The organism is Sphingomonas sp. (assembly GCF_030145815.1).
Classification (GTDB): domain Bacteria; phylum Pseudomonadota; class Alphaproteobacteria; order Sphingomonadales; family Sphingomonadaceae; genus Sphingomonas.
The window spans coordinates 53,928-110,378 of record NZ_JAIXHL010000014.1 but is presented as its reverse complement, the minus strand read 5'-3'; the positions used below and the strand labels follow the sequence as shown (position 1 = coordinate 110,378).

55 protein-coding genes are annotated in these 56,451 nt (G+C 67.0%); 33 read left to right on the top strand and 22 right to left on the bottom strand.

Annotation, left to right across the window (positions count from 1 at the left end; all coding sequences use genetic code 11):
- Window positions 1-90: 90 nt before the first annotated feature.
- The 3 genes from KYX69_RS14010 (at window position 91) to KYX69_RS14000 (ending at window position 4,026) form a co-directional block, all read left to right on the top strand.
- Window positions 91-1,251, top strand: coding sequence for a phosphoserine transaminase (locus KYX69_RS14010; RefSeq protein WP_300498375.1), 1,161 nt, complete (start codon window positions 91-93; stop codon window positions 1,249-1,251).
- 86 nt (window positions 1,252-1,337) lie between these two features.
- Window positions 1,338-2,915 carry a phosphoglycerate dehydrogenase gene (serA, locus tag KYX69_RS14005; protein ID WP_300498373.1) on the top strand — a complete coding sequence of 526 codons (1,578 nt, stop codon included), beginning with the start codon at window positions 1,338-1,340 and terminating at the stop codon, window positions 2,913-2,915.
- 19 nt (window positions 2,916-2,934) lie between these two features.
- Window positions 2,935-4,026: an ATP phosphoribosyltransferase regulatory subunit gene (locus KYX69_RS14000; RefSeq protein ID WP_300498371.1), complete on the top strand. Its 1,092-nt coding sequence runs from the start codon at window positions 2,935-2,937 to the stop codon at window positions 4,024-4,026.
- On the opposite strand, the gene KYX69_RS13995 is transcribed toward KYX69_RS14000, so the two are convergent.
- Window positions 4,023-4,313, bottom strand: coding sequence for a GNAT family N-acetyltransferase (locus KYX69_RS13995; protein WP_300498369.1), 291 nt, complete (start codon window positions 4,311-4,313; stop codon window positions 4,023-4,025). The two genes, KYX69_RS14000 and KYX69_RS13995, sit on opposite strands and share 4 nt — an antisense overlap.
- 68 nt (window positions 4,314-4,381) lie before the next feature.
- On the opposite strand from KYX69_RS13995, the gene KYX69_RS13990 reads away from it, so the two are divergent.
- From KYX69_RS13990 to KYX69_RS13965, 6 genes are read left to right on the top strand one after another with little or no spacing between them, the layout of a single operon-like run.
- Window positions 4,382-5,269 (top strand): hypothetical protein, encoded by an 888-nt coding sequence (locus KYX69_RS13990; protein ID WP_300498368.1) that lies wholly within the window; start codon window positions 4,382-4,384, stop codon window positions 5,267-5,269.
- Window positions 5,266-7,035 carry a DNA helicase RecQ gene (gene recQ, locus KYX69_RS13985; protein ID WP_300498366.1) on the top strand — a complete coding sequence of 590 codons (1,770 nt, stop codon included), beginning with the start codon at window positions 5,266-5,268 and terminating at the stop codon, window positions 7,033-7,035. The genes KYX69_RS13990 and recQ overlap by 4 nt, the downstream gene beginning before the upstream one ends.
- A complete protein-coding gene (locus KYX69_RS13980) occupies window positions 7,036-7,461 on the top strand; it encodes a TIGR01244 family sulfur transferase (protein ID WP_300498364.1) in 426 nt (141 codons plus the stop codon).
- Between the two features lie 4 nt (window positions 7,462-7,465).
- Entirely contained in the window at window positions 7,466-7,861 is a 396-nt protein-coding gene (locus tag KYX69_RS13975) for a hypothetical protein (protein ID WP_300498363.1), read from the top strand.
- A 53-nt stretch (window positions 7,862-7,914) separates the two neighbouring features.
- Window positions 7,915-8,877: a sterol desaturase family protein gene (locus KYX69_RS13970; protein WP_300498361.1), complete on the top strand. Its 963-nt coding sequence runs from the start codon at window positions 7,915-7,917 to the stop codon at window positions 8,875-8,877.
- On the top strand, window positions 8,811-10,382 hold the full coding sequence (locus tag KYX69_RS13965) for a GMC family oxidoreductase (protein WP_300498360.1): 1,572 nt from the start codon (window positions 8,811-8,813) through the stop codon (window positions 10,380-10,382). The genes KYX69_RS13970 and KYX69_RS13965 overlap by 67 nt, the downstream gene beginning before the upstream one ends.
- A gap of 90 nt (window positions 10,383-10,472) precedes the next feature.
- Here KYX69_RS13965 and KYX69_RS13960 read toward each other — a convergent pair whose 3' ends face one another.
- The 6 genes from KYX69_RS13960 to KYX69_RS13935 all read right to left on the bottom strand — a co-directional run bounded on the left by KYX69_RS13960 (window position 10,473) and on the right by KYX69_RS13935 (window position 15,924).
- The gene (locus KYX69_RS13960) at window positions 10,473-11,816 is read right to left on the bottom strand and encodes an ammonium transporter (RefSeq protein ID WP_300498358.1); all 1,344 of its coding nucleotides are present in this window, start codon (window positions 11,814-11,816) and stop codon (window positions 10,473-10,475) included.
- Between the two features lie 13 nt (window positions 11,817-11,829).
- The gene (locus tag KYX69_RS13955) at window positions 11,830-12,168 is read right to left on the bottom strand and encodes a P-II family nitrogen regulator (protein WP_294015687.1); all 339 of its coding nucleotides are present in this window, start codon (window positions 12,166-12,168) and stop codon (window positions 11,830-11,832) included.
- A gap of 237 nt (window positions 12,169-12,405) precedes the next feature.
- Window positions 12,406-13,437 (bottom strand): GTP cyclohydrolase II, encoded by a 1,032-nt coding sequence (gene ribA / locus KYX69_RS13950; RefSeq protein ID WP_300498422.1) that lies wholly within the window; start codon window positions 13,435-13,437, stop codon window positions 12,406-12,408.
- A gap of 47 nt (window positions 13,438-13,484) precedes the next feature.
- A complete protein-coding gene (locus tag KYX69_RS13945; protein ID WP_300498356.1) occupies window positions 13,485-14,270 on the bottom strand; it encodes an exodeoxyribonuclease III in 786 nt (261 codons plus the stop codon).
- A 413-nt stretch (window positions 14,271-14,683) separates the two neighbouring features.
- A complete protein-coding gene (locus KYX69_RS13940; RefSeq protein ID WP_300498354.1) occupies window positions 14,684-15,298 on the bottom strand; it encodes an outer membrane lipoprotein carrier protein LolA in 615 nt (204 codons plus the stop codon).
- A gap of 167 nt (window positions 15,299-15,465) precedes the next feature.
- Window positions 15,466-15,924, bottom strand: a complete 459-nt coding sequence (locus KYX69_RS13935) for a peptidylprolyl isomerase (RefSeq protein ID WP_300498353.1) — start codon at window positions 15,922-15,924, stop codon at window positions 15,466-15,468.
- A gap of 150 nt (window positions 15,925-16,074) precedes the next feature.
- On the opposite strand from KYX69_RS13935, the gene mgtE reads away from it, so the two are divergent.
- On the top strand, window positions 16,075-17,478 hold the full coding sequence (mgtE, locus tag KYX69_RS13930; RefSeq protein WP_300498351.1) for a magnesium transporter: 1,404 nt from the start codon (window positions 16,075-16,077) through the stop codon (window positions 17,476-17,478).
- A gap of 40 nt (window positions 17,479-17,518) precedes the next feature.
- Window positions 17,519-17,914, top strand: coding sequence for a DUF1489 domain-containing protein (locus KYX69_RS13925; protein WP_300498350.1), 396 nt, complete (start codon window positions 17,519-17,521; stop codon window positions 17,912-17,914).
- Here the strand turns inward: KYX69_RS13925 and msrA are convergent.
- The 3 genes from msrA to pabB all read right to left on the bottom strand — a co-directional run bounded on the left by msrA (window position 17,911) and on the right by pabB (window position 21,979).
- Window positions 17,911-18,531 carry a peptide-methionine (S)-S-oxide reductase MsrA gene (gene msrA, locus KYX69_RS13920; protein WP_300498420.1) on the bottom strand — a complete coding sequence of 207 codons (621 nt, stop codon included), beginning with the start codon at window positions 18,529-18,531 and terminating at the stop codon, window positions 17,911-17,913. The genes KYX69_RS13925 and msrA overlap by 4 nt on opposite strands.
- Before the next feature lie 440 nt (window positions 18,532-18,971).
- Window positions 18,972-20,171 (bottom strand): pyridoxal phosphate-dependent aminotransferase, encoded by a 1,200-nt coding sequence (locus KYX69_RS13915; protein ID WP_300498349.1) that lies wholly within the window; start codon window positions 20,169-20,171, stop codon window positions 18,972-18,974.
- A 35-nt stretch (window positions 20,172-20,206) separates the two neighbouring features.
- Window positions 20,207-21,979, bottom strand: coding sequence for an aminodeoxychorismate synthase component I (gene pabB / locus KYX69_RS13910; protein ID WP_300498347.1), 1,773 nt, complete (start codon window positions 21,977-21,979; stop codon window positions 20,207-20,209).
- 78 nt (window positions 21,980-22,057) lie between these two features.
- On the opposite strand from pabB, the gene KYX69_RS13905 reads away from it, so the two are divergent.
- From KYX69_RS13905 to KYX69_RS13875, 7 genes are read left to right on the top strand one after another with little or no spacing between them, the layout of a single operon-like run.
- Window positions 22,058-22,720 (top strand): MBL fold metallo-hydrolase, encoded by a 663-nt coding sequence (locus KYX69_RS13905; RefSeq protein WP_300498345.1) that lies wholly within the window; start codon window positions 22,058-22,060, stop codon window positions 22,718-22,720.
- 44 nt (window positions 22,721-22,764) lie between these two features.
- On the top strand, window positions 22,765-23,094 hold the full coding sequence (locus KYX69_RS13900) for a helix-turn-helix transcriptional regulator (protein ID WP_300498343.1): 330 nt from the start codon (window positions 22,765-22,767) through the stop codon (window positions 23,092-23,094).
- The gene (locus KYX69_RS13895; RefSeq protein WP_300498342.1) at window positions 23,091-23,486 is read left to right on the top strand and encodes a VOC family protein; all 396 of its coding nucleotides are present in this window, start codon (window positions 23,091-23,093) and stop codon (window positions 23,484-23,486) included. Before KYX69_RS13900 ends, KYX69_RS13895 begins: the two co-directional genes overlap by 4 nt.
- A gap of 12 nt (window positions 23,487-23,498) precedes the next feature.
- Window positions 23,499-24,041 carry an SRPBCC family protein gene (locus KYX69_RS13890; RefSeq protein WP_300498340.1) on the top strand — a complete coding sequence of 181 codons (543 nt, stop codon included), beginning with the start codon at window positions 23,499-23,501 and terminating at the stop codon, window positions 24,039-24,041.
- A gap of 17 nt (window positions 24,042-24,058) precedes the next feature.
- A complete protein-coding gene (gene tsaD, locus KYX69_RS13885; RefSeq protein WP_300498339.1) occupies window positions 24,059-25,084 on the top strand; it encodes a tRNA (adenosine(37)-N6)-threonylcarbamoyltransferase complex transferase subunit TsaD in 1,026 nt (341 codons plus the stop codon).
- Window positions 25,081-26,058 carry an NAD(P)H-dependent glycerol-3-phosphate dehydrogenase gene (locus KYX69_RS13880; protein ID WP_300498337.1) on the top strand — a complete coding sequence of 326 codons (978 nt, stop codon included), beginning with the start codon at window positions 25,081-25,083 and terminating at the stop codon, window positions 26,056-26,058. Before tsaD ends, KYX69_RS13880 begins: the two co-directional genes overlap by 4 nt.
- A complete protein-coding gene (locus KYX69_RS13875) occupies window positions 26,055-26,585 on the top strand; it encodes a DUF1697 domain-containing protein (RefSeq protein WP_300498336.1) in 531 nt (176 codons plus the stop codon). The genes KYX69_RS13880 and KYX69_RS13875 overlap by 4 nt, the downstream gene beginning before the upstream one ends.
- Here the strand turns inward: KYX69_RS13875 and KYX69_RS13870 are convergent.
- Together KYX69_RS13870 and KYX69_RS13865 are read right to left on the bottom strand one after the other, a co-directional pair.
- Window positions 26,582-28,420, bottom strand: a complete 1,839-nt coding sequence (locus KYX69_RS13870; protein WP_300498334.1) for an AsmA family protein — start codon at window positions 28,418-28,420, stop codon at window positions 26,582-26,584. The two genes, KYX69_RS13875 and KYX69_RS13870, sit on opposite strands and share 4 nt — an antisense overlap.
- Window positions 28,421-28,463: 43 nt before the next feature.
- The gene (locus KYX69_RS13865) at window positions 28,464-28,625 is read right to left on the bottom strand and encodes a DUF1674 domain-containing protein (protein WP_300498332.1); all 162 of its coding nucleotides are present in this window, start codon (window positions 28,623-28,625) and stop codon (window positions 28,464-28,466) included.
- 66 nt (window positions 28,626-28,691) lie between these two features.
- Between KYX69_RS13865 and htpX the strand changes: the two genes are divergently transcribed.
- The 6 genes from htpX (at window position 28,692) to purH (ending at window position 35,420) form a co-directional block, all read left to right on the top strand.
- The gene (gene htpX, locus KYX69_RS13860) at window positions 28,692-29,645 is read left to right on the top strand and encodes a zinc metalloprotease HtpX (protein WP_300498330.1); all 954 of its coding nucleotides are present in this window, start codon (window positions 28,692-28,694) and stop codon (window positions 29,643-29,645) included.
- Window positions 29,642-29,962 carry a hypothetical protein gene (locus KYX69_RS13855; RefSeq protein ID WP_300498328.1) on the top strand — a complete coding sequence of 107 codons (321 nt, stop codon included), beginning with the start codon at window positions 29,642-29,644 and terminating at the stop codon, window positions 29,960-29,962. Before htpX ends, KYX69_RS13855 begins: the two co-directional genes overlap by 4 nt.
- A 31-nt stretch (window positions 29,963-29,993) precedes the next feature.
- Entirely contained in the window at window positions 29,994-31,274 is a 1,281-nt protein-coding gene (locus KYX69_RS13850) for a transcription antitermination factor NusB (protein ID WP_300498326.1), read from the top strand.
- Window positions 31,275-31,298: 24 nt separating this feature from the next.
- Window positions 31,299-31,958 carry a ribulose-phosphate 3-epimerase gene (gene rpe, locus KYX69_RS13845; RefSeq protein ID WP_300498324.1) on the top strand — a complete coding sequence of 220 codons (660 nt, stop codon included), beginning with the start codon at window positions 31,299-31,301 and terminating at the stop codon, window positions 31,956-31,958.
- On the top strand, window positions 31,955-33,703 hold the full coding sequence (locus tag KYX69_RS13840; protein WP_300498322.1) for a heparinase II/III family protein: 1,749 nt from the start codon (window positions 31,955-31,957) through the stop codon (window positions 33,701-33,703). The genes rpe and KYX69_RS13840 overlap by 4 nt, the downstream gene beginning before the upstream one ends.
- 145 nt (window positions 33,704-33,848) lie before the next feature.
- Entirely contained in the window at window positions 33,849-35,420 is a 1,572-nt protein-coding gene (gene purH, locus KYX69_RS13835; RefSeq protein WP_300498320.1) for a bifunctional phosphoribosylaminoimidazolecarboxamide formyltransferase/IMP cyclohydrolase, read from the top strand.
- Window positions 35,421-35,525: 105 nt separating this feature from the next.
- Here purH and KYX69_RS13830 read toward each other — a convergent pair whose 3' ends face one another.
- From KYX69_RS13830 to nadB, 5 genes are all read right to left on the bottom strand, one after another.
- Entirely contained in the window at window positions 35,526-37,010 is a 1,485-nt protein-coding gene (locus tag KYX69_RS13830) for a lipopolysaccharide biosynthesis protein (protein ID WP_300498418.1), read from the bottom strand.
- Between the two features lie 14 nt (window positions 37,011-37,024).
- Entirely contained in the window at window positions 37,025-38,296 is a 1,272-nt protein-coding gene (locus KYX69_RS13825) for a cation:proton antiporter (protein WP_300498318.1), read from the bottom strand.
- Complete coding sequence (gene polA / locus KYX69_RS13820; RefSeq protein WP_300498316.1) at window positions 38,293-41,061, bottom strand: DNA polymerase I; 2,769 nt, start codon at window positions 41,059-41,061, stop codon at window positions 38,293-38,295. Before polA ends, KYX69_RS13825 begins: the two co-directional genes overlap by 4 nt.
- Before the next feature lie 51 nt (window positions 41,062-41,112).
- Window positions 41,113-42,246, bottom strand: coding sequence for a class A beta-lactamase (gene bla / locus KYX69_RS13815; RefSeq protein ID WP_300498315.1), 1,134 nt, complete (start codon window positions 42,244-42,246; stop codon window positions 41,113-41,115).
- Window positions 42,247-42,339: 93 nt separating this feature from the next.
- A complete protein-coding gene (gene nadB, locus KYX69_RS13810) occupies window positions 42,340-43,932 on the bottom strand; it encodes an L-aspartate oxidase (protein ID WP_300498312.1) in 1,593 nt (530 codons plus the stop codon).
- Between the two features lie 246 nt (window positions 43,933-44,178).
- Between nadB and KYX69_RS13805 the strand changes: the two genes are divergently transcribed.
- On the top strand, window positions 44,179-45,069 hold the full coding sequence (locus KYX69_RS13805) for a PHB depolymerase family esterase (RefSeq protein WP_300498310.1): 891 nt from the start codon (window positions 44,179-44,181) through the stop codon (window positions 45,067-45,069).
- Window positions 45,070-45,365: 296 nt separating this feature from the next.
- Here the strand turns inward: KYX69_RS13805 and KYX69_RS13800 are convergent, their stop codons facing one another.
- Window positions 45,366-46,292, bottom strand: coding sequence for an ABC transporter ATP-binding protein (locus tag KYX69_RS13800; protein WP_300498309.1), 927 nt, complete (start codon window positions 46,290-46,292; stop codon window positions 45,366-45,368).
- 100 nt (window positions 46,293-46,392) lie between these two features.
- Here KYX69_RS13800 and KYX69_RS13795 point away from each other — a divergent pair, with 100 nt between their 5' ends.
- The 3 genes from KYX69_RS13795 (at window position 46,393) to tldD (ending at window position 48,546) form a co-directional block, all read left to right on the top strand.
- Entirely contained in the window at window positions 46,393-46,701 is a 309-nt protein-coding gene (locus KYX69_RS13795) for a hypothetical protein (RefSeq protein WP_300498307.1), read from the top strand.
- Window positions 46,702-46,755: 54 nt separating this feature from the next.
- Entirely contained in the window at window positions 46,756-46,986 is a 231-nt protein-coding gene (locus KYX69_RS13790) for a zinc-finger domain-containing protein (protein WP_300498306.1), read from the top strand.
- A 141-nt stretch (window positions 46,987-47,127) separates the two neighbouring features.
- The gene (gene tldD, locus KYX69_RS13785) at window positions 47,128-48,546 is read left to right on the top strand and encodes a metalloprotease TldD (protein ID WP_300498304.1); all 1,419 of its coding nucleotides are present in this window, start codon (window positions 47,128-47,130) and stop codon (window positions 48,544-48,546) included.
- Here tldD and KYX69_RS13780 read toward each other — a convergent pair.
- Window positions 48,543-49,217, bottom strand: coding sequence for an HAD family phosphatase (locus tag KYX69_RS13780; protein ID WP_300498302.1), 675 nt, complete (start codon window positions 49,215-49,217; stop codon window positions 48,543-48,545). The two genes, tldD and KYX69_RS13780, sit on opposite strands and share 4 nt — an antisense overlap.
- Complete coding sequence (locus KYX69_RS13775) at window positions 49,214-49,882, bottom strand: YggS family pyridoxal phosphate-dependent enzyme (protein ID WP_300498301.1); 669 nt, start codon at window positions 49,880-49,882, stop codon at window positions 49,214-49,216. The genes KYX69_RS13780 and KYX69_RS13775 overlap by 4 nt, the downstream gene beginning before the upstream one ends.
- Between KYX69_RS13775 and KYX69_RS13770 the strand changes: the two genes are divergently transcribed.
- Complete coding sequence (locus tag KYX69_RS13770) at window positions 49,881-50,429, top strand: thiamine phosphate synthase (RefSeq protein WP_300498300.1); 549 nt, start codon at window positions 49,881-49,883, stop codon at window positions 50,427-50,429. The genes KYX69_RS13775 and KYX69_RS13770 overlap by 2 nt on opposite strands.
- Before the next feature lie 13 nt (window positions 50,430-50,442).
- Here the strand turns inward: KYX69_RS13770 and KYX69_RS13765 are convergent, their stop codons facing one another.
- On the bottom strand, window positions 50,443-51,162 hold the full coding sequence (locus KYX69_RS13765; RefSeq protein ID WP_300498299.1) for a hypothetical protein: 720 nt from the start codon (window positions 51,160-51,162) through the stop codon (window positions 50,443-50,445).
- Between the two features lie 188 nt (window positions 51,163-51,350).
- On the opposite strand from KYX69_RS13765, the gene KYX69_RS13760 reads away from it, so the two are divergent.
- The 4 genes from KYX69_RS13760 to holA are packed head-to-tail and all read left to right on the top strand — an operon-like array spanning window position 51,351 to window position 55,863.
- Window positions 51,351-51,788 carry a DUF3576 domain-containing protein gene (locus tag KYX69_RS13760; protein ID WP_300498297.1) on the top strand — a complete coding sequence of 146 codons (438 nt, stop codon included), beginning with the start codon at window positions 51,351-51,353 and terminating at the stop codon, window positions 51,786-51,788.
- 45 nt (window positions 51,789-51,833) lie between these two features.
- Window positions 51,834-54,344 (top strand): leucine--tRNA ligase, encoded by a 2,511-nt coding sequence (gene leuS, locus KYX69_RS13755; protein WP_300498295.1) that lies wholly within the window; start codon window positions 51,834-51,836, stop codon window positions 54,342-54,344.
- Window positions 54,341-54,847 carry an LPS assembly lipoprotein LptE gene (gene lptE, locus KYX69_RS13750; RefSeq protein ID WP_300498294.1) on the top strand — a complete coding sequence of 169 codons (507 nt, stop codon included), beginning with the start codon at window positions 54,341-54,343 and terminating at the stop codon, window positions 54,845-54,847. Before leuS ends, lptE begins: the two co-directional genes overlap by 4 nt.
- Entirely contained in the window at window positions 54,844-55,863 is a 1,020-nt protein-coding gene (holA, locus tag KYX69_RS13745; protein ID WP_300498292.1) for a DNA polymerase III subunit delta, read from the top strand. Before lptE ends, holA begins: the two co-directional genes overlap by 4 nt.
- A 12-nt stretch (window positions 55,864-55,875) precedes the next feature.
- Here the strand turns inward: holA and KYX69_RS13740 are convergent, their stop codons facing one another.
- The gene (locus tag KYX69_RS13740; protein WP_300498290.1) at window positions 55,876-56,265 is read right to left on the bottom strand and encodes a hypothetical protein; all 390 of its coding nucleotides are present in this window, start codon (window positions 56,263-56,265) and stop codon (window positions 55,876-55,878) included.
- Between the last annotated feature and the right edge of the window lie 186 nt (window positions 56,266-56,451).

Genomic DNA, 56,451 nt, shown 5'->3' with positions numbered 1-56,451 from the left:
TTCGCTTGACTTGCCGCCGCCCATCGTTAGGGCCGCCGACGGGCCACGCGGTCCCAACGCCGCGCGTGCTCTCTGCGAGGAGAGACTGACATGACTGATTTGACTGCCGCCGACGCCACAATTGCGTCCGCTTCCAAGCCCGCGACCAAGCCGGCTCGCCCCCATTTTTCTTCGGGTCCCTGCGCCAAGCCTCCGGGCTGGGACGCCGCCAAGCTCGCGACCGAGGTTCTCGGACGCTCGCACCGCTCGAAGCTTGGCAAGACCCGCTTGGCTTATTGCATCGACCTGATGCGCGAGATGCTGCGCCTGCCCGACACGCACCGCATCGGCATCGTTCCCGGGTCGGATACCGGCGCGTTCGAGATGGCGATGTGGACCATGCTCGGCGCGCGCGGCGTGACCACGCTCGCCTGGGAAAGCTTCGGTGAAGGTTGGGTCACCGATGCGGCCAAGCAGCTCAAGCTCGATCCGACGATTATCCGCGCCGATTATGGCCAGCTGCCCGACCTGTCGCAGATCGACTGGTCGACCGACGTGCTGTTCACCTGGAACGGCACCACCAGCGGCGTGCGCGTGCCCAATGGCGACTGGATCCCCGACGGCCGCGAAGGCCTGACCTTCGCCGATTCGACCAGTGCGGTGTTCGCGTACGACCTGCCGTGGGACAAGATCGATGTCGCGACCTTTAGCTGGCAGAAGGTGCTGGGCGGCGAAGGCGGCCATGGCGTCCTGATCCTCGGCCCGCGCGCAGTCGAACGCCTCGAAACCTACACCCCGGCCTGGCCGCTGCCCAAGGTGTTCCGCCTGATGGCCAAGGGCAAGCTGGCCGAGGGCGTGTTCAAGGGTGAGACGATCAACACGCCGAGCATGCTGGCGGTCGAGGACGCGATCTTCGCGCTGGAATGGGCCAAGGGTCTGGGCGGGCTCGACGGCCTGATCGCGCGCAGCGATGCCAATGCTGCCGCGCTGCAAAAGCTGGTCGCGGAACGCGACTGGCTCGGCAATCTGGCGGCGGACGAGTCGATCCGCTCGACCACCAGCGTATGCCTGACCGTCGAGGGTGCCGACGAAGCCTTCATCAAGAAGTTCGCCGCGCTGCTCGAGGCGGAACACGCCGCCTATGACGTCGCCGGATACCGCGACGCCCCGGCGGGCCTGCGCATCTGGTGCGGCGCGACGGTGGACACCGCCGATATCGAAGCGCTCGGCCCCTGGCTCGACTGGGCTTACGCCACCGCGAAGGCCGCATAATCGTCGCCCCGGCGCAGGCCGGGGCCGCCCTGTTGCATTCCCAAACTTATCGGCCCCGGCCTTCCCCGGGGCGACGGAGACATTCCATGCCCAAGGTACTCATCAGCGACAAAATGGACCCCAAGGCCGCCCAGATTTTCCGCGAGCGCGGGGTCGAGGTGGACGAGATCACCGGCAAGACGCCGGATGAGCTGAAGGCGATCATCGGCCAGTATGACGGCCTTGCCATCCGCAGCTCGACCAAGGCGACGAAGGACATCATCGACGCGGCGACGAACCTTAAGGTCATCGGCCGCGCCGGCATCGGCGTCGACAATGTCGACATCCCCTACGCGTCCTCGAAGGGCGTGGTGGTGATGAACACTCCGTTCGGCAATTCGATCACCACCGCCGAACACGCCATCGCCCTGATGTTCGCGCTCGCCCGCCAGCTGCCCGAAGCGAACGCCCAGACCCAGGCGGGGCTGTGGCCGAAGAACGGCTTCATGGGTGTCGAAGTGACCGGCAAGACGCTGGGCCTGATTGGCGCAGGCAATATCGGGTCGATCGTCGCCGACCGCGCGCTGGGCCTCAAGATGAAGGTCATCGCGTTCGACCCGTTCCTGTCGCCCGAACGCGCGGTCGAACTGGGGGTCGAGAAGGTCGAGCTGGACGGCTTGCTCGCCCGCGCCGACTTCATCACGCTGCACACGCCGCTGACCGACCAGACGCGCAACATCCTGAGCCGCGAGAACCTGCTCAAGACCAAGAAGGGTGTCCGCATCATCAACTGCGCACGCGGCGGGCTGGTCGATGAGGCGGCGGTCAAGGAGCTGCTCGACAGCGGCCATATCGCGGGCGCAGCGCTCGACGTGTTCGTCACCGAACCGGCCAAGGAACATGCGCTGTTCGGCACCCCGAACTTCGTCGCCACCCCGCATCTGGGCGCATCGACCAGCGAGGCACAGGTCAATGTCGCGATCCAGGTCGCCGAACAGATGGCCGACTACCTCGTCAATGGCGGCGTCACCAACGCGCTCAACGTCCCCAGCCTGACCGCCGAGGAAGCGCCGCGGGTCAAGCCCTACATGGCGCTCGCCGAAAAGCTCGGCAGCCTGGTCGGCCAGCTCACCCATGGCGATATCCCGCGCGTGTCGATCCACAGCGAGGGCGCGGCGACCGAGGTCAACCAGAAGCCGATTGTCAGTGCGGTGCTCGCCGGGTTCCTGCGCACCCAGACCGACACGGTCAACATGGTCAACGCCCCCTTCCTCGCCAAGGAGCGCGGGATCGAGGTGCGTGAGGTCAAGACCGAGAAGGAGGGCGATTACCACACGCTGATCCGCGTGTCGGTGAAGACCGACTCGGGCGAGCGTTCGGTCGCGGGCACGCTGTTCAACAACCGTGAACCGCGCCTGGTCGAGCTGTTCGGGATCAAGGTCGAGGCCGATCTGGCCGGGCACATGCTCTATGTCGTCAACGAGGACGCACCCGGCTTTATCGGCCGCATCGGCACCGCGCTGGGCGACGCTGGCGTGAACATCGGCACCTTCCACCTCGGCCGCCGCGATGCCGGTGGCGAAGCGGTGCTGCTGCTGTCGGTCGACGAAGCGGTGACGCCGGAGCTGGTCGCGCGCGTCCGTGCGCTCCCGGGCGTGAAGACCGCGATGGCGCTCAAGTTCTGACGCGCTTATGGGGGCGGGCATGAACGGACTACTTCCCGAAGGATTCCACGACCGCCTGCCCCCGCTCGCCGACGCGGCGGCGACCCTTGAATCGCGCGTACTCGATGTCGCGCGGCTTCATGGCTATGAGCGGGTCGATCCGCCCCTTGCCGAGTTCGAGGAGTCGCTGGGCCAGCGGCTCAAGGCGGCGAGCGGCAAGGATGCAGTGCGCTTCACCGATCCCGTCTCGCGCCGCACGCTGGCGATTCGGCCCGACATTACCGCGCAGGTCGGTCGCATTGCCGCGACGCGCATGGCGCACCACCCGCGCCCCGTCCGCCTGTCCTATGCCGGACAGGTGCTCAAACTGCGCGCAAGCGAACTGCGCCCCGAGCGCGCGATGCGTCAGATCGGGTGCGAGCTGATCGGGCGCGACAGTATCGCAGCGGTGCGCGAAATCGTGTCCGTGGCGGTCGCGGCGCTGGAAGCGGCGGGTGTCCCCGGCCTCGCGATCGACTTCACCTTGCCCGATCTGGTCGAGCAGCTCGCCCCAACGATGGCAGCCGAGCAGCTCACTGCCCTCCGCGCAGCCCTCGACGCCAAGGATGCCGCCGCAGTCGCCGCGATCGACCCGGCCTTCTTGCCGCTGATCGAAGCGGCCGGGCCGTTCGATGCGGCAATCGCGCGACTGCGTGCGCATGACACCGGCGGCGCGCTTTCCACCCGGCTCGACGGGCTGGAGGCGGTGGCGCAGGCGGTAGCGGGCAAAGCCGCGCTGACGCTCGACCCGACCGAGCGCCATGGCTTCGAATATCAGAGCTGGATCGGCTTCTCGCTATTCGCGCGCGGTGTGCGCGGTGAGATCGGGCGCGGCGGCAGCTATTCGGTGCTGGGCGCGCAGGGTGAGGAACCGGCGGTCGGCTTCTCCCTCTATGCCGACCCCCTGCTCGACGCAGGACTCGCCCCGGCGGAGCGGCGTCGCCTGTTCCTGCCATTCGGCACCGATGCCGAGACAGCGGCGCATTGGCGCAGCGAGGGCTGGGTCGCGGTCGCTGCGCTCGATGCAGACGACAGTGCGCAAGCGCAGCTATGCACCCATGTTCTGACCAATGGCGAGCCCTGCCGGGCCTAACCCTGGACGTCGAGTAGCAGGTCTGCCCATTCGGGATGCTTGCGGATATAGGCGGAGACGAAGGTGCATTTCGCCACCACGCGCAGCCCGCGTGTCCGGGCCGCGTCCAGCGCGTGGCGGATCAGCGCGCTGGCAATGCCCCGTCCCTCCAGCGCGGGCGGGACGATCGTGTGGGTAAAGGTGATGATGTCGCCCTTGAGGCGGTAATCGGCATGCGCAAGATGACCATCCACCATGACCTCGAACCGGCTTTGCTCCGCATTGTCGCGAATCGCGTCAGATTCCATCACCCGCCTCCCGATTGCCGTGCATCGGGACGAATGGTAGCGATCCGGCCACGGAGGACAATCGCTTGATGCTACGCCTGCTCAGTCTGATCGCGGCCGCCCTCATGCTCGGCGCAGCCGCATCTCCCGGCAAGCTGGTCCGCGACGGCCAGCGGATCGAATGGACGATGGGCGAGGGGCGCAAGGTCTATCGCCTCGGCGACCTCACCGCCGTGTTCGAGCGCGTCCAGTGCGCCCCGCTGGGCGAGGAATGCGAAGACGGCGATGTCGACCCGGTGCTGACGATCACCCGCGCCGACGGGGCGAGCGTCAAGCTCGACGGGTCGCCGATGCAGAATATCCTGATGCTCGGCCGCCTGTCGAAGGACGGCCCGGTCGTCGCCTTCTTTCAGGACTATACCGGCGGCATGCATTGCTGTCAGCGGATGCGCGTGGTCACGCCCGCAGGCGACGCGCTCACGGTCGCCGATCTGGGCGGCTATGACGGGGCCGAGATCGGCTGGCCAAAGGATGTGGATGGCGACGGAACGCGCGACATCGTGGTGAGCGACGACCGCTTCCTCTATGCCTTTGAAAGCTATGCCGCGAGCGTTGCGCCGCCCAAGGTGCTGAACGTGGTCGACGGCGCGGTGCGCGACGTTTCGGCCGAACCGCGCTTTGCCAAGATCTTCGAAAAGGCCGCCGCCAGCGCACGCAAGGCGTGCATGGCAGAGGACTATCCCAATGGCGCGTGCGCCGCCTGGGCCGCCGCCGCCGCACGGCTCGGGACGCTCGACGCGGTGTGGCCGGTCATCCTCACCGAATATCGCAAGGAGCCGGCGACCTGGCCCGACCGGTGCAAGGTTGAACGCAGCGAAGATGGCGAGTGTCCGGAGGGGCAGCTGATCGAATATCCCGATTATCCGGCGGGTTTACGCGCATTTCTGGTGGAGACTGGCTATATCCCCGCCGCATGAGTGATCCACGCGACGTTCTGCACACGCTTTTCGGCTTTCCAGATTTTCGCGGCGTCCAGCGGCAGGTGGTCGATCGCGTGCTCGCGGGACAGCGCACGCTGGCGGTGATGCCGACCGGTGCGGGCAAGTCGCTGACCTATCAGCTGCCCGCGACGATGCTCGACGGCACCTGCGTCGTCATCTCCCCGCTGATCGCGCTGATGCACGACCAGTTGCGCGCCGCCGAAGCGGTCGGCATCCGCGCCGCCACGCTGACCAGCGTGGACGAGAATCGCGCGGAGACGATCGAGCGCTTCCGCAACGGCGACCTCGACCTGCTCTATGTCGCACCCGAACGCGCGTCGAACAGCAGCTTCCGCGACCTGCTGCGCTCGGCCCCGCTCGCCTTGTTCGCAATCGACGAAGCGCATTGCGTGAGCGAATGGGGGCATGACTTCCGCCCCGATTACCGCCTGCTGCGCCCGTTGATGGACGCCTTCCCCGACGTCCCTCGCCTTGCGCTGACCGCCACCGCGGACGCACACACCCGTGCCGATATTCTGAACCAGCTCGGCATCGCCGAAGACGGGCTGATCGTCGCTGGGTTCGACCGTCCCAATATCCGCTACAATATCGCGCCGCGCGACAATGTCCCCCGCCAGGTCGCCGATTTCATCGCCACCCAGTCCGGCCCCGGCATTGTCTATGCCCAGACCCGCAAGGGCGTCGAACAGCTGGCGGAGAAGCTCGCCGCGGGCGGGCGCCCCGTCCTGCCCTATCATGCCGGGCTCGACCCTGCGGTGCGCCGCCGCAACCAGGCCGCGTTCGTGGCGAGCGAGGACATGGTGATCGTCGCCACGGTCGCGTTCGGCATGGGCATCGACAAGCCCGACGTCCGCTTCGTCATCCATGCCGGCCTGCCCAAGTCGATCGAGGGCTATTATCAGGAAACCGGCCGCGCCGGCCGCGACGGCGACCCGGCGGTGGCACAGCTTTACTGGGGTGCCGACGATTTCGCCCGCGCCCGTCAGCGGATCGGCGAGGTCGAGCCGGAGCGCCAGCCGGGCGAGCGCGCGCGCCTCAGCGCACTGGGCGCGCTGGTCGAGACCGCCGGATGCCGCCGCGCAATCCTGCTGCGCCATTTCGGCGAGGATCCGCCCGCGACCTGCGGCAATTGCGACAATTGCCTCGAAGCGCCCAAGGCGATCGACGCCAGCGTGACCGCGCAGAAATATCTCTCCGCGGTGTTCCGCACCGGCCAGAGCTTCGGCGCGACCTATATCGAGCAGGTGCTGACCGGTCAGTCGAGCGAGCGCAGCCTGATGAACGGGCATGAGTCGCTGTCGGTGTGGGGGATCGTCGAAGGGGATGAGGCGGCGCTGATCAAGCCGGTCGGCCGCGCCTTGCTGCTGCGCGATGCGCTGCGCACCAACCCGCATGGCGGCCTCGAGTTCGGCCCCGGCGCGCGCCCGATCCTGAAGGGCGAAGCCACGCTCGACCTGGTCGTCCCGCCCAAGCGCGAACGCCGTCGCCGGGGTGCCAGCAGCGGCGGCCTGCCGAACCCGGTCGGCGATCCGCTGTTCGAGGCACTGCGCGACAAGCGCCGGACGCTGGCACAGGCCGCCGCCGTGCCGCCCTATGTCATCTTCCACGATTCGGTGCTGCGCGAGATGGCGGCGAAGCGGCCCGCGACACTTGCCGACCTGTCACGCATTCCGGGCATTGGCGCGCGCAAGCTGGCGGACTATGGCGATGCCTTCCTGCAAGTGATCCACGAGGCAGCCTGAATGCGCACGATCGACGAGACCATCTCCGTCTCCCCCCAGATCAGCCCCGCCGATGTCACCGAACTGGCGCGCGCGGGCTTCAAGGCGATCGTCAACAACCGTCCGGACGAAGAAGAGCCCGGCCAGCCATCGGGCGACGCGATCCGCGCGGTCGCAGAGACGCTGGGCCTGTCCTACCACGCGATCCCCGTGACCCATGCCGGCTTTTCGATGCCGCAGGTCGAGGCGATGCGCGCCGCGATCGACGGCGCGGGCGGCCCGGTCTTCGCCTATTGTCGCTCCGGCACACGCTCGACCAACCTTTGGGCGCTCGCCGAAGCCAGTCGCGGCACCGATCCCCAGACGTTGGTGACCAAGGCGGCCCAGGCCGGATATGACCTTACCGGCTTGCGCCCGATGCTCGACACGCTGGCGGGCAAGGCCTGACGCGATGAACTGGTGGCTTGCCGCCGGGTCGCTCGGCGCCGTGCTGGCGCTGGCGGGAGTTGCCCGGATGCTCCGGCTGGGTGGCACGCAGGCACTTGCCGACGGAGACGACGCCATCCGGATGGCCGAGGCGCTGGTGTCCGGATTCGAGGGCCGCGTCGGCGTCGTCGCCGCCGATGGCGGGCGCGCCGCAGTGGCAAGCGGCCCGGGCGACCTGGTGGTGATCGAGCCGCTCGGCGCGCGGCATCGGGCAACCCGGTTCAAGTCCGCGCGCATCGTCATGGCGCATCCCGAGGCCGATGGCACGAAGCTCGCACTGGAGCTGCAGCCCGGCACCGTGTTGCGCATCACCGTTGCCGATGCCGAAGCGGCACGGGCGTTCGCCGAGACACTCACCTGACCCTTGCTATGGATGGGCCGACGCGCTTATTTACATTCGTGTAAGGAGCGAGGATGCCCAACCTGCCGAATCCGGTCGACCTAGCCGTCCCGGCCTTCGTCCTGCTCGTGCTGGCGGAGATGGTGGTCGCGCGGCTCAAGGATCGCAGCCGCTATTGCCCGCGCGATACGCTGACCTCGCTCATGCTCGGATTCGGGAGCACGATCGCGGGCGTGCTGGCAGGCGGTTTCGTCTTCGCGATGGCGGTGTGGGTCCACCAGTTCCGCCTCTTCGACATCGGCTATGCCTGGTACTGGTTCGTCCTCGCCTTCGTGCTTGACGACCTCGCTTACTATGTCTTCCACCGCTCGGCCCATCGCGTGCGCTGGTTCTGGGCGAGCCATGTCATCCACCACAGCAGCCAGCATTATAACCTGTCCACCGCGCTGCGGCAGACCTGGACCGGGTTCTTCAGCCTGGGCTTCATCTTCCGCCTGCCGCTGTTCCTGATCGGATTTCCGCCGGCGATGGTGTTCTTCGTCGCAGGGCTGAACCTGGTCTATCAGTTCTGGATCCATACCGAGGTGATCGGGCGCATGCCGCGCTGGTTCGAGGCGGTGATGAACACCCCGTCGCACCACCGCGTCCACCACGCGACCAACCCGCGCTATCTCGACAAGAATTATGCGGGCGTCTTCATCATCTGGGACCGCATGTTCGGCACGTTCGAGGCCGAGCGCGACGACGACCGGCCCCGCTATGGCATCGTCAAGAACCTGCCCGACTTCAACCTGATCCGCGCCGCCTTCCACGAATGGTGGGGGATCGCGCAGGACGTGTGGGCTGCCCCGAACTGGCACGCGCGCCTCATGTATATGATCGCGCCGCCCGGCTGGAGCCACGACGGCAGTCGCGATACATCCGAGATAATCAAGGCGCGCTGGGAGGCGCGGGAAAAGGCGGGGACAGCGTGGACGAAGCAGATATCGTCGTCATCGGAGCCGGATCCGGCGGGAGCGCCGCAGCAGGCCGGCTGAGCGAGGACGGCAAGTATAGCGTCGCGGTGCTCGAAGCGGGCGGGCGTAACACCAGCTTCCGCACCCTGATGCCCGGCGGCATCGCGATGCAGACCCCCGCGACCAACTATGCGTATGAAACCGTGCCGCAGCCGGGGCTCGACGGGCGGCGGGGCTATCAGCCGCGCGGTCGGGGCTTGGGCGGGTCGAGCGCGATCAACGCGATGCTCTACATTCGCGGCGTGCCGTGGGACTATGATAACTGGGCGCGGCTCGGCTGCCCCGGCTGGAGCTGGGACGACGTTCTGCCGGTGTTCAAGCGGAGCGAGGCCAATGAACATGGCGCGGACGCTTTCCACGGCGGCGACGGCCCGCTCCATGTCAGTGATCAGAGCTTCGTCCACCCCGGCACGCGCGCCTTCATCGAGGCGGGGGCGGCGTTGCAGATCCCGCGCAACGCCGATTTCAACGGCGCGCGGCAAGAGGGGATCGGCGTCTATCAGGTGACGCAGAAGGATGGCGAGCGCTGGACCGCCGCACGCGGCTATCTGAAGGAACGCCCGAACCTCGAGATCATCTGCGACGCGACGGTCGAGCGCGTGCTGTTCGAGGAGGGGCGCGTGTGGGGCGTTGCCTATTCACGCGGCGGGCAGACGAAGATGATCCGCGCCCGCCGCGCCGTGGTGATGGCCGGCGGCGTGTTCGGCACGCCGCAGACGCTGATGCTCTCAGGCATCGGCCCCGCCGCGCATCTCAAGGAAATGGGGCTTCAGGTCCGGATCGACCGGCCCGAGGTGGGCGGCAACCTTCAGGACCATCTCGATTATGTCGCGGCGTTCGAGACGCCGGGTTACGACTTCCTCGGCCGCTCGCTGCGCGGATCGCTCGCCGGGCTGGGCGGGATGTGGCGCTGGTTCCGCAACCGCAGCGGCATGATGACCTCACCCTATGCCGAGGGCGGGGCGTTCCTGAAAAGCGATCCGGCGCTGGAGGTGCCCGACATCCAGCTCCATTTCCTGATCGCGATCGTCGAGGATCATGGTCGCGCGAAGGTCAAGGCACATGGGTTCAGCTGCCACGCCTGCGTCCTGCGCCCCGAGAGCCGCGGGACGGTGCGGCTCAAGTCGCCCGATCCGCGCGCGGCGCCGCTGATCGATCCACGATTCCTGTCGGACCCGCGCGATCTGGCCGGGCTGATGAAGGGAACGCGGATGATGTACCGCATTCTGGAGCAGGAGCCGCTCGCTGCGTTCGGGGGCAAGGACCGCTACCCGTTCGACGACGATGCCACGCTGGAGCGGCTGATCCGCGCGCGGGCTGACACGATCTATCACCCGGTCGGCACTGCCCGAATGGGATCGGATGCGGACGCGGTGTGCGACCCGCAGCTGCGCGTGCGCGGGGTCGAGGGGCTCTATCTCGCCGACGCCTCGATCATGCCGCGGCTGATCGGCGGCAACACCAATGCGCCGAGCATCATGATCGGCGAGCGCTGCGCGGATTTCGTGAAGGCCGACCTCGCATAAAAAACGGGCCGGCGCTTTCGCACCGGCCCAGTCGTCCGCAGGAGGAACATCGTGAGGGGCCGCACCGCCATGGGTGCGGCCCCAATTTCATCAGTAGTTGTAGGCGCGCTCGCCATGCTCGCCGAGGTCGAGGCCTTCCTGCTCGACTTCGGGGCTGACGCGCAGGCCGGTCAGAGCCTTGGCAACGGTAAAGGCGATCGCCGAACCGATTGCCGCCCAGGCAACCGCGACGCCGACCGACTTGATCTGGATCCACAGCTGCGGGCCCAGTGCATAGTCGGCTGCGCCCGGACCACCCAGCGCGGGAAGCATTGTCACGGCGGTGAGGACCGAACCGATGATGCCACCGAGAGCGTGGATGCCGAAGGCGTCGAGCGATTCGTCGATCTTCAGCTTCGGCTTGATCGCGATGACGAAGATTGCGCAGACTACACCGGCAATCGCGCCAAGCAGGATCGCGCCGAACGGACCCGAGTTACCCGCCGCCGGGGTGACCGCGACCAGACCGGCAATCGCACCCGAGCATGCGCCCAGCAGCGACGCCTTGTGACCCAGCACGCGCTCGGTCAGCATCCAGAACAGCACGCCAGCAGCGGTGGCGACGAAGGTGTTGATCAGCGCGAGACCCGCCGCGCCATTGGCTTCGAGTGCCGAACCAGCGTTGAAACCGAACCAGCCCACCCACAGCAGACCCGTGCCGATCAGCGTCATGGTCAGCGAGTGCGGCGCCATGCGCTCGGTCGGATAGCCCTTGCGCTTGCCCAGGATGATCGCACCGACCAGCGCCGAGACGCCCGCGTTGATATGGACCACCGTGCCGCCCGCAAAGTCGAGCGCGCCCCAGCCGAAGATCAGACCGGTCGCTTCGTCCGTGCCACCCAAATACCAGACCATGTGTGCGATCGGGTAATAGACGATCGTCAACCAGATCGCGGCGAACACCATCAGCGCGCTGAACTTCATGCGCTCGACCAGGCCGCCGATGACCAGCGCGACGGTGATCGCGGAGAAGGTCATCTGGAATGCGATGAACACGAATTCGGGAATGACCACGCCATCGGAGAAGGTGGCGACGGTCGAGTCGGCGGTTACGCCGGCGAGCAGGAACTTGCCGGTCGAGATGATCTTGTTGGCGTCACCGCCGAACGACAGCGCATAGCCGTACATCACCCAGAGCAGCATCGCGAACGCCGCGACCGCCAGCACCTGGGTCAGGACCGATGCCATATTCTTGGTGCGGACCAGACCGCCATAGAAGAGCGCGAGGCCCGGCACGATCATCGCCATGACCAGCACGGTCGCGGTCATCATCCATGCGGTGTCGCCCTTGTCGGGCGTCGGCGCGGCGGCAGCCGCCGCGTCCTGGGCCCAGGCGGGCATGGCCGCGAACAGCGCGGCTCCCGCGCCTGCAGCCAGTTTGAGTGCAGTTTTCATCGATACCCCCTTGTTACAGCGCGGTCTGGTCGGTTTCGCCGGTGCGGATGCGCACGGCCTGACCGACGTCGAGCACGAAGATCTTGCCGTCGCCGATCGCGCCGGTGTTCGCCGCGGCCTGAATCGCCTCGACCACCCGGCCCGCCAGATCGCTGGCACAGACCACTTCGATTTTGAGCTTGGGCACCATGTTGGTGCTGTATTCCGCGCCGCGGTAGATTTCGGTCTGGCCCTTTTGCCGCCCGAACCCCTTCACCTCGGTCACGGTCATGCCCGCGACGCCCAACTCGGTGAGCGCCTCCCGGACGTCATCCAGCTTGAACGGCTTGATGATGGCGATGACGAGTTTCATTCCGCCCCCTTTCGCATTTGACCCGGGGAAGCATTCAGCAAAGGGCGTGCCAGAGTCGAAAAAGGCTGGATTCCGGGGATTCGGCGCCGGGAGAATGTTACCGAAAGGTAAAAAATTGTGCAGATGCGAAGCGCTGCCTAATTTTTAGGCTGCAAGATGCGCTGCCTGCGCAATAGGCACAGTGACATTTCTCCAGAGCCGCCCCGGCTCTCGCGTACGTCAGAATGGCGATGTCACTTAAAGCTGGTGCCCGGTACGATCGCGCTTGGTCGCGAGATAGGCGGCATTATGCGGATTGGGTGGCAGTTGATGCGCCACGCGTTCTGTCACGGCGACGCCAGCCGCCCCGAGACCCGCCACCTTGGCCGGATTATTGGTCAACAGCCGCACCTGGGTCTGCCCCAACAGCGTCAGCATCCGCGCCGCCACGCCGAAATCGCGTGCATCCACCGCAAAGCCTAGCCGCGTATTGGCATCGACCGTATCAAACCCCTGATCCTGCAGCGCATAGGCGCGCAGCTTGTTGATCAGCCCAATTCCGCGCCCTTCCTGCCGCAAATAGAGCAGGATGCCCCAGCCGCTCGCGGCAATCGCGCGGATTGCAGCGTGCAGCTGCGGCCCGCAATCGCATTTCAGGCTCCCAAGCACATCGCCGGTCAGGCATTCGCTGTGCAGCCGCACCAGCGGCGGGGTGCCGTCGGGCTGACCGATCAGCAGCGCGACATGTTCGTCCGGCGACTCAGGCGTGCGGAATGCGACGATCTCGGCATCCTCCGCGCCGACTACCGGCAGGCGCGCGCGCGTCACCAGCCGCAGCCGCGCGGGATCCTCATGCGCATGAATATCCCCCGGCGTAATCGCATCCTCGATCCGGTAGCCGAGCGCCTCGCCCCGCACGAAAAAGGCCGGAAGCAACCCGGCGATCCGCGCCAGGCGCAGCGCGGCGGCGGCCGCGTCCGGCGCGGTCGCGGGGATCGCGCGATACGGCCCCTTGAGCGGGACGCGCAGGTCGAACTGCGGATCGGCGAGCGCCACCGCCGCGTCGAAATCCAGCCACGGCCGCCGCGCGATCATCACGGGCGAATCCGGCACCGCAGCCGCCGCCTGATTGGCGAGCTTCAGCGTCACCGCGCGGCCCGAGGTAATCAGCAAGGGCGCCGAAATTTCGGGATCGAACTCAGCCAGCCGCGCCGGGTCTGCCGTCTCCACCGCCAACAATGACAACGCACCGGTCGTCCCCCGGATCGCGAACGGCCAGCCGCGCCGCATCGCATCGATCGCATGCGCCGCCGCGCGCGGATTCGGGGCCGACCCGCTCAAAAATCGAACTCGGTCACAATCGGCACATGATCCGACGGTTTCAGCCAGCCGCGACACGGTTCGCACACGCGGTGTGCGGTCGCCTGCGCCGCGACATCGCCGCTCGCCCACATATGGTCGAGCCGCCGCCCGCGATCCGACGCCGCCCAATCCTTGGCGCGATAGCTCCACCAGGTGAAGCAGCGCTCCGGCGCGGGGATGAAGCGGCGACCAAGATCGACCCAGTCATTCGCCGCCTGCAGCCGCCCGAGCGCCTCGACCTCGATCGGGGTATGGCTGACCACGTCGATCAACTGCTTGTGGCTCCACACATCGCATTCGAGCGGGGCGATGTTGAAGTCGCCGGTGACGATCACGGGCAGGCTGCCGAGCCCTTCGGACCAGCGCGTCATCCGCTCGACGAAGTCGAGCTTCTGGCCGAACTTCGGGTTCTTCTCACGGTCGGGAATATCGCCGCCCGCCGGGACATAGACATTCTCGAGCCGCACGCCGTTGGGCAGCCGCACGCCCACATGCCGCGCCTCGCCATTGGCCTGCCAGTCGAGCCGGTCATCCTCGACCAGCGGTACCTTGCTGACGATCGCCACGCCGTGATGCATGCGCTGGCCGTGGATGACGATATGGTCATAGCCCAGCGCGCGCAGGGGGCCGTGCGGGAAATCGCCGTCGATCACCTTGGTTTCCTGAAGGCACAGCACGTCCGGCGCTTCCTCGCGCAGGAAGCGTTCCACGATTTCCATGCGGAAGCGGACGGAGTTGATATTCCAGGAGGCAATCTTCATGCGGGCGTGATCTAGGGGTAGCGTCACTCAGGGGCAATGCCCGCCAGAATTACGGGGCATCTTCAATTCCTCCGCTGCCCCGCAGGGGAGGTGGCAGCGCGCAGCGCTGACGGAGGGGCCGCCGTCATCAGACGGCGGAATTTTGCCGAACTGGTCACGGCCGCCTGCGCGGCCGCCCCTCCACCACCCGCTACGCGGGCGGTCCCCCTCCCCTGAGACAAGCTCAGGGAAGGAATGTTCTGACCAAAACACCAAAAGGCCCCCGCTCCGGGGGCATGGAGCGAGGGCCGACCTGGCGTTCGTCACGCAGGCGGGACGGGTAGTGCTTCGGGCAACAGGGGGAAAAATCCCGAGGCCCCGTCCGCAATATGGGTTCTAGCGCGGCAAAGCTGTCACCAACATGAACGCAGATGTCAGCGGCGACCGCCGGTTTTCCGCGGGTCGTTCCAGCGGAACGCTCCGTCGCTCACCGGCGCGTTGAAGCGCTGGTTCGACAGGCGCACGGTGGTGCGGTTGTTCTGTGCATCGAGCGCCACCCAGCCCTGCAGCATCAGCCCGCCCGGCGCCGCCGCGTTGCGTGCGAACACCATGGTAATGCGGCCATATTCCGGGCGTTTGGGATCGCGCGCCTCGACGCTGATCACATCGGGATTGGCGGTCGGAATGACCTTGGCATAGCGTGCCGCGTCGCGATCCGGGTTCATCAGGATGCCGAGCGGCGAATCCTTGACCGGCCAGCGCTGAACCTGGCGCACCGAATAATCGATGAACCACAAGGCGCTGCCATCGGCAACGATCAGCAGCGGGACGCCCTTTTCATACTGAAACCGGATCTTGCCCGGTTTCTTGAGCGTCATCGTGCCGTTCAGCGTCTTGCCCGACCGGCCGGTCTGGGTGAACGCGGCGGTCATCGTCTGCGTCGCGCGCAGATGCTGCTGCACCTGGGCCAGCGTACCCTGCTGCGCGGCAGCGGGCAGGGTCAGCGGAAGGGTGATTGCGGCCACGGCCGCTAGGGGTCGGATTGTCATGGAGGTACCAAACATGTCCGAACCCCTGGCGGTTCCGGTTTGAACTCGGCGTGAACGCTTGAGTTGCGGTGCCGGCCCGCTCCCCCACCCGGCCACCCAACGACAGTGTATTCTATGGGTGGCCGGGTGGGGGAGCGGGCCGGCACCGTCACCGCGAAGCCGTCAGATCACGCTTCGCTGCGTGCCGAGACGATCTTGCCCGGATTGCGCGGCGGCTCACCCTTGGGGAGCGCGTCGACATGCTCCATGCCTTCGGTCACCACGCCCCACACGGTGTACTGACCGTCGAGGAACGTCGCGTCGTCGAGGCAGATGAAGAACTGCGAATTGGCGCTGTTCGGGTCATTGGTGCGCGCCATCGAGCAAACGCCGCGGACATGCGGTTCGCGGCTGAATTCAGCCGGAAGGTTAGGCTCCTTCGACCCGCTCATGCCGGTGCCGGTCGGATCGCCGCCCTGCGCCATGAACCCGGCGATGACGCGGTGGAACACGACGCCGTCATAAAAGCCGCTATCGGCCAGCTTGACGATCCGCTCGACATGCTTGGGCGCAAGATCGGGGCGCAGCTGGATGTGCACGTCGCCGCTGTCGAGCGTCATGACAAGGCGCGTCGGAAGATCGGACATCGAAAGAAATACTCCAGAAGGGAAACAATCTGACCTTCCCCCTAGGCTGCCACGGGACCGGTTGCAAATTGCATCGCCACCACGGCGGATTGGCAGCGCGATTCGAGCGCGTTAGAGGAGGCAAGGGGCAGCGCAGTCGCAGGAGGCTCGATGAACGACGAGACCGACATCGCGACCGGCACGCCCGATTCGCCACAGCGTGACGCGCAGGAGCGGATGTCGCCCGAATTCGTGCGCACGGTCCTCGACCTGGTCGATGCGGGCGATGTCGAAGCGGTGCGCGAAAAGGTCGAGCCGCTGCATCCGGCCGACATCGCCGATCTGGTCGAGCTGACCCCGACAGATCAGCGCCAGGCGCTCGCCGCCGCCATCTCCGGCCTGATCGACGGCGACGTGCTCGCCGAGATGAACGATTGGGTGCGTGAGGCGCTGATCGAGGCGCTCGAACCGCACGAAGTCGCGGATATCGCCGCCGAACTCGATACCGACGACGCCGTCGCGATCATCGAGGACATGGAGGAGGAAGACCAGCGCGCCGTCCTCCGCGCGCTCGACCCCGACGATCGCGCCGCGATCGAAGAGGCGCTGTCCTACCCCGAGGAATCCGCCGGCCGCCTGATGCAGCGCGAGCTGATCGCGGTGCCTGAGCATTGGAGCGTCGGCGACGTGCTCGACTTCTTGCGCGGCGAGGAGGAGCTCGCCACCGATTTCTGGGAAATCTTCGTCGTCGATCCGTCGCACCATCCGGTCGGCACCTGCGCACTGTCCTGGATTTTGCGCACGCCGCGATCGGTGTCGGTCTCGGACGTGATGAAGCGCGAACAGACACTGATCCCGGTCGAGATGGATCAGGAGGAAGTCGCGCTGATTTTCCAGAAATATGCGCTGATCTCCGCCGCCGTCATCGACGATTCGGGGCGGCTGGTCGGGGTGATCACCGTCGACGACGTCGTGCACATCATTCAGGAAGAGGCGGGCGAGGACGCGCTGCTGCTGTCCGGTGCGGGCGAAGGCGACATCAACGAACCGGTGGTCGATTCGTACAAGGTGCGGGTCCGCTGGCTGGTCGCCAATCTAGGCACAGCCATGGTCGCCGCCACGATCATCGGCCTGTTCGAAGGGACGATCGCCAAGATGGTCGCGCTCGCCGCACTGATGCCGATCGTGGCCGGTGTCGGCGGCAATGCGGGGACGCAGACGATGGCCGTGACGGTCCGCGCGCTCGCCACCAATCAGCTGACTCAGTCCAACACGTTGCGCGCGATCCGCCGCGAAATTCAGGTGGCGGTGCTCAACGGCCTGACCATCGCCGCCGTGCTGGGCACGGGCGTTGGCCTCGTATTCCAGAACGCGCTGCTCGGCGGCGTGATCGCAACAGCGATGCTGATCAACATCGTCATTGCCGGCTGTGCCGGGGTCCTGGTGCCGTTGACGCTTGACCGCTTCCGCGCCGACCCGGCCGTCGCCTCGTCCGTATTTGTGACGATGACGACCGATTCGATGGGCTTTCTGGTGTTTCTTGGCCTTGCCACGGCCAGCGGCCTGACCGGTTGATCAGGTTGACCGACAGCAGCACCGCCCCCAGATCGCGGCAATGGCATTGCACCTGACCAAAGTCGCGTTCGGCACCACTGGGTTCGATCATCTGCGCCAGCGGCTCGCCGCGCATGGTCGGGTCGGTCCGGTTGCGCTCACCACCCGCTACCTGCCCAAGCGCCATGAAGAGATTGCGGGCCAAGGATCGCTGTTCTGGATCCACAAGCACCAGCTCATCGCCCGCTCGCCGATCCTCGGCTTTGGCGAGGCGGAGGGCGGCCGCTGCGCGATCCTGCTCGATCCCGAACTGGTCCAGGTGGTGCCCCAAGCCAAGCGCGCGCATCAGGGCTGGCGCTACCTGGAGGCTCAAGATGCGCCCGCCGATTTCGGGACCGGCGACATGGCGTCACTTCCGGCGGAACTGGCGGGGAAGCTGGCCGAACTCGGCCTTTAGCGCGCGAGGGTCGGGAAGGCCGCGCGGAACGCCGCGACCTTGGGCTTGTCCCAGCGGACGATATAGCCGTGGTTAGGATTGCGGCGGGCAAAGTCCTGATGCTCCGCCTCCGCCTCGAAAAAGGCGCCGTTCTCGATCCGGGTGACAATGCGCGCGTCATAGGCGCCACTACGCCCGAGCTGATCGATATAGGCCCGCGCCACCCGCGCCTGTCCGGCATTTTGCGGGAAGATCGCGGAGCGATAGCTGGGCCCGACATCCGGGCCCTGTCGGTTGAGCTGGGTGGGATCGTGCGCGACCGAGAAATAAACGCGCAGCAGCGTCGCATAGCTGACCACGCGCGGGTCATAGACGATGCGGATCGCCTCGGCATGGCGGGTGCGCTCGGTCGACACTTGGGCATAGGTCGCGGTCGCGCGGGTGCCGCCGGCATAGCCGCTGACCACCGACTTCACGCCCTTCACGCCCTCGAACACCGCCTCCATGCCCCAGAAGCAACCCCCGGCGAGCACGGCGACCTGATCGCCCGGCGCGGGCGCGACATCGGTGGTGGAAGGGGGAATTGCGACGGCCTTTTCACCGCCACCGGCCAGCACCGGGGGAACCAGGCCGGCCATGTGCGCAAACCCGATCGCACCCAAACCCGCAAGGCCAAGGGCGAGCGCGCGCTGCATCAGAACAACGGCGCCGCGAGCACCTGATCGGCGTGCAGCGCGATCATGCCGACCACCCCGAGCGAAAAGCCGGTCAGGAAACGGCGGAGAAACGGCGATTTGAGGGCCGCGGTCATGGGTACGATCCTTTGTGCTTGTCGCGGAGATGGGGGCGCCACCTCCGATTCCAAGCAAAGACTAACTTTGGTGCGCTGAACCTGCGCTGGTGCTCCCGTTCATATTCGGGAAATCCGCGCAAAAGGTTTCAGCATTCGGTGAAAAAAGATTGCGGCTTGGATGATCCCGCACCGGCCCGCTCCCCCACCCGGCCACCCATTGAAGATACCTTGTGGGTGGCCGGGTGGGGGAGCGGGCCGGGGCCGCTTCAGCGAAGCTGAACCGACTCAGCGCAGCGCGGCGCACGCTTCCTGAATGCGCCCGCACGCCTCGGTGAGCAGCGCCTCGCTCGTCGCATAGCTGATGCGCAGCGCCGGAGAGAGGCCGAACGCCGCGCCATGCACTGCCGCAACGCGCGCGTCGTCGAGGAGATAGCCGACCATCGTCTCGTCGCTGTCGATCTTCAGCCCCTTGGGCGTGGTCTTGCCGATCAGCGCGCTGAATTCGGGATAGACGTAGAAGGCGCCTTCCGGCCGCGGACAGGTCATGCCGTTGATCTGGTTGAGCATCGAAACGACCAGGTCGCGACGCTTCTGAAACGCGGCGTTGCGCTCGGTCAGGAACGACTGGTCGCCGTTAAGCGCCGCCACCGACGCCGCCTGCGACACGCTGCACGGATTGCTGGTCGATTGCGACTGCAGCTTGCCCATCGCCTTGATCAGCCATTGCGGGCCGCCCGCGTAACCGATGCGCCAGCCGGTCATCGCATAGGCCTTCGACACGCCGTTGGCGGTCAGGGTGCGATCGTAGAGCGACGGACATACCTGCGCGATCGTCGCAAATTCGAAGCCGTCGTACAGGATATGCTCGTACATATCGTCGGCGTAGATCAGGACATGCGGGTGCCTCTCCAGCACCTCGCCCAGCGCCTTGAGCTCGGCCGCGCTATACGCCGCGCCGGTCGGGTTGGACGGCGAGTTGAGTACCACCCACTTGGTCTTGGCGGTGATCGCCGCCTCGAGCTGTTCGGGCTTGATCTTGTACGCCTGGTCCGCCCCCGCCGCGACGAACACCGGCTTGCCGCCCGCGAACTCGACGACATCGGGATAGCTGACCCAATAGGGCGCCGGGATCACCACCTCGTCCCCCGCGTCGATCGTCGCGCAGAAGGCGTTGAACAGCGTGTGCTTGCCGCCCGAATTCACGCTGATCTGGTTCTCGGCGTAGGTCAGACCGTTGTCGCGCGCGTACTTCTTGACGATTGCGGCCTTCAGCTCGGGCGTGCCGTCGACATTGGTATATTTGGTCGCACCGCGCCGGATCGCCTCGATCGCCGCCTCTTTCACGAAATCGGGCGTGTCGAAATCGGGCTCGCCCGCGCCCAGGCCGATCACGTCCACCCCGGCGCGCTTCAGCTCGAACACGCGGCTCGTCATCGCGAGCGTCGCGGAGGGCTGGATGCGGTTGAGCGCGGCGGAGGTCTGCATGGGGGAACGCCTCTCTGGGAAGGAAATCGCGCGCCCTATAGGTCGGCTGGTTCCTCTTCCGCAACCGTAACAGCGGAAACCAGCCCGCGCACGGCATTGCCGAGCTGGAATCCTTGCCGCAAATCCTCGGGCCGCAACTCCGCCTCGATTGCGCGCCCGCTAGCGATCAGCTCGCCGCGCAACACGCCGGGCAAGATACCGCGCGCCAGCGGCGGCGTCAGCAACATGCCGTCGCGCGGCACGAAGATCGAGGTGAAGCTGCCCTCGGTCAGATAGCCGTCAGCATCGATATAGACCGTCTCCCACGCCCCGGCGACGCGCGGCCAGGGCCGGCGATCGGTCGTCTTGTGACCAAGGCGAAAGTCGCGCGGCGCAACTTTGCGGCGGGTCAGCGCGACCGTGACCGGGCCGGACGGCATCTCGGGCATCGGCGCGGTCCCGATCGCGATCCGCCCCTCCGGCGATAGCAGCAGCCGCACCTTGGCCGGATGACGCAGGCGGAAGGTCGCGGCCTGCAGCTCGTTGCGCACGCCGTGGCGGTCGAACGGGATGCCGAACGCCTCGGCACTCGCCCGCATCCGCGCCAGATGGCGTTCGAGCAGCGCGATCCCGCCCACGGGATCGAATGCCATCGTCTCGATCAGGTCGAACCGCCGCTGCCCCCGCGTCAAGAACGCGCCCTTGGCCAGGCACTCATCCCATTCCTCACCCGCCCGCGAATCCGCAACCACGCCCGAGCCCAGGCCGATGCTCGCCGTTTCCGCACCCTCCTTCAGGTGCAGGGTGCGGATCGCGACGTTGAACGCGGCATCGCCATCGGGGTCGATCCGCCCGATCGATCCGGTATAGGCGCCGCGCGCATCGGGCTCGACCGCAGCGATCACCTCCATCGCCCGGATCTTCGGCGCGCCGGTCACCGATCCGCACGGGAAGATCGCGGCCAGTGCCTCACCCGGCCCGATGTCCGGCGCAAGCTTCGCGGCGATGGTCGAGACCATGGTGTGCAGCGTCGGATAGGTTTCGACCTTGAACAGCTCGGGCACCGACACGCTGCCCGGCGCGGCGATGCGGGTCAAATCGTTGCGCATCAAGTCGACGATCATCAGATTTTCGGCGCGCTGCTTCTCATCCCGCGCCAGTTCGATACGCGCGGCTTCGTCCGCTTCCGGGGTCGCGCCGCGCGGGGTCGTCCCCTTCATCGGCCGCGCGATCAGTTCGCCGTGGCGCAGCGCAAAGAACAGCTCGGGCGAAAAGGACAGCAGCCAGTCACTGCCGGTCCACACGATCCCGCCATAGCCCGCCGCCGCGCGCGAGCGAATCGCGGCATAAACCGCCAGCGGATCGCCCGCGACGCGCACCGCCGCGCGAAAGGTCAAATTCGCCTGATAGATGTCCCCCGCCTCGATCCACTCCCGCACGCGCGCAAAGGCGGCGTCATAGTCGCTGCGGCCGATCTGCGGCGCCGGCCGACCAACCCACGCCCCCGCCGGATCGGGCAGCCGTGCCGCAATTGCGTCAGGGGCAAGCTGCTCGACCGTCTCGAACAGGCCGAACCACAAAAGCGGCGAATCTGCATCGGCCCGACTGAGCCCGGTCAGTCGCGGCTCCAGCGCGTGCCCGGCCTCATAGCCGATATAGCCCGCCGCATGCAGCCCCTCAGCCCGCGCCGCGTCGAGCGCGGCCAGCGCAGGTGCCACCTCGTCCGACCGGTGCGCAGCCACCACCCGCACCGGCGCGGTGTAGAGCCGCGCATCGCTACCCCCCGGCCGGGCATCGTCGAGCAGCACAAACGGTGTCTGGACAAGCATTGCACCGGCCATGAAGCGCTAAACGCCCGCCCGCAAGCCTCTGTTGCCGCTGGGGCCCGCGCGGCCTATCTCCGGGCCATGTCCACGCCCCCGCTGCGCGCCGCCATCGTGCCTGTCACCCCGCTTCAGCAGAATTCGACCCTGTTGTGGTGCACCCGCACCATGCGTGGCGCGTTCACCGACCCCGGCGGCGACCTCGACCGTCTGAAAGCGGCGGCGCAGCAGCATGGCGTCACCATCGAAAAATTGCTGATTACCCATGGCCATATCGACCATTGCGGTCAGGCAGGGAAGCTCGCCGCCGAACTCGGCGTGCCGATCGAGGGGCCGCATGAGGCCGACCGCTTCTGGATCAGCCGACTCGACGATGATGGCCGCAATTACGGCATCGACGGCAAGCCGTTCGAGCCCGATCGCTGGCTGGTTGATGGCGACACGGTGACGGTCGGGGAGCTGACGCTCGACGTCTATCACTGCCCCGGCCACACCCCCGGCCATGTCGTGTTCCACCACGCCCCGTCGAAGCTCGCCATCGTCGGCGACGTGATCTTTCAGGGATCGATCGGCCGCACCGATTTCCCGATGGGCAATCATCAGGATTTGCTCGACGCGATCACGACCAAGCTGTGGCCGCTCGGCGACGATACCGTCTTCGTCCCCGGCCATGGCCAGCCGAGCAGCTTCGGGCAGGAGCGCCAGACCAATCCATTCGTGTCGGATCGCGCGCTCGCGCAAAGCTAAACCGATCAGTTGACAATCACTGGAGCGCCGGATAATTCAACCAGATGGTTGAACGACTCGACATGACCTTCCACGCGCTCGCCGACCCCACACGGCGCGGGATGCTCGCCAACCTCGCTCAAGGCGAGAAGAGCATCGGCGAGCTGGCCCAGCCCTATGCGATGACGCTCGCCGGAGCATCGAAGCACGTTCAGGTGCTCGAACGCGCCGGCCTCGTCACCCGCCGCCGCGATGGGCGCACCCACCGCTGCACCCTCAGCCCTGCCCCGCTCGCCGAAGCGAACCAGTGGCTCCAGCAATGGGCCGCCTTCTGGAACACGCGCCTCGACGGGCTGGAGGCGCTGCTGCGCGACTCAAAGGGAGATAGCGAATGACCAAGGCCACCCCATTCCTGATGTTCCAGCACGGCAAGGCGCAACCTGCGCTCGATTTTTATCTCGAGCATGTGCCCGACAGCCGCATCGATGCAGTCGAGCGCTTCGGTCCGGACGGTCCCGGCCCCGAGGGCACGATTATCCGCGCCCATGCGGTCATCGCCGGACAGCCGGTCATGGTCCATGACAGCTTCATCACCCACGGGTTCGACTTTACGCCCTCCTGGTCCTTCTTCCTCGACTGCGACGACGCGGCGACCTTCGACCGGCTGTTCGCCACCCTGTCGGAGGACGGCGGCGTGCTGATGCCGCCCGGCAACTATGGGTGGAGCCGCAACTTCGCCTGGATCAACGACCGTTTCGGCGTGTCGTGGCAACTCAACCTCGCCTGACGGAGGCCCATCATGCCCGCACTGGAAATCCTCGCCCCCGACACGCTGCGCATCGAACGCATCCTCGACGCGCCGCCCGCGACGGTGTGGCGCTATCTGGTCGAGGCCGATCTGCGTCGGAAATGGTTCGCCGGCGGCACAGATGCCCGCGCCGACGCGCCGGTGGAGCTGGTATTCGACCATGACAACCTGTCCGCCGATACCGTCCCCTACCCCGAGCGCTACGCCAAATGGAAAGGCGCGATGGGGCGCGAGCGCGTGGTCGAATATGATCCGCCGCATGTCTTCGCGATCAACTGGGACGAAGGCAAGGAAGGCACCGCGCGAATCGAACTGTTCGCGGAAGGAGAGGACAAGACTCGCCTTGTCCTAACCCATAAAGGCATCACCGGCCCTGCCCCGATGGCCAATTTCGGCGGCGGATGGCATTCGCATCTGGCGGTGTTGCAGGGTCTGCTCGCGGGCGAACCCGTCCGCAATTTCTGGGCGCTGCACGCGGAATCGGAGGCGGAGGTTGCCGCCACGCTCGCGCAGGCTTCGACAAGCAGCGGATGACTCCCTAGATCGGCGCGATGCTGATCCTCGGCCTCGAATCAAGTTGTGACGAAACCGCCGCCGCGCTGGTGACAGGCGGCCGCCGCATCCTCTCCCATCGCCTGGCGAGACAGGACGAGGCGCATCGCCCGTTCGGCGGCGTCGTCCCCGAAATCGCCGCGCGTGCCCACGTCGAGGCGCTGGAGCCGCTAATCGCCGCCGCGTTCGAGGAGGCGGGGGTCACCCTCGCCGATGTCGACGCCGTCGCCGCGACCGCGGGGCCTGGGCTGATCGGCGGGGTGATGGTGGGCCTCGTCACCGGCAAGGCGCTGGCGCACGCGGCGGGCAAGCCGCTGGTGGCGGTGAACCATCTCGAAGGGCATGCGCTCTCCCCGCGCCTTTCCGACCCCGATCTGACCTTTCCCTACCTCCTCCTGCTCGTCTCGGGGGGGCACTGCCAGCTGCTGCTGGTCGAGGGGGTCGGCGCCTATCGTCGCCTCGCCACCACGATCGACGATGCGGCGGGCGAGGCGTTCGACAAGACCGCGAAGTTGCTCGGCCTCGGCTTTCCCGGTGGCCCGGCGGTTGAAGAAGCGGCGAAGCGCGGCGACCCGCGCGCCGTCCCGCTGCCGCGCCCGCTGGTCGGATCGGGCGAGCCGCATTTCTCCTTCGCCGGGCTTAAAAGCGACGTCGCGCGCAAGGTCGGCAAGTTCGCACCCGAAGATCTCGCCGCCTCGTTCCAGCAAGCGGTGGTCGATTGCCTGGTCGACCGCACCCGCATCGCACTTGGCAAGGCCATGGGGGCGACCGCGTTGGTCGTCGCGGGCGGAGTTGCGGCGAACGCTGCGGTCCGCGCGGCGCTCGAAACACTTGCGGCCGAACATGGCCTGCGCTTCGTCGCGCCGCCGCTCTGGCTCTGCACCGACAATGCCGCCATGATCGCCTGGGCCGGAGCCGAGCGGTTTGCGCTTGGCCTGACCGATCCGCTCGACATGCCCGCGCGCCCGCGCTGGCCGCTCGACCCGGATGCGGAGAAGGTGCGCGGCGCAGGAGTGAAGGCATGAAGATCGGGGTACTCGGTGGCGGCGCATGGGGCACGGCGCTCGCTCAAGTCGCTGCGCGTAACGGCCAGCCAGTCACGCTGTGGGCGCGCGAGGATGACGTCGTGGCGTCAGTCAATGGGCGCCACGAGAATGCGCTGTTCCTGCCTGGCGTGCCGCTTGCCCCGTCAATCTGCGCGACACGCGACCTGGCCGCACTGAGTGACTGCGAAACGCTGCTCATCGTCGTGCCCGCGCAGTTTCTCCGCTCGGTCCTGTCACAACTGTCTGTCGGCAATCGAACGATGGTGCTCTGTGCCAAGGGGATCGAGGCAGGGACGCAAAAGCTCGTCGCGGAGATCGCGTCAGAGCTTCATCCGGGAGCGCCGATTGCGGTTCTATCTGGACCCACTTTTGCGCATGAGGTGGCCAAAGGTTTGCCGACCGCAGTGACGCTCGCATGCCCTGATATCGACATGTACCTGCCGCTGGTTGACCGACTGGCTCAGCCGAATTTCCGGATTTACGGCTCCGATGACGTCACCGGTGCGGAGATCGGCGGCGCGGTCAAGAACGTCCTCGCCATCGCATGCGGCGTGGTTGAGGGCGCGGGCCTCGGCCTCAACGCCCGCGCCGCGCTGATCGCGCGCGGCTTTGCCGAGATGACCCGCTTCGGTGTCGCGCGCGGCGGCCGGCCGGAGACGCTGGCGGGGCTGTCGGGCCTGGGCGACCTCGTCCTGACCTGCTCCTCGACCAATTCGCGCAACTTTTCGCTCGGCGTCGGGCTGGGTCAGGGCAAGACCGCCGCCGAACTGCTTGCCGACCGCCGCACGGTGGCCGAAGGCGCCGCCACCGCGCCGGTGCTGCGCGAAGCCGCGCGCGCCGCCGGGGTCGAGATGCCGGTGACCGAAGCGGTCTGCGCGCTGCTGGAGGGAACGCCGGTCCGCACCGTGGTCGACGCGCTGCTCACCCGCCCGCCGCGTGGCGAAACCGCATGAGATGGGCGGCGCTGTTGCGCGGGATCAACCTCGGCAAACGTCAGCTCAAATCGGCGGAACTCAAGGCGGTGATCGAGGGGCTGGGCTTCACTGACGTCAAGACCCTGCTCGCCTCGGGCAACGTCGTCTTCACCGCACCCGATGCGCGCGCCGAGCAACTCGAAGCGCAGATCCACGCCGCGCTGGCCGACGCGACCGGCCTCAAGTCCGAAATCTTCGTCCGCACGCCCGACGAGATGAACGCGGTGATCGCCGCCAACCCGTTTTCCGATGCCGCGACCGATCGGCCCAGCTTCCTCGTCGTCACCTTCCATCGCAAGCCGGTCGATAGCGCCGCCGTCGAGGCGCTGATGGCCGACTATGGCGGCCCCGAGCGCGCACAGGCGATCGACCGCGAACTCTACATCGATTTCCCGGACGGGCAGGGGCGCTCGATCCTGCATGCACCGCTGGGGAAGGCAACGCGCGACCCCGTCACCACCGCACGCAACTGGAACACAGTGCTGAAGATCCGCGACGCGCTCTAGCGTAATGCGGTCGCTGCCAACGCACTGCAATTGGCATCCTGCGCCAACGGCGGACGATCCCCCGCAATCGCGTCCCCCAGCAGCTTCAACACCCCGCCGACATTGGGCTTCGCGCCATCGGGCAGGCGCATAGACGGTGCCTTGATCGTCCCGCTGATCGGTACCGGCTTGGTCAGCCGCAACAGGCTCTCCTTCTTGGGCGACCCGGTCATGGCGAGCGACAGCCGCTCGTTCGACAGATCGACGCTGCCATTGAAGCGCGACTGGCTGCGCGAGGTGTCGATCAGGAACGGCGCCATCCGCCCGGTGCCATTCTTCACCTCAAGCCGCAGGATCATACAGCGCAGCGTCGCCACCTTGTCCCCATCGACCAGCGCCCCGCGTCCGACATCCAGACCCAGATACGACGCGATATTGGCAGGGATCCGCCCAGTCCCGCCTACAAGCGCGATGCTGCCAGTCGACCGCCCGACCGCGCTGCGGATCGTATCCCCCGGCCCGCTCAGCCGCACGCGACCCTGCAACGGCGCGTCGAGCACGCCATCGCCCGCCAGCGCCGCGATCCGGCTGCCGCGCAGGGTCAGGTCCAGATTGAGCGTCGGCTCCGACTTGCCGTCACGCTGGTCGATGACGATGCGCCCCGCCAGCCGGCCGGGGGTCATCTCCATCACGAACGGATCGACCGTCAGCCGCGCATCGTCCAGCGCCAGCGTCGCGCGCGCCGCGCGAAAGCCGGGCGTCCCGACGATCCGCCCCACCCGCACGCGCAGCGCGCCGTCGACGTCGCTCACGCTCTTGAGGTCGATCTGAGTCGACGGGATCAGCCGATCACCGATCCGCGCGCGCCGCGCGGCAGCGACCGCAAGACCGCGATCATTCGCCAGATCATCGAACCGCAACGTCGCCAGCGCGACATCGCCATCGATCCGCGTGCGTCCGGGCGTGCTCTTGTCGATGCTGGCGGTGGCACTCGACAGGCGCGATTGCCCGATCGTCCCGGCCAGCCGCTCGACCTGCCACTGATCGCCCTTGCGCGACACGCGCCCGACCAGCTTCACCGGCTGGGTCCCAAACAGGCCCGCCTCGATCACCCGATCGACATCGAGCAGGTCGGCACCCTGTGCGGCAATATCGAACGCCATGTCGCGCGTGTCGAACGGTGCCGCCATCGCGCCCTGCACCGCGATCCGCGTGCGCGGTCCAGCCAGCCGCGCGCGGAACGGCCAGCGCACCCGCCCGGCGATCGGCGCACCGCGCACTTCGATGCTCACCGGTTCATCCGCCAGCGCGCCGGTCCCAGATGCGCGAAAGCCGCGCGGGTCCGAATCGATGCGCACCGTGACGCGCCGCTCCTTTTTCGCATCGCGATAGTCGAGGATCAGGTTGGTGACCGCCAGCCGCTCGAGCCCGCTGCCGCCCCCGCTGCGCCGCTCCGACTCGCGCTCCCAATTCTTGCGTCCGTCCTTCGCGCGGATCAGCGTCAGGCGGCCATTGGCGGCCTCGACCGGTTCCGGGGCAAAGCGTCCGATCAGGATCGGCAGCACCGGCAGGCGCACGGTCACGCGCTCGACCCGCACCATCTCGCCCGTCCCTGCCCAGTCCGGCTGGGCGATGCGCAGGTCACGAATGTCGAGCAGCGGGTTGAACGAGAAGACCGATCGCCGCTCAATCGCCCCGATCGTCACCGGTGCGCCGATCTGCGACGACAGCGCGCGCTCTGCCCGGCCCTTGAACGCACCCCAGGGCAGCATCGCCAGGAGCAGGAGCAGCAACGCGAGCACCACGGCGATACCGATGGCGATGCGGAAGATCAGGGTGCGGGAGGGCGCAGTCATCGCCGCAGGACGCGCCGCGCGGCGTTTTCGTTCCGCCCGCGTTTCAGAAATCGATCGCGATGCCCTTCAGCTCCCAGTCGCCATAACGCGTGGGATCATTGCCGAGCGGGTCGGCCTCCGCCTTCTTCCCCGCCTCCGGCTTGGGCAAGGGCGGGCTCTTCGACAGATAGGCGGGCGGCTTCACATGATCGGGGCGCTTGCCCATGATGGTTCCTCGATTGAAGCGACGGGTGACATTTCCCACATTGGGGAGTGAAAGGATCGAATCCAAGTGAACGGCTTCAAGACGACGATGTTGCTGGCGGCGCTGACCGCCCTGTTCATGGCCCTTGGCTTCACCATTGGCGGGCGCGGCGGCATGATCATCGCGCTGCTGGTCGCGGTCGGGATGAACCTCTTCACCTACTGGAACGCCGACAAGATTGTCCTGAGCATGCACGGCGCGCGTCAGGTCGATGCAGGCTCCGCGCCCGAATTCTACAACCTTGTCGCCGGCCTGGCCCAGCGCGCACAGCTGCCGATGCCCAAGGTGTACATCATCGAATCGCCCCACCCCAACGCCTTTGCCACCGGCCGCAATCCCGAGAATGCGGCGGTCGCGGCGACCACCGGCTTGCTCAATATCCTCAACCGCGACGAGATTGCCGGGGTGATGGCGCACGAGCTGGCGCATGTCCGCAACCGCGACACGCTGATCATGACGATGGTCGCGACGATTGCGGGTGCGATCTCGATGCTCGCCAATTTCGGCTTGTTCTTCCGCGGCGGCGACGACAATCGCGGCGCGTTTCTCGCCACGATCCTCGCCGTCATCGTTGCCCCCTTTGCCGCGATGATCGTGCAGATGGCGATCAGCCGCACCCGCGAATATGGCGCGGACAAGGGCGGGGCGGAGATTTCGGGCAATCCCCGCGCGCTCGCCTCGGCGCTGGCGAAGCTGGCGCATGGTGCGGCGGCGGTCCCCAACCCGGTTGCCGAACGCAATCCGGCGGCGGCGCAGCTCTACATCGTCCCCGGTCTGGCGCGCGGCGGCGACAGCCTGTTTTCGACCCACCCCGATACCGGCAACCGCATCGCCGCGCTGGAGGAAATCGCGGTCACCATGGGCCAGAACGCCCCGCGCGACGTCTTCGCTGCCCCTTCGCCAGCCGAGCGCCCCTCTGCACTGGGTGTCCGCGCGGCCCCGCGTCGCGGAAGCGCGCTCGACCCGAACCGGCGCGGATGATCGACGAGGTCGCCGAAGCAGTCGGTGAGGTCGCTGGCGCGGTATTGCACCAGGCGGGCGGCTTTGTCGTCGATGTCGTGATCGAAGGGATATTTGCAGGAGGCACAGCACGCTTTTTTCATGGCGTCGGCCGCCGCGCGATCGCGCTGACGACACTGGGAAAGGTACGCATACCGTCGTCGCTGCGCGTTGTGCCGCGTAGTTCCCGGGCCGCTCCGCGCCGGAGCGATTGGTTTGCGCTATGGGTCGGGATCGCAATCTGGATTACGCTGTTCGCAGCGATCTGCATTCCCCTTGGCATGCTGCTTTGGGGGTGAACCCGCGCGCGATTCGGCGTAGGGGGCGGTGATGCCCCGCCCTACTGGTCATCGCCCGCCGCCCCGTCCCGCCGATCCGCCCGGCACCCCCGCCCGCCGGGCGGCGCTGCGCCTGCTTGATGCCGTGCTGCGCCGTGGCCTTGCGATCGAACAGGCGCTCGATGCCTCGACCCAGGGGCTCGCCCCCTCCGATCGCGGCCTCGCCCACGCCATCGCGGCCGAAGCATTGCGCCGCCTTGTCGATCTGGACGACCTGATCGACAGCGCGACGCGCAACCGCCTGCCCGATGACGCCAAGGCGCGCTTCGTGCTGCGCATCGCGCTGGTTCAGGCATTACGGCTCGGGACCCCGCCGCACGCCGCGATCTCGACCGCGCTGCCGCTGGTCGATGGCGGCCCACGCAAGTTGGTCCATGGCGTGTTCGGCACGCTGATGCGTCAGAACGCCGCCCTCACCGATCCGCCCACGCTGCCCGGCGACGTCTATGCCCGCATCGCCGGCAATTGGGGCGAGCGCGTCGCCGACGCCGCCTGTGCCGCCATCGCCGCCCCGCCCCCGCTCGACCTGACATTGCGCGGCGAAGCCTCCGCCGAGGGTGAAAGCCTGCTCCCCGGCCATGTCCGCGTCGCTGCGGGCACCAGCATTGTCGAGCATGACGGCTTTGCCGAGGGCGACTGGTGGGTCCAGGATATCGCCGCCTCGCTCCCCGCCCGCCTGATCGGCGGCGGCACGGGCCGCGCGCTCGACCTGTGCGCCGCACCGGGCGGCAAGACGCTGCAACTCGCCGCCGCAGGATGGGACGTCACCGCGGTGGATTCTTCGGAAAGTCGTCTGGCGCGACTTCACGAGAATCTCGAACGCACCGGCCTGTCCGCGAAGGTCGTGACCGCCGACCTGCTCAACTGGGAACCGGGGTTCGAGGCCGACGCGGTGCTGCTCGACGCCCCCTGCAGCGCAACCGGCATCTTCCGCCGCCACCCCGATGTGCTCCACCGCGTCCGCCCGCGCCTGATCGCGGAGATGGCCGAGCTTCAGGCACAGCTTCTCCCCCGCGCCGCACGCTGGGTCCGCCCCGGCGGGCTGATGGTCTACGCCACCTGCTCGCTCGAGCCGGCGGAGGGCGAGCAGCAGATCGAGCGGTTCCTGGCGGACCACCCGGACTTCGCCATTGACCCGGTCCTGCCCGACGAACTGCCCGAGGGCGTCACCGCCCATCCGCGCGGCTGGCTGCGCACCCTGCCCGGCATGCTCGCGGAACAGGGCGGGATGGACGGGTTTTTCATGGTGCGCGTGATGCGCGTTGCCGCCTGAATCTGAGGTGATAAAGGAAAGGCCATGAACCCGGTCCGCATCGCCCCGTCCATCCTGTCCGCCGATTTCGCTAAATTGGGCGAGGAAGTGCGCGCGATCGACGCGGCCGGGGCCGACTGGATCCATATCGACGTGATGGACGGCCATTTCGTGCCCAACATCACGATCGGCCCAGCGGTGATCAAGGCGCTGCGTCCGCACAGCGCCAAGCCGTTCGACGTCCATCTGATGATCGCCCCGGTCGATCCGATGCTCGAAGCGTTTGCCGAAGCTGGCGCCGACTGCCTCTCGGTCCATCCCGAAAGCGGCCCGCATCTCCACCGCACGCTCCAGACGATCAAGGCGCTCGGCAAGCGCGCGGGGGTCGTGCTCAACCCGGCCACCCCGGTCGATGTGGTCGATCATGTCATGGACCTGGTCGACCTGATCCTGGTGATGAGCGTCAACCCGGGTTTCGGCGGGCAGAAGTTCATCGAGAGCCAGCTCGCCAAGATTTCCGCCCTGCGCGCCCGCATCGACACCAGCGGCCGCGCGATCGACCTTGAGGTCGATGGCGGCGTCGATCGCAGCAACGCCGCGCGTGTAATCGCTGCGGGCGCGGACGCGCTCGTCGCGGGCACCGCCGCGTTTAAGGGCGGCCCATCGGCCTATGCCGACAATATCGCAGCATTGCGGGCGGGGTGAGCATTGGCGGGGATGAGCCCGCCGACGGGGCGGCCGATGACGGGATCGAGCGGGGCAAGCGGCTCATCCGGGTCGGGGGCGATCGTGGCCTGTCACTCGCCGACCGCATTTCCGAAAAGCTGTTCCGCTTGAGCTGGCGCACCCCGATCCATTCACTGCGCCTCAAGGGGCGGCACCCGCTCAAGCTGATCGCGGTGACCGACGATCCGTTTATGGGCAATCCGGCGCGCGGCAATGCGCTGCTCGATGGCAAATTGATGTTTCGCGGCGAAAGCCATGACGTCGCCACGCTTGATTTCGTGCGCCCCAACTGGTCGGCGGCCTTTGGCGAGCATCTGCACAGCTTCGCCTGGCTGCGCGACCTGTCCACCGTCGCCACCCGGCAACAGGCCGCGCCGATCGCCGAAGGGTTGATGCGCGGCTGGCTGGCGGCGCATGCCGGCAAGGTCGCCGATCCGGCGTGGCGCGCCGACCTGTGGGGCCGTCGCCTGCAATTCTGGACCGCCCACGCGCCGCTGATCCTGTCGAGCACCGACCTCGTCTATCGCTCGCAGGTGCTCCACGCGCTCGCCCGTGGGGCGCGGCACCTCGACCGCGCGGCCGATCGCGCCCCGACTGGCGCACCACGCATCGCCGCCTGGTGCGGCGTGCTCACCGCCGGGCTGATGATCCCCGGCGGCGACCCGCGCCGCTCCTTCGGTGAATCCGGACTATCGCGCGCCATTGCCGGAGCGGTCAGCCGCGACGGCGGCATCACCGGCCGCTCGCCTGCCGCTCTGCTCGACGCGATCCAGCTGCTCACCCTGCTGCGCGAAACCTATGCCGCGCGCCGGCTCGATGCCCCCGGCTTCGTCACGGGCGCGATCGACCGCATGGTCTCAGCGCTGCTGGGCGTCAGCCATGGCGATGGCGGGCTGGCGAGCTGGCAGGGTGGCATCCCGATCCCCGGCGACGTGATCGAACAGACCGTCGCGGCCACCGGCGCGCGCGTCCGCCCGCTGCGCCAGGCGCATGAATGGGGCTATCAGCGCCTCGCCCAGCAGGGGACAGTGCTGATCATGGACGCCGCCCCGCCCCCGATCGCGCGGGTGATGGCGGGTGGCTGTGCCTCGACCCTCGCGTTCGAATTCTCCGACGGAGCCGAGCGGATCGTGGTCAGCTGTGGCGGCGCGCGCGGCGCCGATCTGCGCCTGCCCACCGCCTTGACCGAAGGGCTCCGCACCACCGCCGCCCATTCCACGCTGGTCGTGCGCGACAGCAACTCCACCGCGATCCACCCCGACGGCACGCTCGGGCGCGGCGTGGTCGAGATGGAGCTGAGCCGCAACGAGAGCGATACCGCGAGCCGGATCGAGGCAAGCCATGACGGCTATGTCCGCCGCCACGGCGTGATCCACCGCCGCACCATCGCGCTCGGCACCGACGGGCGCGACGTGCGCGGCGAAGACAGCCTGCTCCCCGCCGCCAAGCGCGGGGGCAAGGGCGGCGCGGTGCCGTTCACCGTCCGCTTCCACTTGCACCCTGCGGTCGAAGCGACCCCGACCGCCGATGGCTCGGGCGCGCTGCTGCGCACCCGCGCCGGCTCGGTCTGGCAGTTCCGCGCACGCGGCGCGGCGCTGGCGATTGAGGAAAGCGTGTGGATCGATGCCAAGGGCATTCCACGTGAAACGCAACAGCTTGTGCTGACCGGCGAGGCGCTAACCGGCGGCTCCAGCGTCTCCTGGCTGTTCCACCGCGCGAGATAGGGCGGCTGAAGCAGGCGGCACCAGCCCGCTCCCCCACCCGGCCACCCATCGAAGATACCTTGAAGTGGGTGGCCGGGTGGGGGAGCGGGCCGGTGCCGCAACTCGGGGCTTGCAGCGCAAGCTCCGACAGGTAAAGCGCCCGGCCATGACCAGCATCACCATCAAGCGCGCCCTCCTCTCGGTTTCCGACAAGACCGGGATCGTCGAACTCGGTCAGGCGCTCGCCGCCAAGGGAGTCGAACTCGTCTCGACCGGCGGCACGTCCAAGGTGCTGCGCGATGCGGGGCTGGAGGTGCGCGACATCTCCGAACTCACCGGTTTCCCCGAGATGATGGACGGCCGCGTCAAGACGCTGCACCCGGTGGTGCATGGCGGCCTGCTCGCGGTGCGCGACGATGAAGGCCATATGGCATCGGCCGCCGACCATGCGATCGGCATGATCGATCTGGTTGTGGTCAACCTCTACCCCTTCGCCCAGACCGTCGCCAAGGGCGCGAGCCGCGACGAGATTATCGAGAATATCGACATTGGCGGCCCCTCGATGGTGCGCTCGGCGGCCAAGAACCACGCCTTCGTCGCGATCGTCACCGATCCCGCCGACTATGCCGTGGTCGCAGCCGGCGAAACCACGCTGGAAGACCGCAAGCGCTTCGCCGCAAAGGCCTATGCCCTGACCGCGCAGTACGACTCGACCATCGCCAGCTGGTTCGCCTTCGCCGATCAGGGCGAGCGGTTCCCCGAAACGCTGCCCCTGGTGTTCAAGCGCGGCGAGGAACTGCGCTATGGCGAAAACCCGCACCAGTCCGCCGCGCTCTACCTCCCCGCCGGCCCCGCCACCCCGGGCATCGCCCAGGCCGAACAGCTGCAGGGCAAGGAACTGAGCTACAATAATTACAACGACGCCGACGCCGCGCTCGAACTGGTCAGCGAATTCCGCGACGGCCCGCCGACCGTGGTCATCGTCAAGCACGCCAACCCGTGCGGCGTCGCCACCGCCGATACACTCGTCGACGCGTACAAGGCGGCGCTCGCCTGCGATTCGGTCTCGGCCTTCGGCGGCATCATCGCGCTCAACCGCCGGCTTGACGCGGAGACGGCAAAGGCGATCACCGACATCTTCACCGAAGTCGTCGTTGCGCCCGGCGCAAGCGACGAGGCCAAGGCGATCTTCGCCGCCAAGAAGAATCTCCGCCTGCTGATCTGCGGCGCCCTGCCCAACCCCGCCCGCCCCGGCCTGATGCTCAAGACCATCGCCGGCGGCGCGCTCGTCCAGTCGCGCGACAATGGCCAGGTGATGCAGGACGCGCTCAAGGTCGTCACCCAGCGCGCGCCCACGAGCCAAGAGCTCGCCGATTGCCTGTTCGCCTGGACCGTCGCCAAGCACGTCAAGTCGAACGCGATCGTCTATGCCAAAGGTGGCAGCACCGCCGGCATCGGCGCGGGCCAGATGAACCGCCTCGAATCCGCGCGCATCGCCGCGTGGAAGGCGAAGGACGCCGCCGACAAGGCCGGGTGGAGCGAAGCGCGCACGATCGGCAGCGCAGTCGCGTCCGACGCCTTCTTCCCCTTCGCCGACGGCCTGCTCGCGGCGGTCGAGGCCGGCGCCACCGCCGTCATCCAGCCCGGCGGATCGATCCGCGACGACGAAGTGATCGCGGCCGCCGACGAAGCAGGGCTCGCGATGGTCTTCACCGGAATGCGTCACTTCCGGCATTGATCTGATCCGCTGACGCGGATGCGGCACCGGCCCGCTCCCCCACCCGGCCACCCATAGCATACTCTGGCCTAGGGTGCCCGGCTGGCGGAGCACGCCGGTGCCGCGTCACACCTTCTCATCCGGCAGGGTCGGTTCGCTCTTCGGCATCTTCTTGAACAGCGCGCGATCCTCCGGTCCGAACGCCCATTTCCCGATCACCGCGAAATAGGCGATGAAGATCGCCGGGACCCCGACCGACAGCTCCAGCCATTCGAGCTCGGGCGGCAGCCGCGTGAATGCCCAGCCAACCGCGCCCGCCACCACGATCGCCGCGACAAAGCCGGGACGCAGGCTGAACACGGCCGCACCGGTCATCCGCGCCAGCATCCAGCATTTGATCGTCGACCCCAAAGCCAGCGTCAGCACCAGCGCAACTGCCGGGCCGACCGCCTGAACATGCACGTCGAGCCCCATCGCGCGCATCTGGAACACCAGCGCAAAGCTCAGCGCCGCCTGGAACCCCAGCAAGAGCATCGACACCATCAGATTGCGGTGCCGCGCCATATAGACCAGCCCCGCTTCTGCCACTGCACCGGGCGTCGCCGCCACCTCCGCCGCGAGCAGGAAGCATAGCGCTCCGGCACCGACCACGAATTGCGGCCCGACCACGCCCATCACGCCTTCGGCCGGAATCCCGCCCATCAACAGCAGCGCGGCCTGCAACGTGATGATCCAGAAACCGACCTGCTTGACCTGATTGGCGATGGCGATGCGGTTGCCCGCGGCCAGATTGCGCGCGATCACCGGCCCCAGCACCGGGTCGAAACTGGTCTTGAGCTTTTGCGGGATCGAGGAAACCTGCTGCGCCATATAATAAATGCCGACGATCGCCGGCGGAAACAGCAGGCCCAGGATGAAGCGGTCGATATTGCGCGACCCCCATTCCAGCGCATCCGCCCCGGCCAGCGGCATGTTGCGCCGGGCCAGCTGCAGCAGCGGCGTCACGCGCGGCGACCAGCCATGCGGCAGGCCATAGCTGCGGATGAACGGGACCAGGCTCGCCACCAAAGCCGCCGCCATCGACAGCACATAGGCGATGATGAGGCCATCGCGCGCCGACACATAGTAAAGCACCCAGGCTGCAATGCTGATCGTCCACGGCTCGACGATCGCACGCGCGGTCACCGTCGCCTTCACATTATGGCGATAGGCCAGCGCAGCGAGGCTGACATCGGACCACGCAATCGCGAACACGATCACCGCCAGATAGCGGTCGAGCCCCGTCGTCCCGCTATTGGGGAACATCAGGTCCGGGTAGATAAACAGCACCGCGCTCGCCAGCATCGAGACAACGAACGCCACCACCATCCCGTCCCACACGACATGCGCATGCGGCCGGTCGGTCGACGCCAGCGCCTGCGCCAGCCCACGCTTGAGGCCGAGCGTCGCGAGCAACGCCGCCAGCTCGACCACCACCACGGCCAGCGCGAACCGCCCCACCGTCTCCGCGCCATAGAGCCGCCCGGCAATGAACAGGAACGGCAACCGCGCGAGCAAGCGCAGGAAAAAGCCGAAGATATTGGTCCGCCCGCCCTTGGCGAGCGCGTTCATATCGTCATTCGGCTTCACGCGACGCGCGCCCGACCGCGCTCAAGCAGCCGCATTGCCGGGGTCGCGGTCGTCCCGTGCAGCAGAATCGAAATCAGGATCACCACACCCAGCGCGCCCCACAGGCGCACCGGCTCCTCAAACTGGCCATGGTTGATCCCGTACGCGAAGTAAAAGACCGACCCCAGCCCGCGAATGCCGAAAAAGGCGATCACTGGCCGCTCGAACGGTGCAAGCCGGCAGCCGGCCAGCGCGATCCAGCCGGCCAGCGGCCGCACGATGAAGATCGCGACCAGCGCAAAGCCGAGCTCCGCCCAACCGATCATCGCGAACAATCCCCCTGCGCTCAGCATCCCGCCGAACATGACGAGCAGCGCCATCATCAGCAACCGTTCGGTCTCGTCGGCAAAATCATGCATCCGCGCATTGAAATCGCTGCCCTTGGCCGCGCGCCGCAGCATCAGCCCCGCAACGAACACCGCCAGAAAGCCATAGCCATGCGCCAGCTCGGTCACCGCATAAATTGTCAGCGTCGCGCCGAGCGCGACAAAGCCATCGCCGGTGCGCGATAACTTGGTGTCGGCGGGCAGGCGATAGATGATCTTGCCCAGCGCCCAGCCCCCGGCCCAGCCCAGCGCCAGTCCAACGGCAAGGCGAATGACCACCGCATCCAGCGCCCAGGACGCCAGGTTGGAGACGGCCCACCCACCTGCCGCGACAGCGATGGCAAGATGCACGAACGGAAAGGCCAGCGCGTCGTTCAGCCCGGCCTCTGACGTCAGCGCGAACCGTGCCTCATCGTCGCTCGCCGATCCCGGCTCCTCGATCTGCACGTCCGACGCGAGCACCGGATCGGTCGGGGCAAGCGACGCGGCGAGCAGCAGCGCCGTCGCCACCCCGATGCCGAGCAGCGCCTGGCCGGCAAAGGTCAGCGCCAGGATGGTCAGCGGCATCGCGATCGCAAGCAGGCGTACGCACAACCGCCAATTGGCCCAGTTCAGCGCCCGATCGATCTTCAACCCCGCCCCCATCAGCGAAACGATGACGATCAGCTCAGCCGCCTTCTCCACCAGAAACGGGCTCTCGATCGGGTGCAGCGCGAACGGCGCGAAGCGCTCGAACGAAAACACCAGCGCGCCGACTCCGACGCACAGGATCGGCAGCGACAGCGGCGCCTTTTCCAGCAGCAGCGGGACCCATGCGACCATCAGGATCAGCACGCCCGCGCCCAGCAGCAGCGGGATGTACAGGTCGATCAGCGGCGCAAGGCTGGCCCCCGCTGCGGTCAATGCGCTGCGCCCCAACTCGGACCCGTGCCGATTTCCACGCCCAGCGGCACGGTCAGCGTGATCGCCGGCTCGGCTGCGGTCTCCATCACCCGGCGGATCACCGCCGACGCCGCGTCGACATCGCCTTCGGGCAGTTCGAACACCAGCTCGTCATGCACCTGCAGCAGCATGCGGACATTGGGCAGCCCTGCCTCCAGCAGCGCCGGCCCCATCCGCGCCATTGCGCGCTTGATGATGTCGGCGCTGGTCCCCTGAATCGGCGCGTTGATCGCCGCACGCTCGCTCCCCGCGCGCTCATTCTGGTTGGGCGCGTTGATCCGGGTGAAGTGCGTCTTCCGCCCGAACAGCGTGGTGGTGTAGCCGCGCGCCTTCGCCTCGTTCAGCGTGTCGGCGATGTAGCGGCTGATCCCGGGGAAGCTCTGGAAATAGCGGTCGATCATCCCCTGCGCCTCGTCCGGCGTGACGTCGAGCCGCCCGGCCAGCCCCCAGCGGCTGATGCCGTAGAGGATCGCGAAGTTGATCGTCTTCGCCCGCCCGCGCGTGTCGCGATTGACCTCGCCGAACAGCTCCATCGCGGTGCGGTTGTGAATATCCTCGCCCTGCTCGAACGCCTCGCGCAGCGCGGGGACATCGGCGATATGCGCCGCCAACCGCAATTCGATCTGCGAATAGTCGGCGGACAGGATGACATTGCCCGGCTCGGCGACGAACGCGTCGCGGATCTGCCGCCCCACTTCGGTGCGGATCGGGATATTCTGCAAATTCGGGTCGGTCGATGACAGCCGCCCGGTCTGCGCGCCGGTCAGCGAGTAGCTGGTATGCACGCGGCCCGTCGCCGGGTTGATCTGCGCCTGCAACGCGTCGGTATAGGTGGATTTGAGCTTCGACAGCTGGCGCCAATCGAGCACCTTCAGCACCATCTCGCGCCCCGGCGAATCCTTGTCCGCCGCGATCCGCTCCAGCTCGTTGACGTCGGTCGAATAGACGCCCGACTTGCCCTTGCGCCCGCCCTTGATCCCCATCTTGTCGAACAGCACGTCGCCCAGCTGCTTGGGACTGCCGATGGTGAACTTGAACCCGGCAATCGCGTGGATTTCCTCCTCCAGCCGGGCGATCTGCTTGGAAAAGTCGTCCGACAGCCGCGCGAGCACCCCGGCATCGACCTTGATGCCTGCCAGCTCCATGTCCGCGATCACCCGCACCAGCGGCCGGTCCACCATCTCGTACACCCGCGTCGCGCCCTCATAGGCCAGCCGGGGCTTCAACCGCCGCCACAGCCGCAGCGTCACATCGGCATCCTCGGCGGCATAGCGCGTCGCGACTTTCAGATCGACTTCAGCGAACCCGATCTGCTTCTTGCCGCTGCCCGTCACGTCCTTGTACGCGATGCAGCTATGCGCGAGATGCGTCGCCGCCAGCTCGTCCATCCCATGCCCGTGCAACCCGGCATCGAGGTCGAAGCTCATCACGATCGTATCGTCGAACGGCGCGACCTGGATCCCCAGCCGCGACAGGATGATCAGGTCGTACTTCAGATTATGCCCGATCTTGAGCACCGCCGGATCCTCCAGCAGCGGCTTGAGCTTCGCCAGCACCGTCGCCCGGTCGAGCTGCACCGGCTTCTCCGCGAACATGTCGGTCCCGCCATGTCCAATCGGAATGTAGCAGGCAAGATTGGGGTGCAGCGCCAGGCTGACCCCGACCAGCTCGGCCCGCGTCGCATCGGTGCCGGTCGTCTCGGTATCGACCGCGACCCAGCCCTGATGCCGCGCGACGGTGATCCAGCGGTCGAGCGCCGCCTCATCCACTACTGTCTCATAGCCATCATGGTCGCACGGCGGATCGGGCTCCAGCCCGGGAACCTCATGCGTCTCGACCGGCGCATCCGCGACCGAACTCGCCTCGCTGCCCAACCGCGCGAGCAGCGTCTTGAACCCGTGATGCTCCAGAAACGCGCGCAGCGGCGCGTCCGGGATTCCATCGAGCACAAAGGAATCCAGCGGTTCGGGCAGCGGCACATCCTCGGCCAGCGCGACCAGCTTGCGCGACAACCGCGCCATATCGGCATGCTCGATCAGATTATCGCGCAGCTTGCCCTTCTTCATGTCGGGCGCGGCGGCCAGCACCGCCTCGACATCGCCATGCTCCAGGATCAGCTTCGCCGCGGTCTTCGGCCCCACCCCCGGCACACCCGGCACATTGTCGACGCTGTCGCCCATCAGCGCCAGTACTTCGCCCAATTTGTCCGGTCCCACCCCGAACTTCTCGACCACCGCCTCCGGCCCCATGCGCCGGTCCTTCATCGTGTCGAGCATGTCGATGCCCGGCTCGGTCAGCAGCTGCATCAGATCCTTGTCGGAACTGACGATCGTCACCTGCCACCCCTGCGCCAGCGCCGCCTTGGAATAGCTCGCGATCAAGTCGTCCGCCTCCCAGCCCAGCTCCTCGATGCACGGCAGGCTGAAGGCGCGGGTCGCGTCGCGGATCATCGGGAATTGCGGGCGCAGATCCTCGGGCGCGGGTGGGCGATGCGCCTTATACTGGTCATAAAGTTCGTTGCGGAACGTCTGCTCGCTCTTGTCGAGGATCACCGCCAGATGCGTCGGCCCCTCGGCCTTGTGCAGCTCGCTCGCCAGCTTCCACAACATCGACACATAGCCATAGACCGCCCCGGCTGGCTCACCATGTTTGTTGGTCAGCTTGGGCAGCACATGATAGGCGCGGAAGATAAAGCTCGAGCCGTCGACGAGATAGAGATGGGGCATCGCGACGGCTTAGCAGCGCGAAACCGCTCGGGCGAGTGCTAACCCTCAGCGTTAGCGGTGGTTCGCAACCACGCTCGCCACCACCGCCTGCATCAGCTGCTGGCGCTCGCGCACCGGGCGCGGGGTGTCACCGATCATCACCGCAACCGAATAGGCCTTGCCATCGGGCGCGGTCAGAATGCCGATATCGTTGAAGCCCGCCGTGCGCCCGCCCAGATCCTGCCCGGTCCCGGTCTTGTGCGCCAGCGTCCAGCCCGCCGGCACCGCAGCGCGCAACCGCGCCTTGCCCGTGCGCGTGCCCGACATCACGTTGGTCAGGAAATTGGTCGAGGATGCCGACAGCAGCTCGCCGGCCTTGAGCCGCGCCAGCGCCAGCGCGATCGCCGACGGCGCCGCGCCATCGACCGGATCGGCAACATAGGAGTCGAACGCCGCGCGCCGCACGGTCGGGGGCAATGCCGCGCGGGCCCGCTGGAACTCGCCCGCCATCGAATAACGCTGGTCCCAGCGCAGGCCGGCCGTGCCTGCCTGCAGCAACCGCTCGCCCGGGCCGAAGCGAATCTCACCGAGCCCGCGATCCGCGATGAACGCGCGCACCGCCTGCGGCCCGCCGACCAGGGTCAGCAACCGGTCATTGGCGGTATTGTCGCTCTGTTGCATCGCGCGCAGCAGCAATTCGCGCACCGTGGTGCGATACACACCGTCGCGCACCACCAGCGACGCGATCGGCTGGTGGAACAGTGTCAGATGCTCGCGCGTCAGCTCGACCGGATCGTCGAGCGTCAGCTTGCCCTTGTCGCGCGCGTCGAGCACGGTCATCGCGACCCATAATTTGCTTACGCTCTGCTGCGGCATGCGGCGGTCGCCATTGGCATCGACCTGCCAGCCCCATTCAAGGCTGCGCACCGAAATACCGACCACCCCACCGAAATCGCGCGCGAGCGCGTCGACCGTCGCGGTCAGTGCGGCGGGGGCAGGAAAGACGGGCAGCGGCTTGGGTGCCTCCGGGATCGGCATGCTCACGCGGTAGCTGGCGGGCGTCAGATCCTTGGGCAAATCGTCGCGATGCACGCCCGCGCCGATCAGCAATACGGGCGCAAGCCCCGCCAATGTCATTGCCCGCTGAAGAATTGTAAACTCCTGCATCCCCAACACGATGGTCCGCCCCTTGCCCAAAGCGATCATGCGGCGTCGCGACACCCTGGCCAAGAGCCTATGGTGGCATCTGCGACGAATGCGCGGATTATGACGGCAAAGCGTGAAGATTCAGCCAAAAAATCACGGGACCAATACGGTGTCCTGCGCATTCTTGTCCGTTTCCGGGAAATCCAGCGTGTAATGCAGCCCCCGGCTTTCGCGCCGGTGCAGCGCCGATCGCACGATCAGCTCGGCCGATTGCAACAGGTTGCGCAGCTCGATCAGGTCGGGCGTCACGCGGAAATGGCCGTAATAGTCGGCGACTTCCTCGTTCAGCAGCTTGATGCGGTGCGCCGCGCGCTCCAGCCTTTTGGTGGTGCGCACGATGCCGACATAATTCCACATGAACCGGCGGATCTCGGTCCAGTTCTGCTTGATCACCACCTCTTCGTCAGAATCGGTAACGCGGCTTTCGTCCCATGGCCGGATCGGCGGCGGCGCTGGCAAGTCGTCCCAGTTCGCCGCGATATGCCGCGCCGCGGCCTCGCCAAACACGAAACATTCGAGCAGCGAGTTGCTGGCCAGCCGGTTCGCGCCATGCAACCCGCTCTCACTGCACTCACCCGCGGCATAGAGTCCGGGCAAATCGGTGCGCCCGTCCAGATCGATGACGATCCCGCCGCAGGTATAATGCTGCGCCGGCACCACCGGGATCGGTCCCGTGGTCATGTCGATGCCCAGGCCAATCAGCTTGTCGTAGATGTTCGGGAAATGCCCCTTCACGAACTCTGCGGGCATATGGCTGATGTCGAGATGGACATAGTCGAGGCCATCGCGCTTGATCTCCGCATCGATCGCGCGCGCCACCACGTCGCGCGGGGCCAGCTCCATCCGCTCGGGATCGTAATCCGCCATGAAGCGCTTGCCGGTCTGCGGGTTGATCAACCGCCCGCCTTCGCCGCGCACCGCTTCGGTGATCAGGAAATTCTTGACGTCAAGGTGATAGAGGCAGGTCGGGTGGAACTGCATCATTTCCATGTTCGAGATGCGGCATCCCGCGCGCCACGCCATCGCGATCCCGTCCCCCGTCGCCCCCTTGGGCGCGGTGGAGAACAAATAGGTCCGCCCCGCGCCGCCGGTCGCCAGCACCGTCGCATTGGCGGTGAACAGCTCGACCCGCCCGGTCGCGCGGTTGACGGCATAGACGCCCCACACCTTGCCCGCGCCCGAATAGCGCAGCTCGTGGCGGCTGGTGGCCAGGTCGATCGCGACCATGTCGGGAACCAGGGTGATGTTGGGATGCGCCTGCGCCGCGCGGATCAGCGCGACTTGAACCGCCCAGCCGGTGGCGTCATCGACATGAACGATCCGACGGGCGCTATGCCCGCCCTCGCGCGTCAGATGCAGGGCATTGCCGTCCATGTTGAACGGAACGCCCAGCTCGACCAGCCGCTGGATCGCGGCGGGCGCATTCTCGACCACCATCTCGACGGTCGCCCGGTCGTTCAGCCCGGCGCCGGCGATCATCGTATCCTCGATATGCGCCTCGAACGTGTCGCCCGGCTCCAGCACGGCGGCAATCCCGCCCTGCGCCCAGGCGGTCGATCCCTCGTCCAGCCCGCCCTTGGCCAGCACCGTCACCTTGAACCGTTCGGCCAGATTGAGCGCGGCGGTCAGCCCGGCGGCGCCCGATCCGATGACAAGCACGTCGCACTGATGGGGGTCGTGAGCCAATTCCGTTCCTTCGCGCACCGATGGCGGGTGAGCCGCTATGCGACAAAGCGCGGCGAATTCAAACCGCGCCAAACTTCGCCGCACCCCAACCACATATTGTCACCCCGGCCTTGTGCCGGGGTCCACTGCGCGGCAAGCGTGGGACAAGAGGGTCCAGCCCCGGATGCTTGGCACCGTGGACCCCGGCACAAGGCCGGGGTGACCAGCTTGGTTATGGGCTGAATTGCCCGTCGTTGGAGATGTAGTTTGCGCCTGATCCTCGCCGCCGCCGCCCTGTTCGCCGCGACCGCGCCCGCTCTCGCAGCCCCGGCCTGCCCGGTCGCCCCCGGCACCACGGCACGGGTGACGGTCGGCGATACCGGGCGCACAATGCTGCTCCACGTCCCGGCGAGCGCGACCGCGGGCCGCCTCCCGCTCGTCTTCGCCCTGCACGGCAGCGGCGGCGATGGCGCCGCGATCCTCACACAATCGAAGCTGGAGGGAAGCAGCGACCGCCACGGCTTCCTCGTCGCCGCGCCCGATGCCGGCATCCCGGTCGAGCGCGGCTTTGTCTGGAACATCCCCGGCGTCCCCACCGTCACCGGCAAGGTACCCGGGCCGGGCGATGCCGATGACGTCGCGTTCCTCAAGACCGCAATCGACTGGCTCGCGGCAAGCGGGTGCGCCGACCGCAAGCGCGTCTATGCCACCGGCCTCTCGGGCGGCGGGCGCATGACGTCATGGCTCGGCTGTGTCGCGTCCGACCGCTTCGCCGCGATCGCCCCGGTGGTGGGCCTGCGCGCGGGCAACCCGCTGGCGAGCGACAAGACCCGCCCCGACCCCGCTACCTGCACCCCCAAACACCCGATGCCGGTGATCGCCTTTGCCGGTGATGCCGATGGCACCAACCCGGTACAGGGCGGCGGCGCGGGCTATTGGCAGTACACGATGGAGGCCGCCGAAGCGCGCTGGGCCGCACTCAACGGCTGCACCGCCGGCCCGCTGCGCCGCGACCTCGCCGCCAATCTCTACGAGCGGCTCCACACGCGCTGCCGGGCGCAGGCCGAGGTCGCCGCGCACATCCTGCGCGGCGGCGGCCATGTCTGGACCGCCGACAATGACGCCATGTGGCGCTTCTTCGCCCGCTACCGGCGGTAGAACATCGCGCTAATCGGATTCACCCTCCGTTTGTGCTGAGCTTGTCGAAGCACCGTGCTTGCGCTCACGAACGCGCGACCCGGGCCCTTCGTTAAGCTCAGGGCAAACGGACGTAGAGCGTCCAGCTTTGCGCGGCACAAGCCAGAATCCGCTTTCCTACAGACCCCCATCCGGCATATCTGGATGGTCCGATGAGAAACCCGGACGCCCACCCCCACCCGACCGCCGCCATGCGCGGCCAACCGCCCCGCGCAAATCGACGCCGACAGTGTAAAGCTAGTGTAAACTTCCGCGCGTCAGGCCGCGTTCGCCGCCCGTGTCAGGCTCAGGAACACGTCTTCAAGGTCTGCCTCGCGCGTGCTGACGTCAACGATCCCGAACCCCGCCGCCTGCACCGCGCCCAGCACTTCGCCGGCATTCGCGCGGTCCTTGCGATAGGTGATGACCAACGTCCGCTCGCCCTTGGCCTCGATCCTCTGGAAACAGCCATTGGCGGGCAGGTCGACGATGTCGCGATCGACCACCACCTCGACCGCCTTTTCCTGAGTCTTGCCGACCAGCTCGCGGGTCGGTTCGTTGGCGATCAGCTTGCCGTGGTTGATGATCGCGATGCGATCGCACAGCTCTTCGGCCTCCTCCAGATAGTGCGTTGTCAGCACCACCGTCACGCCCTGCTCGTTAAGCGTGCGGACATAGGCCCAGAGCTGCTGGCGCAGTTCGATATCGACGCCCGCAGTCGGCTCGTCGAGCACCAGCACCGGCGGCGAATGCACCATCGCCTTCGCCACCATCAGCCGCCGCTTCATGCCGCCCGACAAGGTGCGCGAATAGGCGCGCGCCTTGTCCTCCAAATGCACCGCGCGCAGCAGTTCCATCGACCGCCGCTTGGCTTTCGGCACACCATACAGCCCGGCCTGGATCTCCAGCGTCTCGACCGGGGTGAAGAACGGGTCGAACATGATCTCCTGATTGACGATCCCGATCGCGCGCTTGGCGTTGCGCGGGCTCGAGTCGATGTCGAACCCCCAGATCCGCGCCGTGCCGCCGGTCTTGTTGACCAGCCCGGCGAGGATATTGATCAGCGTCGACTTGCCCGCGCCATTCGGCCCCAACAGCCCAAAAATCTGCCCGCGCGGGACGCTGAAGGTCACGTTGTCGAGGGCCTGTTTGCCCCCCGAATAGACCTTGGAAAGGCCGTCGATCTCGATCGCCGCGTCGCTCATCCCGCGGAAGTGGGACGATGCGCGGCGAATGGCAAGCGAAAGACGTTGCCAAGACCGGACGCACGGCACAGGCTGCGCAGCCATCAGGGGAGGAACACCGATGCTCATCACCCACGCACTCGCGCTTGCCATGGTTCAGGCCACCCCGACACCCGCCGACCAGGCGGACGCCAAATGCGTGTTCGCGATGACGATGCTGGGCGAAAGCGCATCTGCGTCCGACAAGCAGGGACTCGACATGACGATGAGCTTTTTCCTCGGCAAGATCGTCGGGCGCAGCGGAGCGGCGATGCTCGGTCCGGCGATGGAGGCAGTCGCAGAGTCGATGCAGGCCGGCGGTGTAGAAGGGGCAGCCAAGCTCGCCGAACGCTGTGCGGACGAGTTTGAGCGCGCTACCGGGACGATGTGAACATCACTGCACAGCGTGATTGCCCGACCCCGCGCGCTTTGCTAACCGCATCCCATGATCGCGCCGCCCGAAATCACCCGCGTCACCACCGCCCGCGTCGCCTGTGACGGCGCGCATGCCGGTATCCCCGCCGCGCTCGGCCATCCGCGCGTGTTTCTGCAGATCGACGAGCATGGCTATGTCGATTGCGGCTATTGCGACCGCCGCTTCGTGCTGATCGGCGGCCCCGCCGATGGCGCCGACCAGTCGCAATTGCCCGACCACCCGGCTGGCGCGAGTCTCTAAGTTTCTAGGCGGCACCGGCCCGCTCCCCCACCCGGCCACCCCGCGGTAGCATGATATGGGTGGCCGGGTGGGGGAGCGGGCCGGTGCGGCAAAATGCGCAACGCGCATTTTCAAAGAACCTGATCCGCCTATATTGAGGGGATGTACAGCGATCCCCGAGGCTTCCTCTACCGCGACGGCTTCGACGCCGACGCCGCGCAGCGCCTGACCGCATCGATCCTCGCCACCGCCGAGGATGGCGAGCTTTACCTCCAATACCGCAAGTCGGAGGCGTTCGGCTTCGACGACGGGCGGCTCAAGACCGCGTCGTACAACACCGACTCGGGCTTCGGCCTGCGCGCGGTGAGCGGCGAGACCACCGCCTTTGCCCATGCGAACGAGATCAGCGACGCCGCGATCCGCCGCGCGGGTGAGACGATGGCGCTGATCGATCCGGCGACCGGACCCAAGGCGGCGGCCCCGGCGCGCACCAACCGCCACCTCTACACCGATGCCGACCCGCTCGACCTGGTCCCCTTCGCCGACAAGGTGAACCTCTGCCAGACGATCGACGCCGCCGCCCGCGCCCGCGACTCGCGCGTGGTGCAGGTGTCGGTCAGCCTGCTCGGATCGTGGAGCGTGGTCGAGATCGTCCGTCCGGACGGCTTCATCGCCACCGATATCCGCCCGCTGGTTCGCCTCAACGTCAGCATCGTGGTCGAATCCAACGGGCGCCGTGAGACCGGCAGCTTCGGCACCGGCGGCCGCGCGCTCTACGATCGGCTGATGCAACCCGAAACCTGGAACCGCGCGATCGACGAGGCGCTGGCGCAGGCTTTGGTCAATCTCGACGCGGTCGATGCTCCGGCGGGGGAGATGACCGTGCTGCTCGGCCCGGGCTGGCCCGGTATCCTGCTGCACGAAGCGATCGGCCATGGGCTTGAGGGCGACTTCAACCGCAAGGGCACCAGCGCCTTTTCCGGCCGCATTGGCGAGCGCGTTGCCGCGCCCGGCGTCACCGTGGTCGATGACGGGTCGATCATGGACCGCCGCGGATCGCTGTCGATCGACGACGAAGGCACGCCAACACGCGAAACCGTGCTGATCGAGGACGGCATCCTGCGCGGCTATATGCAGGATCGCATGAACGCGCGGCTGATGGGGGTCGAACCGACCGGCAATGGCCGCCGCGAGAGCTTCCAGCACGCCCCGATGCCACGCATGACCAACACCTTCATGAAGGGTGGCCAGGACGATCCCGCCGAATTACTGAGCCGGGTGAAGAAGGGCATTTTCGCCAAGAGCTTCGGCGGCGGTCAGGTCGACATTGTCTCGGGCAAGTTCGTGTTCAGTTGCACCGAGGCCTACAAGATCGAAAACGGCAAGCTCGGTGCCCCGATCAAGGGCGCAACCCTGATCGGCGACGGGCCAACCAGCCTGACCCGGGTGATCGGGATCGGCAATGATTTCGCGCTCGATGAGGGCATCGGTATGTGCGGCAAGGGCGGCCAGTCGGTGCCAGCCGGCGTGGGCCAGCCAACGCTGCTGCTCGACGGACTGACCGTCGGCGGGACCGCCTAAGCCAGCAGCCGCGCGACTTCGGTAAAGTCGTGCGCGATGTCGTGGACGCCCAGCGCGCGCAGGCGACTGGCGTGGTCCGGGCCGCAATGATTGCCGGCACACAGGCCGATGACATGCGCGCCGGAAGCTACCGCTCCAGTCGCCCCCACCGGTGAATCCTCGAGAATCGCACAGCGTTCGATGGACACGCCAAGCTGCGCGGCGGCGTGAAGGTAGATATCCGGCGCCGGTTTGCCCCGCGCGACATGCTCGCGCCCGCTGAAGATACGGCCATCGAATGCGTCGCGGATGCCGAGATGGTCGAGATGTGTCCCGATCCAGTGGCTGTTGCTCGACGAGGCAATGGCGCGCGGCAGATCGTCGGGCAACGCGCGGACGAACGCAATCGCCCCGGCCACCTCGGCCACGCCTTCTGCCAGCGCGCGGCGATTCTCGGCCTCGCGCGCGTCGTGGAAGTCTGCGGGCAATGTGCGCCCGATCCACGACTCGATTGCCTCGATGAACTCGCGCCCGGCGAGGCCCATGAAGTTCGCCATCGAGTCTTCCGGACTGGTCGGATGGCCGATTGCGGTCAGATACTCGGCGATGTGCCGATTGCCCTCAAACTCGCTTTCGAGCAGCACGCCGTCGAAATCGAAGATCAGTGCATCAAATCGGACCGGCAGGCTCATGCGCGTGCTCCGAACAAGGCCGTCCCGACGCGGACATGGGTTGCGCCGATCGTCACCGCGACCTCGAAATCGTCCGACATGCCGATGCTGAGGCCCTCCAGCGCGGCCTCACGCGCCAGCTTGGCTAGCAAGGCGAAATAGGGGGCCGAGTCGACGCCCACCGGCGGCACCGCCATCAGCCCGGCGATCGGCAGGCCAGCCGCCTGCGCCTCAGCCAGCAGCGCGGGCAGCTCGGCAACGGCGACCCCACCCTTTTGCGGCTCGTCACCGATATTGACCTGAATGAAGCAATCGGGACGCTTGCCGCTCTCCGCCATCGCCTTGGCCAATGCAGCGATCAGCGACGGGCGGTCGACCGAGTGGATCGCGTCGAACAGCGCCACCGCATCCGCTGCCTTGTTCGACTGAAGCTGACCAACCAGGTGCAGGCGGATATCGGGATGCGCGACCTTGAGCGCGGGCCATTTCGCTGCCGCCTCCTGCACCCGATTTTCGCCGAACACGCGCTGGCCGGCGTCGATCAGTGGCTGGATCGCGTCAGCGTCATGCGTCTTGGACACGGCGATGAGCGTCACATCATCAACGCGGCGGCCAGCGATCTTTGCCGCATGGGCAATCCGCGACTGGATATCGGCGAGGCGGGAGGAGGCGGTTTCGGCGGACATGATCGGCGCTATAGGTGGCACGATGCCGCGCCGCCACCCCCACCCTGCCCGCTTGCCGCGCCGCTGGCTGATGACCGACGAGCGACTTGGCGAGGCGCTATGGGCGGCGATCGACGCATTGCCGCGGGGGTCGGGCATCGTCTTCCGCCACTACGTCACTGCGCCCCAGGCGCGACGCGCGCTGTTCGAACGCGTGCGTCGATATGCGTGCCGAAGGAGGCTGGTGCTGGTCGTGGCCGGCCCACCGCTGGGTCGCGGTGCCATCCAGCGCCATGGTCGTCACCGCGACGTCCTGACCGCGCCCGTCCATTCGCGGACTGAAGCGATCGCGGCAAAACGGGCCGGCGCAGCGCTGCTGTTCGTGTCGCCGGTCTATCCCACCCGCTCGCACCCCGGCGCGCCGTCGCTCGGCCCGGTGCGATTCGGGCTGATGATTCGTGGACTCAAGCTACCGGTGATCGCTCTGGGCGGGATGGACGAGAACCGTTGGCGCGCGCTCCGCCTCATCGGTGCCTATGGATGGGCCGGGATCGACGCCTGGGCCTAAGCCGGCTCAGCGATCAGAAGCGGATCGCGGTCCCGACATAGACCGCCTGGCTGTCGCGGCGGTCATCCTTCAGCTGCGGCAGACGATCCTTCTCGCTAGTATAGCGAACGCCAGCCGTCACATCGAGATTGCGGGTGATCGAATAGGCCCCGCCGACATCAAGCGAATAATTGGGATCGACCGTCAACAGGCGCGGACCGCGCTCGGTCGGCTTCTCGCTGGTCGCCTTGATCCGTCCCGATGCGCGCTTTCCGGTATAGGAAACGCCGAGGTCCATCTTCTGGCTGCTACCCGGCTGACCGGCCAGATCCATCTTGGCGAGGTCGCCCGAGATCGCAAAACGCTTCCAGCCCACCGACACGCCCAGATTATAGGCGATCGGCTGCAGCGTCACCGAAGCTGGGGCAGCCGCGCCGCGATCGGCGATGGCGGCGGCTGGGCGCGTCGTGCGGGCGCGGACCGCGACGGTCACGCTGCGATTATTGGTCCCGCGCGTGTCGGCTGGCGTGAAGCGGAACCCGCTGCCGGAAAGGCCGCTGCGCGCCAGGGCGGCCGCGAGTCGCGGGTCGGCCGATGCCGGGGTAAAGGTGCCGATGCCCGCAATCTGGCTCGCGCGCTGTGGCGCAGCCTGCCGTGGCGCCCCGGTCTGCGCGAGCAACGCCGGCGCGGCAACGAGCCCGGCGACGCTCAGCGCCCCCAGCCCCAATCCCGCAATGATCCGACGAATACGCATCGAAACCCCTTATTCGCGCTAGCCACTACCATGATTCGACCGCGATGTTCCACAGGGCGAATCCGATTTTGGTGCAGGTGTTGCTCAAGACGCACAGCATGGACCTGCAGCGGCTTGCGCTTGCGGCGCGCGCGCCAGCATCTATAGATGCACACCGAGCCGAAGAGATTTCCCATAGGATGATGCCGATGAACCGCCAGTTGCGCACCGCGATCCTGGGCAGCGTTGCCCTCACCCTCGCCGCTTGCGGTGGCGGTGGCGATCGCCCGCGTGCCGATCTTGCCGCGTCGAAAGTCACGACGATCGGCGTCAACGCCTATCTGTGGCGCGCCGCGCTCGACACCGTGTCGTTCGCGCCGATCGCACAGACCGATTCGAATGGCGGCGTCATCGTTACCGACTGGCATGTGAATCCCAACCTCGCGACCGAGCGGGTGAAGATCACGGTGGCGATCCTCGATCAGGATCTGCGTGCAGATGCGCTGCGCGTCAGCGTCCAGCGTCAGCAGAATCGCGGCGGCCAGTGGGTCGATGCCCCGGTCGAAGCGGCGACGGTCCAGAAGCTGGAAGACATCATCCTGACCAAGGCCCGCGACCTGCGCCGCGCCGTCATCGTCGAGAAGTGATCCGGCGGGCCAAGCGCCCGTCCGGATGAAGACAAGGAAAGACATGTGTCGCGGTTCAACGCGCTGAACGCCGATTCCGCGTGGCAGAAGGTCTGGGAAGAACGCCGCACCTTCGCCGCGGACGATCATTCGCCCAAGCCCAAATCCTATGTGCTTGAGATGTTTCCCTATCCGTCGGGGCGCATCCATATGGGGCATGTCCGCAACTATACGATGGGCGACGTGCTGACGCGCTATCGGCGGATGAAGGGCATGGAAGTGCTCCACCCGATGGGGTGGGACGCGTTCGGCATGCCGGCCGAAAATGCAGCAATGGAGAAGAAGGTCCATCCCGGCGGCTGGACCCGCGACAACATCGCGACGATGCGCGCGCAGCTGAAACGCCTTGGCCTCGCGATCGACTGGGGTCGCGAACTGGCGACGTGCGAGCCCGATTACTACGGCCACGAACAGGCGCTGTTCCTGGACCTGTTCGCTAACGGATTGGTTTATCGCAAGGAATCGACGGTCAACTGGGACCCGGTCGATATGACCGTGCTCGCCAATGAGCAGGTGATCGACGGGCGCGGCTGGCGGTCGGGGGCGCTGGTCGAGAAGAAGAAGCTCAACCAGTGGTTCCTCAAGATCACCGACTTTGCCGACGAGCTGCTCGACGGCCTCGATACCCTCGACAAATGGCCCGACAAGGTCCGGCTGATGCAGGAAAACTGGATCGGCAAATCGCAGGGCATGCAGTTCCGCTTCAAGCTTTCGTCCAGCGATTTCAATGAAGTAGAGGTGTTCACCACCCGCCCCGACACGATTTTCGGGTCGAGCTTCGTGGCGATCGCGGCGGATCATCCGATCGCGCAGGCGCTGGCGGCCAAGGATGCGGCAGCGGCGGAGTTTATCGCGCAGTGCAAGCTGGGCGGGACCACTGCAGCGGAGATCGAGACGCAGGAGAAATTGGGCTTCGACACCGGCATCCGGGCGGCCCATCCCTTTGATTCCACTTGGGAATTGCCGGTCTATATCGCCAACTTCGTGCTGATGGACTATGGCACTGGCGCGGTGTTCGGGGTGCCGGCGCATGACCAGCGCGATTTCGAATTTGCCACCAAATATGGGCTGCCGATCCGGCGCGTCGTCTCGGATGGCGAAAAAACCCAAAGCGAATATGTCGAGGAAGAAAGCTACACCGGCCCCGGTACGCTGGTCAATTCTCACTTCCTGAATGGCATGGATGTCGCCGACGCGAAGCGGGAGGTGATCTGCCGCGCCGAATCCGAAGGATGGGGCAAGGGCACGACCGTGTGGCGGCTGCGCGACTGGGGCGTGTCGCGCCAGCGTTACTGGGGCACGCCGATCCCGATCGTGCATTGCGAGATTTGCGGCGCGGTGCCGGTGCCCAAGAAGCAGCTGCCGGTCGTGCTGCCCGAAGATGTCAGTTTCGACATCCCCGGCAACCCGCTCGACCGCCATCCGACGTGGAAGCATGTCGATTGCCCGCAATGCGGCAAGCCGGCGCGGCGCGAGACCGATACGCTGGATACCTTCGTCGATTCGAGCTGGTATTTCATCCGCTTCGCCAGCCAGCCCAAGGACAAGCCGTTCGACCGCGCGGTGGCCGAGCAATGGCTGCCGGTGAATCAATATATCGGCGGGGTCGAGCATGCGATCCTGCACCTGCTCTACGCCCGCTTCTGGACGCGCGCGCTCAAGCGAATCGGGATGATCGACATTGCCGAGCCGTTCGAGGGGCTGTTCACGCAAGGCATGGTGACGCACGAAACCTACAAGTCCGCCGATGGCCGCTGGCTGTCGCCGGGCGAGGTGGTGCGCAGCAATGATGCGCTGGTCGAAGCCGAAGGCGGTGGTCCGGTCACCGTCGGTCGCATCGAGAAGATGTCCAAGTCCAAGAAGAACACGGTCGATCCCGAACCGATCGTGGACCAATATGGCGCGGACGCGGTGCGGTGGTTCGTGCTGTCGGATTCGCCGCCCGAGCGCGATCTGGAGTGGACCGAGAACGGCATCGAGGGCGCGTGGCGCTTCGTCCAGCGGCTGTGGCGGTTGTTCGACGGGCTGGGCGACTGGACCGGCGAGGACAAGAGCCTCGACCGCGTGCTCCACCAGACCATCGCTGGGGTCGCCGCGGATATCGAGGGGCTGCAGTTCAACAAGGCGGTGGCCAAGCTCTATGGGCTGGTCAACGCGATCGAGAAGGCTGCACCCAGCGCATCGCGCGCAACCGCGATCCGCACCGCGATCCTGGTCGCCGCGCCGATGGTGCCGCATCTGGCCGAGGAAGCCTGGGCAGCGATGGGCCAGGACGGCCTGATCGCCGATGCCGAATGGCCCGCGGTCGACCCTGCCCTGCTGGTCGATGACGATGTGACGATCGCGATCCAGGTCAATGGCAAGCTGCGCGACACGGTCACCGCCGCCAAGGGCGCCGACAAGGCCGATCTGGAAGCCATGGCCTTGGCAAACCCCAATGTGCAGCGCATTCTGGACGGCGCTACCCCGCGAAAGGTGATCGTCGTGCCCGACCGTCTGGTGAACATCGTCGCATGAAGCGCGCAGCACTCCTGATCGCGCTGGTCGCGGCGAGCACCACGCTGTCGGCTTGCGGGCTGCGGCCACTCTATGGCGGCGGCGTGGGTGGCCCGGTGCAGACGATGCTGTCGGGGGTCGAGGTGGCGCCGATTCCGGGTGAGAATGGCTGGCTGGTCGCCAATGCCGTGCGCGACCGGATCGAAGCGACGCGCAGCGGCACTCCCGCCTATCGGCTGGAAATCAAGCTGGATGACCGGATCGAGGGTCTGGGCGTGCGCAGCGATGACGTGGTGACGCGCGAGCGGCGGACGTTGCGTGCGCGCTATCAGCTGATCGATCTGGCGACCGGGCAGACCGTGCTTGACGCGACCGCCGGGTCGGACGCCGGCATCGACGTCGCGGGATCCGAATATGCGACGATCGCGGCCGAGCGGAGCGCGCTGGAGCGGCTGTCGGGCATCGTCGCGGACCAAATCGTCGCGCGGCTGGCCCGCTACGCGCGCAGTTCCAAAACGAAGTGAAGGCGAGCGAGGCGCAGATCCGCGCGCGGCTGGACAAGCCGGGCGCCGATATTCGTCTGTTCCTGCTCTACGGCCCCGATGAGGCGGGCGCGAACGACCTGGCCGCGCGGCTGGGCCGGGCGATGGGGCCGGATGCCGAGCGCATCGATATCGAGGGCAGCGCGCTGAAGGACGATGCCGGCTTGTTGGCTGGCGAAGCGGCATCGCTGTCGCTGTTCGGGGGAGCGCGCTACATCCGCGTGTCGGGGATCGACGATGGCGGCACCGATGCCGTGCGGATGCTGATCGAGGCCGAGACCGCAGGGAATCCGGTGGTCGCGGTCGGCGGCGGGCTGAAGGGCACCGGTCGGCTGCTCAAGCTCGCGCTCGCCGCGCCCAATGTGATGGTTCACTCCTGTTACGTGCCCGACGCGCGCACCGCCGGGCAGCTGGCGACCGGAATTGCGCGCGAACATGGGTTGCGGCTGGTTGGCGGAGCGGCGGATCGCCTCGCCGCCATGTCGGGCGGCGACCGCGCGGTGCTGGCGCGCGAGATCGAGAAATTGTCGCTGTTCCTCGACGCCGCGCCCGATCGGCCGCGCGAGGCGGGGATCGAGGCGCTAGATGCAATTGGCGCCGATCTGGGCGAGGCCGAGATGTCGGGCGCGATCGAGGCGGTGGTGGGCGGTCGCCCGGCCGAGATCGGCGTCGAGCTTGCGCGGCTCGATGCGGCGGGGGTGTCGACCATTCCGCTGCTGCGCGGGCTGGTCCGACGCCTGATGGCGCTGGCCGAGATGCGCGCCGATATCGATCATGGGATGAGCCCCGGCGAGGTGGTCAAGAAGCATCGCGTGTTCTTCAAGGAAGAAGCCGCGACGATCCGCGCGCTGCAACGCTGGAACAGCCCGATGCTCGCCCGCGCCGTGGAACGTGCGCGGGAGGCGGAGCGGGCGATGACGCGCGGTGGGGGGAATGCCGGACAGGTGCTGGCGGATCATGAGCTGGCGGTGCTGGCGCGCGGGGCGGCGCGGGGGTGAGGGGCGGCCAGTTCAGGGATATTGAATCGGCTCCAGACGACTCAAGACCCGACCGTGTCTTTCGCTGTGCGTTTCAACAAACCCGCGTTCGCCCAAAAACCTCTGGAGGCGTGGGTTGGGATTGGCACAGGTGAGTGCATGCACGTTCCACAATACGCGACGATAGCCACGTTCTTTCGCGAACGCGGTGACGAGCTTCCATAGCGACACAAGCACGCCCTCCCCGCCACCGTCGATGTGAGCGAGATTGACGGTGAGGCAATCGTCATCTTGGTTGAACTCAGCGAGCACGGTTGCCGATCCGATACGAAATGTGATCGGTCGCCCGAACGCGAGCAGAGCATCCAGCTCGCCGCTTGGTAAAGCCCGCAAGGCGGCGGGAGTAAGGCCTTCTATTTCCACGCCAACTATCTGGCGGCGGATTCCGCAGGCGACAAGTCGACTTTATCTGGTCGTCACCCCGGACTTGTTCCGGGGTCCACGCATCCTCGCGCGCAGCGGATTGAAGCTGGAGCTTCGCGCTTGCCTCCCAGTGGACCCCGGCACAGGGCCGGGGTGACGATGGGAGTTGGCGAACGCCGGTGGATA

Bases quoted from the DNA above. Each gene is read 5' to 3' on its own strand.
- KYX69_RS13760 (WP_300498297.1), top strand. From the start codon at position 51,351: ATGAACCGCCAGTTGCGCACCGCGATCCTGGGCAGCGTTGCCCTCACC.
- KYX69_RS13830 (WP_300498418.1), bottom strand. From the start codon at position 37,010: ATGAACGCGCTCGCCAAGGGCGGGCGGACCAATATCTTCGGCTTTTTC.
- bla (WP_300498315.1), bottom strand. From the start codon at position 42,246: ATGATCGCTTTGGGCAAGGGGCGGACCATCGTGTTGGGGATGCAGGAG.
- KYX69_RS14000 (WP_300498371.1), top strand. From the start codon at position 2,935: ATGAACGGACTACTTCCCGAAGGATTCCACGACCGCCTGCCCCCGCTC.
- tldD (WP_300498304.1), top strand. From the start codon at position 47,128: ATGTACAGCGATCCCCGAGGCTTCCTCTACCGCGACGGCTTCGACGCC.
- KYX69_RS13800 (WP_300498309.1), bottom strand. From the start codon at position 46,292: ATGAGCGACGCGGCGATCGAGATCGACGGCCTTTCCAAGGTCTATTCG.
- KYX69_RS13850 (WP_300498326.1), top strand. From the start codon at position 29,994: ATGCCCCGCCCTACTGGTCATCGCCCGCCGCCCCGTCCCGCCGATCCG.
- KYX69_RS13880 (WP_300498337.1), top strand. From the start codon at position 25,081: ATGAAGATCGGGGTACTCGGTGGCGGCGCATGGGGCACGGCGCTCGCT.
- KYX69_RS13865 (WP_300498332.1), bottom strand. From the start codon at position 28,625: ATGGGCAAGCGCCCCGATCATGTGAAGCCGCCCGCCTATCTGTCGAAG.
- KYX69_RS13925 (WP_300498350.1), top strand. From the start codon at position 17,519: ATGGCATTGCACCTGACCAAAGTCGCGTTCGGCACCACTGGGTTCGAT.
- KYX69_RS13905 (WP_300498345.1), top strand. From the start codon at position 22,058: ATGTCCACGCCCCCGCTGCGCGCCGCCATCGTGCCTGTCACCCCGCTT.
- KYX69_RS13980 (WP_300498364.1), top strand. From the start codon at position 7,036: ATGCGCACGATCGACGAGACCATCTCCGTCTCCCCCCAGATCAGCCCC.
- polA (WP_300498316.1), bottom strand. From the start codon at position 41,061: ATGCCCCATCTCTATCTCGTCGACGGCTCGAGCTTTATCTTCCGCGCC.
- KYX69_RS13940 (WP_300498354.1), bottom strand. From the start codon at position 15,298: ATGACAATCCGACCCCTAGCGGCCGTGGCCGCAATCACCCTTCCGCTG.
- KYX69_RS13795 (WP_300498307.1), top strand. From the start codon at position 46,393: ATGCTCATCACCCACGCACTCGCGCTTGCCATGGTTCAGGCCACCCCG.
- KYX69_RS13995 (WP_300498369.1), bottom strand. From the start codon at position 4,313: ATGGAATCTGACGCGATTCGCGACAATGCGGAGCAAAGCCGGTTCGAG.
- KYX69_RS13970 (WP_300498361.1), top strand. From the start codon at position 7,915: ATGCCCAACCTGCCGAATCCGGTCGACCTAGCCGTCCCGGCCTTCGTC.
- KYX69_RS13775 (WP_300498301.1), bottom strand. From the start codon at position 49,882: ATGTCCGCCGAAACCGCCTCCTCCCGCCTCGCCGATATCCAGTCGCGG.
- KYX69_RS14010 (WP_300498375.1), top strand. From the start codon at position 91: ATGACTGATTTGACTGCCGCCGACGCCACAATTGCGTCCGCTTCCAAG.
- recQ (WP_300498366.1), top strand. From the start codon at position 5,266: ATGAGTGATCCACGCGACGTTCTGCACACGCTTTTCGGCTTTCCAGAT.
- KYX69_RS13790 (WP_300498306.1), top strand. From the start codon at position 46,756: ATGATCGCGCCGCCCGAAATCACCCGCGTCACCACCGCCCGCGTCGCC.
- KYX69_RS13945 (WP_300498356.1), bottom strand. From the start codon at position 14,270: ATGAAGATTGCCTCCTGGAATATCAACTCCGTCCGCTTCCGCATGGAA.
- KYX69_RS13855 (WP_300498328.1), top strand. From the start codon at position 29,642: ATGATCGACGAGGTCGCCGAAGCAGTCGGTGAGGTCGCTGGCGCGGTA.
- rpe (WP_300498324.1), top strand. From the start codon at position 31,299: ATGAACCCGGTCCGCATCGCCCCGTCCATCCTGTCCGCCGATTTCGCT.
- KYX69_RS13935 (WP_300498353.1), bottom strand. From the start codon at position 15,924: ATGTCCGATCTTCCGACGCGCCTTGTCATGACGCTCGACAGCGGCGAC.
- KYX69_RS13765 (WP_300498299.1), bottom strand. From the start codon at position 51,162: ATGCGTATTCGTCGGATCATTGCGGGATTGGGGCTGGGGGCGCTGAGC.
- KYX69_RS13990 (WP_300498368.1), top strand. From the start codon at position 4,382: ATGCTACGCCTGCTCAGTCTGATCGCGGCCGCCCTCATGCTCGGCGCA.
- mgtE (WP_300498351.1), top strand. From the start codon at position 16,075: ATGAACGACGAGACCGACATCGCGACCGGCACGCCCGATTCGCCACAG.
- purH (WP_300498320.1), top strand. From the start codon at position 33,849: ATGACCAGCATCACCATCAAGCGCGCCCTCCTCTCGGTTTCCGACAAG.
- KYX69_RS13895 (WP_300498342.1), top strand. From the start codon at position 23,091: ATGACCAAGGCCACCCCATTCCTGATGTTCCAGCACGGCAAGGCGCAA.
- KYX69_RS13915 (WP_300498349.1), bottom strand. From the start codon at position 20,171: ATGCAGACCTCCGCCGCGCTCAACCGCATCCAGCCCTCCGCGACGCTC.
- KYX69_RS13975 (WP_300498363.1), top strand. From the start codon at position 7,466: ATGAACTGGTGGCTTGCCGCCGGGTCGCTCGGCGCCGTGCTGGCGCTG.
- msrA (WP_300498420.1), bottom strand. From the start codon at position 18,531: ATGGCCGGCCTGGTTCCCCCGGTGCTGGCCGGTGGCGGTGAAAAGGCC.
- KYX69_RS13960 (WP_300498358.1), bottom strand. From the start codon at position 11,816: ATGAAAACTGCACTCAAACTGGCTGCAGGCGCGGGAGCCGCGCTGTTC.
- tsaD (WP_300498339.1), top strand. From the start codon at position 24,059: ATGCTGATCCTCGGCCTCGAATCAAGTTGTGACGAAACCGCCGCCGCG.
- lptE (WP_300498294.1), top strand. From the start codon at position 54,341: ATGAAGCGCGCAGCACTCCTGATCGCGCTGGTCGCGGCGAGCACCACG.
- KYX69_RS13770 (WP_300498300.1), top strand. From the start codon at position 49,881: ATGATCGGCGCTATAGGTGGCACGATGCCGCGCCGCCACCCCCACCCT.
- KYX69_RS13890 (WP_300498340.1), top strand. From the start codon at position 23,499: ATGCCCGCACTGGAAATCCTCGCCCCCGACACGCTGCGCATCGAACGC.
- KYX69_RS13955 (WP_294015687.1), bottom strand. From the start codon at position 12,168: ATGAAACTCGTCATCGCCATCATCAAGCCGTTCAAGCTGGATGACGTC.
- pabB (WP_300498347.1), bottom strand. From the start codon at position 21,979: ATGCTTGTCCAGACACCGTTTGTGCTGCTCGACGATGCCCGGCCGGGG.
- KYX69_RS13875 (WP_300498336.1), top strand. From the start codon at position 26,055: ATGAGATGGGCGGCGCTGTTGCGCGGGATCAACCTCGGCAAACGTCAG.
- KYX69_RS13780 (WP_300498302.1), bottom strand. From the start codon at position 49,217: ATGAGCCTGCCGGTCCGATTTGATGCACTGATCTTCGATTTCGACGGC.
- KYX69_RS13900 (WP_300498343.1), top strand. From the start codon at position 22,765: ATGGTTGAACGACTCGACATGACCTTCCACGCGCTCGCCGACCCCACA.
- serA (WP_300498373.1), top strand. From the start codon at position 1,338: ATGCCCAAGGTACTCATCAGCGACAAAATGGACCCCAAGGCCGCCCAG.
- KYX69_RS13870 (WP_300498334.1), bottom strand. From the start codon at position 28,420: ATGACTGCGCCCTCCCGCACCCTGATCTTCCGCATCGCCATCGGTATC.
- ribA (WP_300498422.1), bottom strand. From the start codon at position 13,437: ATGCGGCGCGGCTGGCCGTTCGCGATCCGGGGGACGACCGGTGCGTTG.